The sequence below is a fragment of the Paraciimarium castrense LEGE 11436 genome, from assembly GCF_056633055.1.
Genome location: NZ_JBSJOW010000005.1, coordinates 54,962 through 111,826, shown reverse-complemented (window position 1 = coordinate 111,826; position 56,865 = coordinate 54,962). Strand labels below are relative to the sequence as shown.

Below are 56,865 nucleotides of genomic sequence, written 5' to 3'. Positions count from 1 at the left end.
ACTGTTTGAACGCCCCCCGGCGGAAGTGGAGCCCGCCCTGTCGGCGGCCCTGATCCTCGCGGCCTCCGGCGACGATGGACTGAAGCTGATGGATGTGCTCGAGCGCTATCCGCTCGAGGATCTCACCATCGGTGTGCCCAAGGTGATCAAGCTGGCCCACCGCCTCAGAGATCAATTCCAGATGCAGGAGCAGATCTTTCCGCGTCTGGTCACGAAGGATCCCGCCAACACGCTGCCAAGCCCCACCCTGAACGGCTACGCCAAGACAGGGAATCATCCCTACAGGCGAGATCTTTTCTCCTTTACGGGGCCTGACGGCAACACGATCGAGGCCATCGCCCTGGTGCCCACCCCGAAGGTCACAGGGGCGGCCCCGCCCGCCTCGCGGCCGCTGGTCGTACTGGCACCTGGACTGAATACAGACTTCAATGCCCTGCTCTACGTCGGCGAACACCTGGCTTCGCGTGGTTATGGGGTGGCAGCACTCAACTTTCCGGTCACCAGTGCCAACCGGGTGCAGGCCACAATCGAGGGACTCGCCACCATCCCGCCACCGAATGCCTGGTACCACCAGCCCCTTGATGTGAGCGGGCTGATCGATCAGGTCGCCCGCCGTTTTCCAGGAGAGATCGACACCAGCCGCGTCGGGGCGCTGGGCCAGTCCCTGGGGGGGTACACCGTGCTGGCGCTGGGGGGTGCGGAACTGGACTGGCCCCACCTCGAGCGCGCCTGCGCCGTGGTCGACGACCCCAACCAGGTGGAGTTCAATCCGGCCATCCTGTGGCAGTGCAAGGCGCCGGGCCAGGTGGTGAAGCAGAGCAGCTTCTCCGATCCACGCCTCAAGGCCGTGATCGCCGTGAATCCGGTGAGCACCCCCATCTTCACCGGCGCATCGATCCAGAAGCTGAAGGCTCCGGTTCTGGTCATTTCCGGCACCAAGGATATCTTTGCCCCTCCGATGTCCCAGCAACTGGTTCCCTTCACCAATGTGGCAACCTCCGGCAGCGTTCTGGCCCTGTTTGAACAAGCCACCCACCTCTCCTTTCTGGACGGAGGCAGCCGACTGCCGGCCTGGCTGATCGGACCGCAGCCACAACAGGCCCACCAGGATCTCAAGGCCCTGTCAGTGGCTTTCTTCGATCAGCACCTGCAGGGTATGGACACGATGCGCACCCTGCTGCCCTCCCAGACCGCTTTGCATCGCTCGGGGCAGTCCATGCCGTTTCAACTCAGGCGCGAACTTGGCCCCGTAGTGATCAAGTCCATCGATCCCAACTTCAACCTGGAAGCCGACGCCATCCCGCCCAGCCGATGAATGGCCTACGACACCAGGCGTTCGGATGGAGGAGCGGGCACTGGATCTGTCGCTGATCGACCAGCGAGGTGTGGAACGGCTGATGGAGACACCGAATGGCTTCCACCACTACCAAGCCCCGGGGGAGCCATGGATACGTTGAAGCTGTAGGCGTGGGGGGCGATGGCACCGGAACGCTTCTTTCTGGAGCTCGAACCCCCCGCCTGTGCGCTGCGCGACTGGCCCCATGTGGTGATCGTGGGCGGCGGCTTTGCCGGGCTCAAGGCCTGCCATGCCCTGGCCGGCAAGCCCGTGCGGGTGACGCTGATCGACAAGCGCAACTTCAACCTGTTTCAGCCGCTGCTGTATCAGGTGGCCTCGGGGCTGGTGTCTGAGGCGGATGTGGCCTCCCCCCTGCGCCAGATGGTGGGCCAGGCCCCGAACATCCAGGTGCTGCTGGGGGAGGTGGTGGACATCGACCCCGAGGCCAAGGAGGTGGTGTTCAACGACCACCGCTACGGCTACGACCATCTGATCCTGGCCAGCGGCTCCGGCAGCACCTATTTCGGCCGCGAGGAGTGGCGGCCCCTGGCGCCGCCGATGAAGATCCTCGAGCACGCCGATGAGATCCGCCGCCGTCTGCTGATGGCCCTGGAGGAGGCGGAGCAGACGCTCGATCCCGAGCGCCGCCGCTTCCTCCAGACCGTGGTGGTGGTGGGCGCCGGCCCCGCCGGCTGTGAGCTGGCCGGCTCCCTGATCGAGCTGATGCACCGGGCCATCCGCCGGGATTTCAAGCAGCTCAACCCCGACCTCTGCCGGGTGGTGCTGGTGGATCCGGTGGAGCGGGTGCTGCCCACCATGCACCCAAAGCTGTCCGCCGCCGCGGCGGGCTACCTGCAGCAGGCCGGCGTGGAGGTGCGGCTGCACACGAAGGTGGAGGCGATCGCCCCCGGGTTGGTGAGCCTGCAGGGGGCCGATGGCCTGCAGCAGCTCGAGGCCGCCACCATCTGCTGGACCGCCGGCGTGCGGGCCTCCCGGCTGGGCGCTCTTCTGGCCGATCGCACGGGATGCCCCGTGGACCGCGGTGGGCGGCTGCTGGTGGAGCCCGACTTCTCGGTGCCGGGCCACCCCGAGATCCACGCCATCGGTGACCTCTGCGCCTACCTGCACACCACTGACGGCAAACCCCTGCCCGGCATGGCCGGCCCCGCCGTGCAGATGGGCAGCTGGGTGGCGGCCCACATCCTGGCTGGGCGGGAAGGTCGCAGCCTCGCCCCCTTCCGCTTCACCGACCTGGGCAGCATGGCGGTGATCGGCCCCTGGTATGCGGTGGCCGACCTAAGAGGCCTGCACATCACGGGCTTGGCGGGGTGGGTCCTCTGGGCGCTGGCGCACCTGGCCTTCATTCCTGACACGGAGAACCGCGTCACCCTGTTCACCAAGTGGATGTGGCAGATCGCCACCCGCCAGCGCACCGCCCTGCTGATCACCGGCCGGCCCGACCAACACCTGGGCGTGGATGTGGGGCTGTTCCGGGCCGAACGGCACGCCGCCCCCGAGGCCCCTGCCGAGGAGCAGGATTCGGAACCCCTGGCAGCCTGAGAGAACGTCTTGCTGAGGGCTGAACCCCCGTGCTGCTGACCATCGCCACAGCGATTGCCCTCAAGCTGCTCAGCCTTGGGGCCCCGCTGCTGGGCGCCCAGACGTCGGCGCTGCCCCTGCCCTGCCCCAGCGACGCCGGCTGGGAGCTGGTGCGGGAGCTGGAGTTGCCCCGCCGCGGCAGGGCCTCAGAGCCGATCGGCGGTTTCTCCGCCCTGCTGCTGGATGGGCCGGCGGACCGACTCTGGCTGCTCAGCGATCTGCCCCAGGGCTCAATCGCCATCTGGAGCGGGCTGGAGGCAGCCCTGGCCGGCGTTGCCCCGCTGCGGCTGGAGCGCACCGTGCCGCTGCGCAGCGGCCTTGGCCAGACGCTGCCGCCGAAGATCGATGCTGAGGGGATGGTGCGGCTGGGTGGGCAGCTGTGGGTGGCCAGCGAGGGCCGCCGCGATGGCCCATTGCCGGCCCAGCTGCTGCGTTTCGAGGCCAGCAGCGGACTGCTGCTGCAGGCGCTGGAGCTGCCCTCCGCCTGGCAACCAGGCCAGGGACGCGGACTGGGCAGCAACGCCGGGCCGGAGTCGCTGGCCCTGCTCGACGGCGGGGACGGCAAGCCGGCACTGCTGCTGGCCGCCGAGCAGCCCCTGCTGCAGGATCCCCCCCGCCAGGTGCGGCTGCTGCGCTGGGGCTGGCGCGCTGATCAGGATCCCCGGCTCGACGCCCCCGAGGCCCGGGAGCAGGGGTCCCTGCTGCTGCCGTCCGGCGACGGCTGGGGGCTCACCGAGCTGCTGGTGCTTGATTCGGGCCAACTGCTGGCGCTGCTGCGGCGCTTCGAGCCGCCCTTCAGCTGGCAGATTCAACTGGCGCTTTATCCCCTGCCGGCAGCCACCGATGAAGCCGCGGCGCCGCCGCTGGCGCAATGGGATCTGATCGCCGCCGGCCTCAGTCCCGACAACTGGGAGGGCCTGATTCCCGGCCCGCCGCTGGCCGACGGCCGGCCGACGCTGCTGCTGCTGAGCGACGACAACCTCAATCCCCTGCAGGCCAACCGCCTGGCCCAACTGGCACCGCTGCACCCGCAGCCCCCTGCCGCCCAGGAGTGGCAGACCGATCAGCCTGGTGCTGACTGTGCCTCCAACGCAGGCGCAGGGTCGAGAACCCTGGCGGGCTGAGAACACAACGTCTTGAGCGCCCCACAGAGCTAGGTGCATCACATTTAACCTGGCCTTAACCGGGCAAGGTCCATTGGTTGAACTCCTGATTGCCGCTGCCGCCAGTGTTGGGGTTGCCGTGTCCATGGGAGATGGACACTGCGATCTGCAACCCAGGCTGTTGGGGGGTTGGGAAGCGGCTGCGGCGAATGTGTTCCTCTGCCCGGACGCCATTGAGCGCGAGGGGGCGGATCCGGAGGTGGTGCTCAGGCACGAACTGATCCATGTGATTCAGGACCGGGTGCCCGGCCCGCTGATTCCCGAACCGCTGCTCACCGTGCTGACCCGTGATCGGGTGCCCTCCGGGGAAGCGCTGCTGGTGCTGGTGGGGGAAGAGGACAGCCAGCGCGAGTTCGAATGCCGAGTACTCACCGAACTGCTCTCATCCGAAGCGGTGGCGGACTGGTTGGAGCGCACCGCAGAACCCCAGTTGAATGAGGTGGGGCTGCAACAGCTCTAGCCATGGGTGACCTGCGCTGCTCAGCTGGAGGCTTGTCCGAGCCAGCAGGCTGAAGCTGCAGTCCAGGGCACAACTGGATCCACTGGTCCAGATCCGGGGAAGCTGAATCTTCCGGGAACTCGGGGAGGGGCTAGGTGGCTGACAGCTTCGTATCCAGCCAGAGACTGCTCATTCCGCATCGCCGCGCCGCACACCAAGGGCCAAGACCACTTGAACCCGGTCAATCCCAAAGCCGGCGTGCGACACCTCCTAGAGCCAAGGAGCCGCTGGTTACCGGGTCCGCATAAACTTCCTTGCCTTGCGCGCTTCGACCCCAAAGGCCTCTCAGGGCAAAGGTTTAAAGCGATTGCCGGCCAATGCAGGAGCGCTTAGGCTGGCAATAGCGTGGCACAGGCCGGTGTTATCGGACCCGGCTAATCAGCGTTAGGATGAAGTATGAGCCCTGAATTTGTAGCAATTTTGGATGAAAGAGAACAGTTGGGGCTCTGGTTTGTCCTGCTCCCAATGTGTCTGGGATTCCTGGCTTTGCTTGTTTCAGCCGTAAAAGCTCGGAAGGGAATCGCGTTAATCCATACCACTCTCCTGGCAATAGCTTCTGTTGCAATACCTACTCTCATGGGTGGTTTTTGGTGGTCCGAATTAAGCAGCGTGGCCACAAGCCATGAAGATAGAGAATGGATATTAAATCATGATGGCGGACTGATAATTGCGCCACTCTCCGCGATCCTTATAGCTACTACATTTTGGGTGTTTTCCGTATTGGTTTTATCCATTCGGTCTGTGATTGCACGTCTTCGAAAGGCCAAAGAGAAAAAGAGCAATATCTTGACGCCAATAATTCATCCTAACAATCGCATGCAGTCGGACGCGGCGAAGCCGCGCCGCTGATGCGAAGCGTTATGCGGCCACAACAACCAACAAGATAAGGTGACCTGACATGCCCCAAGCTCTCTTCTACCCGTGGATTGACATCCGGGATGAGTCCTGGCTAAAGACATCCCTGCTTTACTGGGATTCGGTGAGAACAATCGTTCCAAACTCCATAGAATCACCATACGCGACGAATGTCGGACAGGTGCTTGAAGAGGCAGGCTTTCTCGTCCCGCTCAGGGTGCAATCGGGGATGCATGAGATTGAAGATCTTGCCGATGACGTCCTTTCGTACCTAGAATCCCCCGAAGGCGCAGAACTGCTCATCGGTGATAATGGTGGCGCAAGTCATGATATTCACGTAGCAAAGTTGCCCCAACGTCTTGGAAGATTAACTGATATCCACCCTGAGAAGTTGCCCTACGAGATTCGGCACATGATCCAAGACCTTATGTCTCCATCCGAGCGAGACAATGAGTGGCTGCGAGTGGGCGATGGGTTCGCCAACTTCTACATGACGCTGCTCGCGAATAGGCTTTCCGAACGTGTCGGCGCTCGACTCCTTACGTCTATCCCAGCTGCTGACCGATTAGCAGTGGCTGCGCGACATGACGCACAGCTCAATGGACTGATTCCGAGGAGGATGTACGATCCGTCGCGGAGATGGCGTGAGTACGAGGCGTTTGGTCCTCGCCGACGAATGCCGCGTGATTTGGCCCAAGGAATGCTGGCCAGCCTCGCGATCGAGAGACTAGCAGTCTCTGCAGACACTCCGATACACAAGCTGATCGAATTCAGGGAGCGCCATCGTGATGAGCTCGCCCTCTTCAGGACCAAAGTCGATGAACTTGCGGCATCCGTTGATGCTGACCTGCCGGTTGAAGCCCTCCGTCAGAGGATTGCTGATCTTCACGCGAATGAGGTTGCACCTGCAATATCTAATCTAAAGAAGGCGCTTACTGGGGGGAGCATCAGGTGGATGAGCGAAGGGCTGCAGAAGATTGCGTTCCTATCGGTCGGTTCATCAACGATGCTGGTAGCAGCTGGATTGGCTGTGCCTATGGCACTACTTGCCGGAGCGGGAATTTCGCTCATCGTCTCCAAAACCATCTACAATGTAGACAGACGCGAGCGCCTACGGGGGAATCCCTACGCGTACTTGCTTTCAGTCGGTCGAGAACTTGCATGATCTGCCAGCAGCCGCATAACAACATCATGCAGCGGGCGCAGCTGCGCTACGCCGCTGATGATGAGCGTTCGGTGGAGCGGCAAGGACCTACTACTAGAAAAGGGGCAACTGAGTCTGGTATGGAGCAGGAAAGACGCCAATAATCAACCACGGGTTAGGAGCTATAAAATGAAACCGGAGAGTTGTTCCCAAAAAGAAGTGAAGATCTTTACCTGCAAATTCGTCAAAGTACTTTGCCCTAACTTTTTCAATCGCTGCTTGCTCGTTCTGGCGTTGATCTCGCCACAAGCAATTCCAGAATAGCGCACCTATCTCCCAATCAAGAATCTGCAGCTGGCTTCGCTGGCCGTTTGCATCAGCGAAACGATATGAGAATTTGTAAGGCAGCTTGGGAATCACCTTAAAGGTCTTCCTCCATTCGTTGTCATCAAAGAGTGAGAGCTGATCAATGTGTGAGCGCATTGCACTGAGCTTCTTGGGATCCCATTCTCGCGATTCTTCTCTTTCAACGATAAAGTCGATAACCTTGGCAGGCTTGAATACCGCTAGCGATATCTCGTTATTCTTGGCGCCAAGAATTAACTCATCAAGCTTGTCAGAGACTTTCGCTTTGCCAAGCACTATTTGGCGCCTTTCATGCCATTGGTCTTGTGTTCCAATGTGAGCGACTGGTTGCAATTCAGATTCATCCACAGGCCTATAGCTCTCAGGCCTTCGGTCCTGTGTGTTTCGTGCAATTCGACATTCAAGCCAATCGTACTTCCTGTATTGCTCAATCTCTCCTAGACGACGAAATGGGACTGGATACAGACGCACCCATGAACCATCATCTCGCATGGCTGCTGTGCAAACTGTCTCGCCATACTTAGTTGAAAGCGTAGGATAGGTTTTAACAAGAATAAGCAGCCTTTCTTTTTTCATCTTCAAATCATAGATGCTTAACCTGAAGATTAACCGAGCAAGACTGAATGATCTTGGCTACACAACCTCGATGGCACTGCCTCACGTCTTCCTCGTAGCAGGTTAGAGCGACCCTCTCTCCTGATTCAATCCATGAGGAAATGATTGTCAATTCCTTTTCTTGTCTTGGCAGATAATCGACTGAATATTTGGCAAATAACTCATCGTAGTCTTCTTGTGAGCTAAGATTATGGCGTTTGCTTGATTCAATTCCAAGTTGTGGCATGTGCTCATATCTAATTCCAACTCGCGAGCATCCATTGGCAAGTACTCGCTTTGAAAAGCCATACTTTCGGCTGATCGGGTTACGCCTTACGTCGCACAAAAGGGTAACGCCGTCATGTAGAAGAAGATTTAGATAAGCTTCAATTGATTTCCCTTCATAGCCGATAGTCGCCAATCCAGGGATTTTGGTACTTGGCTTGCTTTGGCGTATGGCATCTAAGGCCGAAGAGTCGCTTGATAGAATTTCGCTGGCAATCTCGCTATGAGTTGCATAGTACGGGAAATGCTTGTAGGTGTAGGCAATGAGCTCCTTTCCTCTCATCCGGCCAAGACGGTTGGCAAACGAAGCTGCATCTTTTCTATAAGTAGCCTCTGGATGGATTGCGGCTTTTCCATCAGCAGAAAGTGCCCAATGATCGCTCGAACGGATCAACAGCCCCTTCTCGATGAGTTTAAGGCGATCGGCGTAGGAGGTAAATGAGAATGCGCCATACTTATAAGGCACAAATTCGTATAGAGGGGGATCGGCAGTCTCTTTGCAAAAAAGAAAAAGAAGTTTCTGAAAATCAGTATTTGATGCTTGGCCTCCAATTGCTTCGAGCAGCGCAAGCAAGTATCGATGCCTCCGATAGAGCCGAGCCACTGGGGTGCTGATGCTCACTTCTGAGACTCCAAGGCTCAGCCCATCCTAGCGGCTCAAAGCAACGGCAGGAAAAGATGTGGTCGTTGGCAACACGGCTTCAACGAGAAACCCAAGAGCTTTGGATAGTGCCTTAACTTATAGAGCCCACCGAACATCCAGATGCAGAAGACGGGGGCCGGCGTTGTCTGCCATGGCAATGCCTTCCTACCCGCTTCTGATCTGGAGCGTTAGCGGGCACCGCGGAGTAAGCCCATGGACAACTCATATCAGCATGGCTAAATTGCCGGGCAGACCCGCATGACGTGAGGCAGGGATGACAATCGAGGAAGCCATTGCCAATGCGAGTGAAGCCAAGTGCCGAGAGACCCTGGAATACATTCTTTATCAGTTTTCAAATCCTGCGTTTGGGGCGCTCCCCAAGAAGGAGATTGAGCTCGTGATGCTAGGAGCTCTCGTTCGGATTGGCTATTTAGATGAAGAGCCTAGCCTCTATGAGCTTATCCAGCGCTTAAGAGTCTCGAGGAGTAAGTCGCGGACGCTGATTTACGAGCGAGATCTTCGTCGCCTAGGCAACGCCGAACTAGACGCCCTTCTTGTGGTCGCCCTCACGAGCCCGCTTATCCTGAAACAGGGAGACTTGTTTACTCTGGAGATCGAAAATCCCCTTGTCATTGATCACGTAAAGGAGAAACTGAAGAGCCTTGGCTATGCAACTGATGGGTCCTTTTCTCCAAGTCTTGTAAAACTGAGCATCGATGCCTTCAATGCCCTACTCACAAACAGCATCCCTGTTGCGAATCAGTCAGCTGTTAAGGCGGCCCTAGTAACCGCTGGTGCGCCAGATGGTTCATTTGGCGCTGTAGTACGAGGTGTATTGGTGAGGCTTGGGGGAAAGTTTGCCGATAGCGCAGGAGAAGAGCTTGCTGGCAATATTTCAGACTATTTAGGCCCATTGCTATCTGGAGCAACTACAGAAATAACAACCAAGATCTCAGAGCTTTTCTGTGATGCTGCGTAGAATTCCCGCTTACAATGCCATACACCAGAACCGCCACCTCAAAGCCTCATACTCCGCCGGGCTTACTGCGGCCAGGTGATGGCAGCGTTATACGTATGGGTAATATGACGAGTATCAGCCCACCACGAGCCGGCAAGCCATGTACAGATCAAACCCGTCAGAAATAGCAGCTGCAGTCAAAGAACTTAGAAGGCGATGGAAGAATGTCTCTGATGCTCGACACCAGACATGGCCCGGGCATTTCAGTGGCTTGATGACCTTTATAAAAGAAAGTCCCTATCTCACGGAGATACTACAAGAAGCGGAACAAGCGAATACTATTAGCTTCAATGATTGGTGGGCCGAGTTCCAGGCGACAGGAGGCTCATTCGTAGGGACCAAGCGCTATTCAATCCCTGCAGATGAGGCAACTAGGGCAATTCTGTTCTTTAACTTTATGAACGAAGTAGAGGATGGGAACGTCGATCTAGTGAAGTTTTGTGTTGATGCGTATGGTCTGTCTAAATACCAGGAGATGACTGATACGTTTAACCGCGAGATAGTGTCCCATGTGGTTGAGGATCTTGAGAAGCGGTTAATTGATTTGCAAGACAGTGTGCCAAATGATGAGCTAACTGCAGACGGGCCCCCAGAGGTCGGCAAGGTTGCCTACGTAAGCCCACAAAGGATATCCGACCTAAAATCACTAGCCTCTGAAGAGTTTGATTTGGCGAGGCTGATTCGTCTCCTTGAAGAGCTTAACTTCAACTATGACAATAGCTGCTTCATGAGTTGTGCCATGTTGGTGAGGGCAATCACTGATCACATTCCTCCAATTTTTCAAAAAGCAACATTCAGGGAGGTCGCCTTTAATCACGGGGGTAGATCATTTAAGGATTCAATGGAACATCTTGATCGTGGTCTCCGGAAGATCGCTGACCACCAACTTCATTCCCAGATTCGAAGCAAAGAGTCACTTCCAACTGCTCAGCAAGTCCATTTTTCGCCAATGCTCGACGTGCTGCTTGGTGAAGTTATCGTCTTGCTCTCACGAGAACGCATAACAACGCCATCCACCAAAGCCGCCACCTAAACCTGTCTCAACTAGCACAACAATCTTGCGGCCTAGTGATGGCCAGCGTTAGCCAGAGCAGGGTGATGCGGGGCAGTCACCACCGTGGCTACAATGGGAGCACGCGTTTAGTGTTTGGTCGTGGTGCGAGCGAAGCTGGTAAAAATCGGCAACTCGAGAGGGATCCGCCTCGCCAAGCCGCTGCTTGAGGTTGCGGGGCTGGCTGACGAAGTCGAGATCGAAGCGGCTCCAGGGGTTCTGACGATCAGACCATCCGCTCATCCGAGGGCTGGTTGGGCAGAGGCGGCATCGTCTTTGGTGCCAGAGGGACTTCTCGATGAAATGAGCGCTACCCAGTTTGATGACGAAGAGTGGTCATGGTGAATGAAGAACACGTCTCAAGAGGCGATATCTTCCTTGTCGCGTTGAATCCCACGCGAGGATCTGAAATCAGGAAGACGAGGCCTTGTGCCGTAGTGTCGCCGAACGAGCTGAATTCTCACCTTCGCACTTTCATTGTTGCGCCGCTCACAACTGGCGGCCATCCATACCCATTTCGTGTGCGTTGCAGGTTTGATGGCAAGGACGGCCATGTTGTGGCTGATCAGCTGAGAGCTGTAGACAGAGACCGTCTCGTCAAGCGATTGGGGAGTCTGTCGGAGACTACGCTGAATGAGCTGCTGGGTGTTCTTCAGGCAATGTTCGCTGTGTAGATGCCTAGCCAACACAGCCATGCACCTGACCCGCCAACTTCAATTTCCCGAAGCCCAACGAGATCCCGAACCAGAAGATTTCTGCGGCCAGGTGATGGCAAGCGTTACCCAGAGGGACCACGCAGCTCATGAACGACTTGGACAGCACTGTGGCTTCGATCCTTAATGCGAGGGGGGCAATTTCCGTGTGTCGAAGCATTTTGGTGGCAATCACCGGAATTGACGGGTGCGGCAAGGGCTATGTCACGGCACGGATCGCGCAGATCCTTCAAACCCATGGAATTCGGGTGGCGACGATCAATGCGGATGCGTGGTTGAACCTTCCCAGTAGACGATTTCATGCATCCAACCCCGCTGAACACTTCTACCTCAACGCGATACGCTTCGACAACATGTTCACCCAGCTTGTCCTTCCGCTCCGCGATCGCCGTTCGTTGAGCGTTGAGGTTGACTACGCGGAGGAAACAGCAACCGCATTCAGGCGGCACCTTTACGAGTTCGAGCGGATCGACGTGATCATGCTGGAGGGGATTTATCTCCTGAAGCGTGCTCTGCAATCTCAATACGACAGATCAATCTGGATCGACTGCACCTTTGAGACGGCGTTGGAACGCGCCGTCTCACGACGTCAGGAGGGCCAATCTCCAGACGATACAGCCCGCGCGTACCGAACGCTCTACTTCCCCGCGCAGGACATTCATATCGCACGGGATGATCCCAGAGCAGCCGCCTCAGCGATAATCAGCAACGATCCTCGGCTCAGTGCCGATGGCGAGCAGAATCAATGGGCTGGCTAACACCCAGTTGCAGCAGACGGTACGCTGCGCGGCCCGCCGCTTAACCGGGGCGCTAGCCAGAGCAGATGAAATTGACGACGCCCACTGACATGACTACGATCTAGCCAGGCCTCTGTGAGCGATCGCCGTTAAGGCAATGCTGCTTATTGAGGTTGCGTGGCTGGCGGACGAGGCTGAAATCGAGGCTGCACCGCGCCTGCTGACAATCAGGCCGTCCGTTCAGCCAAGGGCAGGCTGGGCAGAGGCGGCAGCCGCCTACGACGTGGGGGGTCTTCTGGATGAAACGACTGCCACCCGGTTTGATCACGAAGGGTGGGCATAGTGACAGAGAAAACTGTCTCAGAGGGGACATCTTTCTCGTTGCCCTTAATCCCACGCGTGGTTCTGAGATCAGGAAGTCAAGGCCATGCGGTATTGTCGCCTCCGAAGAGTTGAATGCCCATCTCCGCACATTCATTGTTTCACCACTAGTTGCACCACTAGTTGCACCACTAACTGTGGCGGTGTTGCTGTGCGGGGTGGTGTGCGGCGGGCAGAAGGCTCGAACCCATGACGCTCACCCACCCCTCAGCCGCACCGACAGATGCATCTGCGGGCTGCCGGGACTGATCGGCACCTCCTTCACCGTGAGGTAAGGCTGGGCCTTCACCAGTTCGCTCAGTTTGCGGAAGCCGTAGCTGCGCGCGTCGAACGACGGATCGTTCTTCTGCAGCAGGCTGCCCACCATGCCCAGGGGGGCCCAGCCGTCGTCCTGGGTGACGGCCGCGATCGCCTCACTGAGGAAGGGCTTGAGCGGGGGGACGCCGTCGTGGTCATGGCCGGCGCCGCCGCCACCGGAGCTGGGCCGGCCGCTGCCGCGTTTGAGCAGGTCGATGTAGAGAAAGCGGTCGCAGGCAGCCACGAAGGCCTTCGGCGTCTTGCGCTCCCCGAAGCCGATCACCAGCAGCCCCTGTTCCCGGATCCTGGTGGCCAGACGGGTGAAGTCGCTGTCGGACGACACCAGACAGAAGCCCTCCACCCGGCCGCCGTGCAGCAGATCCATCGCATCGATGATCAGGGCCGAATCGGTGGCGTTCTTGCCGGTGGTGTAGCTGAACTGCTGCACCGGCACGATCGCGTGCACATTCAGCACCTCCTTCCAGCTGCCCAGCTGGGGTGTGGTCCAGTCGCCGTAGGCGCGCTTCACGGTGGCGGTTCCCACCTGGGCGATTTCTGCCAGCAGGTCGCTGATCACGGCGGCCTGGGCGTTGTCGGAATCGATCAGCACCGCCAGATTCGGTGCCTCCCGGGTCATCGGGGCTCTGCAGCGGCGGCGCTGCCCCCGGCCCGCCAGCTGCGATCGAGCAGCTGGATCGGATGCAGCACCGGCAGCACGGCGGCGGCCTCACCATCGAGGTGGCGGCGCAGCTGCATGGTGCAACCGATGTTGGCGCTCGCCACCAGGGCCGCTCCGGTGCCGGCCAGATCGGCGGCCTTGATGCGGCCCAGCTCGGCAGCCTCCTCCGGTTGCACCAGGTTGTAGATGCCGGCACTGCCGCAGCACACGCCGGCCTCGAAGGCCTCGCTGAGCGTCAGGTGGGGGATGGCGCGCAGGAGATCCCGCGGCTCACTGTGCAGGCCCTGGCCGTGGATCATGTGGCAGGCGTCATGGAAGGCCACCGGCAGCGGCCGCTCAGCGTTGGCGGTGCTGCCATCGGCGTGGGGCAGGGCCTGCAGTTGTTGACGGAACCCCTCGCTGAGGCCGAGCCGGACCAGAAATTCATGGATGTCGGCCACCGGCGCCGGGAAGCCGCGGCTGGCCAGGTGGTCGTAGGCCTTCATGGTGTGGCCGCAGCCGGAGGCCGCCACCAGCACCGCATCCAGCGGCTCAGGCCCAGCAGGGCGGCCCGGGCCCACCACGGCGCGGAAGCTCTGCACCAGCGCATCGGCTAGCTGGCGGGTGTGCTCCTCTTCCCCCTGGTGGTGGGTCACAGCGCCGCAGCAGCCCTGCTCCGGCGGAATCACCACCTCGATGCCATTGGCGCTCAGCACCCGCACCGCCGCCGCGTTCACCTGCGGATCGAACAGCCGCTGCACGCAGCCCAGCACCAGCCCCACCCGGGCGCGGCGCTCGCCCTGGGCCGGCACCACCGCTGGGAAGCCATCGCGGAAGGCCTCGGGCGCCAGGGGCGGCAACAGGCGCTCCAGGGCTTCGATCTGGGGGCCGAGCAGGCGGGTGAGGCCACTGCGGCGCACGAGACCCTGCAGGGGGGTGCCGGCGTAGAGCCGCAGGGGGCTGAGGGCGGCCCGCAGCCGCCGCGGGTAGGGCAACAGAGCGAACAGCAGCCGGCGGAAGGCGTTGGCGGCCGGGCTGCGCAGCTGCGGGGCGTTCAACTTCGGGCGGGTGGCCTCGATCAGCTGGTCGTAGCGCACCCCCGAAGGACAGGCCGTGACGCAGGCCAGGCAACCCAGACAGGTGTCGAAGTGCTTCGCCACCGTGGCATCGAGCGGCAGCTCACCGGCCTCGATCGCCTTGAGGGCGTGGATGCGGCCCCGGGGCGAGTCCATCTCCGTGCCCAGCACCCGGTAGCTGGCGCAGCTGGGCAGGCAGAAGCCGCAGTGGACGCAGGGGTCGGTCGCCCCCGCCGGTAGACCAGGAAGAGTCATGGGGTCAGTCTGCCGTCAGCGGGCACCCTCCTGGCTGGCTGCTGCGGCTTCGCCTGTCACACCAGCTCCCGCCGCAGCTGCTCCGCCCAGCGATTCAGCCGTTCATCGGTGAGATCGGGCTCGGAGTCTTCATCGATCGGCAGGCCGCAGAAGCGGCCATTCAGCACGCTCTTGGAGCTGTTGTAGTTGTAATCGCTGATGTCCACCTGGCCCACCAACCGGGCACCGGCCCGCTCGAAGGCGCGATACAGCTCCTCCATCGCGTCGCAGAAGTAATCCCCATAGGAGGAGGAATCCCCCAGGCCCATGATCGCCACGGGCTTGCCGTGCAGCTTCGTTGTTTCGATCGCCTCCACGTGGGCATCCCAGGCCGTGCCGGAACGCAGATCATCCGCGCCGGTGTTCCAGGTGGGCGTGCAGCAGATCAGAGCTGCGCAGGCCCCGAGCACCGAGGTGTCGTTGATGTCGGCCACATCAACGACGGCAGCAGCTTTCACCAGCGGCGCCAGGCGATGGGCGACATCTTCCGTCTTTCCCGTGGACGTGGCGAAGTAGATGGTGGGTACCAGCATGAGCAGAACAGCTCTAAAGAACTCGAAAAGTCTTGCCCTCGCCAGCGGCCATCTGAAGCCGGCAGGCCACAGCGTGCCGTGAGGATTGTCACGACTGCAGGTCGCCCGTGATCCCACCCCATCCAGCCCCCAGGGGTACGTTGGAGATGCTTTGCTGATCGCCAATATGAGCTCCCCATCTCCCTCCCCCAATCTGGTTTTGTGGGGCTGGGTCAGCCCCTCATCGGTGGCCTCTGCCAACACTTTCCAGCTGCTGATGCGGCTACGCCGCGGTGATGATCTCGCCGCCATGTCAAAGGACTATCCAGAACTCACGGCGGAGCAACTCGACCTTGCCCGCCATCTGCAGGACCGGGAGTCTGAGCTGCATCGCCTCTATCAGGACATGCAGCGGGTCGAAAGCAGCAAGCTTCAGCTTGAGCGTGAACTCACCCACTCCCTGCTGAACCAGCCCCTCGGCTGAGCGATCACGGCTGCTGAGCGATCACGGCTGCTGAGCGACAACAGTAAGCCCTGGCCAGGGGCCAGGGCGATGGGAGTCAGGCCAGCTCCATGGCCTCCAGAGCCTTGTTCACCCGCTTGAAGTCAAAGCCGATGGCGCGCAGGGCATGCCACAGATGCCCCTGCAGGAACATGAACGAGAGGAAGAAATGGGCATTCGCCAGCCAGCAGCGGGCCGTGTGAGCCTGGCTCGGCAGACTGATCGTGTCGGCGAAGTAAGGCGCGAGTGAAAACCGCAGGCCAAGGGTGGGGCCATAGAGCTCCACCGGATAGATCGTGGCATTGGTGGCACACCACAGGCTGGTGACGAAGCCGGCCAACACCACCCCGCCGATCGAATAGGACAGGATCGCCTCAGCCGAAAACAGCAACAGTTTGCGGGCGTAGGGGAGCGGCGGCACCAGGATGTGCCACACACCTCCAGCTGTGAGCATCAACGCCACCACGACGTGGCCGCCGACCACATCCTCCAGGCTGCTGATCGAGAGAAAGTGGGTCTGGTACGACCAGATCGTGGCCAGATCCACGTTCGGCTGCACCGTGCGCACCGTCTGGGTCGCCGTGTCGTAGAGGCCATGGCGTTGGGCCCATTCCACCAGTGCCGTGGCGCCCAGACCCAGGAAGATCAGATGGTGGCCGAGAATCACGCCCAGCTGCTTGTGGTCGCTCCAGTCGAAGTCGAAGCGCCGGGCCGTTCCCTCCGCCTCCGCCAGATCCAGCGGGGCCCGGAACAGATGCCACATGCCACCAGCGGCCAGCACCGCTGCACTCACCAGGTGAAAGGCGGCGATGGCCACGATCGCCTCCGGCTGGGAGAGCACGCCCCCATCACCCACACCGATGCCGAGGCGAGCCAGATTGGGCAGCAGGATCAGGCTTTGTTCACCGAGGGGCTGATCGGTGGAATAGCGGCTCAGCTCATAAATGGTGAAGGATCCGGCCCAGAACATGATCAGGCCGGCATGGGCAGCATGGGCCGAAATGAAGCTGCCCGACTGGCTGACAAAGCGAGAGTTACCAGCCCACCAGTCATAGGCTGGCTCTGGATTGCCGTAGGATTGCATTGATGTGACTGCATGGCCAAGCCAACCTATCGGCCGGAGAAAGTGGGCACGTGGGCAAAGCTTCGCGTCGAGGCAGGGTTCACAACAAGACTCTGTGGCAAAAGGTACACCGCTCTGTCAGATCCTGTGGGTGCAGTTCAGCTCCATCCGGCCAAAGTGCCATGGATTGATCACAGCATTTCATGGGGAAACCAATTCCAGCCCGCTACAGCAAGCCCGAAGACCGCGAACGGCGCATGCTCTCGATCACGCAGCTGCGCGACTGGTGCATGGGGCACCTCTCGGAGCTGGCCGCCAACGGTCAACACGACGATGCCCGTGCCCTCACGGCCGAACACCTCGAGATCCTCGAGAAGGTGGATGCCACGCGTGTGCTCTGGATGATCGTGGAGCCAGGCCCCGCCTGAGGGCCTCCAGGCCCGCACCTGAGGCGTGGCTGGAGGAGCGCTCCAGGAAGGCAGCGGAGCGCTGGGGCAGTTCCCATGGCAGGATTCCTTCCACAGCCATGCCGGTTTGAACTCGCCTATGCGGATTCTTGGACTTTCGGCCTACTACCACGATAGCGCTGCAGCGTTGATTGTGGACGGCGAAGTGGTTGCCGCAGCCCAAGAGGAGCGCTTCAGTCGCAAGAAACATGACGCTACCTTTCCCGCAAGCGCAGCTCATTATTGCCTCAGCAGCCAACATCTGACTCCCGCCGATCTCGATGCGGTGGTGTATTACGAGAAACCGCTGCTCACATTCGAGCGCCTACTGGAAACCTACCTGGGCGCCGCACCACGCGGAGGACGCTCCTTTGTGGCCGCCATGCAGGTGTGGTTGAAGGAGAAGCTGTTCATCAAATCCCGCCTGAAGCAGGAGTTGCGCGCCCTGGCAAACCGCATGGCCGGGGACGTCCGTGGGGACGGGGCCAAGCTGCCTGAGTTGCTGTTCAGCGAGCACCATCTCTCCCACGCTGGGGCAGCCTTCTATCCCAGCCCTTTCGACAAGGCTGCCGTGCTCTGCATGGATGGGGTGGGCGAATGGGCCACCACCTCGGCATGGCTCGGCGAAGGCAAAGACCTCAAGCTGCTCTGGGAGATCAATTTTCCGCACTCTCTCGGACTTCTCTATTCAGCGTTCACGTATTACTGCGGGTTCAAGGTGAATTCCGGAGAGTACAAGCTGATGGGGTTAGCTCCCTATGGCCAACCACGCTTTGTCGACCTGATCAAGAAGCACCTGATCGATATCAAACCAGATGGCACCTTCTGGTTGGACATGCGCTACTTCAAGTATCACCGTGGCTTGCGTATGACCAGCCGCAAGTTCGACAAGCTGTTCGCAAGCCCAGCGCGAGAACGCGAAACGGAGTTGCGTCAGTTCCACATGGACCTGGCGGCGTCGATTCAGGCTGTCACTGAGGAAATTGTGCTGAAGCTGGCGCGAACCCTGAGGGCTGAAACAGGGGCCACCAATCTGTGCCTGTCTGGTGGTGTCGCCCTCAACTGCGTTGCCAACGGCAAGCTGCTGCGGCAGAAGATCTTTGATCAGATCTGGATTCAACCCGCCAGTGGCGATGCCGGCTCAGCCCTGGGAGCGGCCCTGGTGGCCTGGCACCAACACCATCAACAGCCGCGTAAGCCCTGCGGCTCCCAGGCGGGGGGCGATGCCATGAAGGGGGCCTTGCTGGGCCCGCAGTTCAGCAATAAGGAGATTCGCAGCTACCTCGACTCGATTGAGGCCGACTACCAGGAGATCGAAGACGCACCGCTGTTTCTACGTCTGGCGGAGCTCCTGGACCAGGGGAAAGTGGTTGGCTGGTTCAATGGTTCGATGGAGTTTGGGCCTCGAGCCCTGGGAGGGCGGTCGATCCTGGGCGATTCCAGAAATCAGGAGATGCAGAGCGTGATGAACCTCAAGATCAAGTATCGAGAGAGCTTCAGGCCCTTCGCACCGGCCGTGCTCGAAGAAGAGGCTTCCAGTCAATTTGAGCTTGACGCCTGCAGCCCATACATGTTGATCGTAGCCCCCTTGCGCGCAGAGCTCTGCATTCCCATGTCTGCCGAGCAGCAGCAACTCTTTGGAATCGAAAAACTAAGAATTTCACGTTCTAAACTACCCGCAGTCACCCACGTGGACTACACAGCCAGGGTGCAAACCGTGAATGCTTCGACCAATCCTCGCTTCTACAATCTCATCAGGGCCTTCCATCGCCGCACCGGCTGCCCAACCCTGGTCAACACATCATTTAACGTGAGAGGGGAGCCGATCGTCTGCAACCCTGAAGATGCCTATCGCTGCTTCATGCGAACGGAGATGGACGTGCTTGTATTAGAGAACCAGCTGTTGCTTAAGGAGAATCAGCAACCACAACATGCTGATCCAAGCTGGATGCAGGACTTTGAGTTGGATTGATGCGTACTGCCGTGCCAAGCCGCAAGCTGCTAAGGGAGTTTGGCCTGCTGGTGGGCAGCGTGATCCCAGTGGTGTTCGGCTGGCTGATTCCTGCGCTGCATGGGCACGCGCCTGTGCTGTGGCCGCTGCTGATTGGCCTGCCAGCCATCGGCCTTGCCCTGCTGGCTCCTGGGCTGCTGGCCTTTCCCTACCGCTGCTGGATGGCCCTGGGCCATGGGCTTGGCTGGATCAACAGCCATGTCATTCTTGGGCTGGTGTTCATTTTTGTGCTGCAACCCATTGCGCTGGTGATGCGGTTCAGGGGCCATGACCCACTGCGTCGCCGTGTCAGGAATAAGGACAGCTATCGCGAAACGCGCGCCCATTCGAGCATCAGTCTGAACCGCATTTTCTGATCACCTTCAACGGGAAGCCGCCATGGAAGCACTGCTTGATCTGCTCAAGGACGTCTGGGATTTTCTGAGGGTTCGCAAGAAATACTGGTTGGCGCCACTGATCATCACGATCGTGCTGATGGGTGGGCTGATTGTCTTCACCCAGGGGTCCGTGCTGGCTCCGTTTATCTACTCCATTTTCTGATGCGCCTTGATGCGTCCCGGATACGCAGCTTTCTCAAGCTCTGTGGCATCAATGGAGCAGTTCTGATCATCTTCCTGCTGACGCTGGAGGTGATCTCAGCCATGGTCTACAAATCACTTCCTGGTGGCTTGATCTCGAGGCGGCAAGGCCCTGTGAAGACATGGAACTTTGAGCTGCATCCGGCAGTTGGCCATGCCCATCAAGCCAGGGATTTCAAGATCAGCCCCAATGCCGATGGGTCTGATTCCAGCAGCACCCTTTTCACCCGCAAGACCTATGGTATAGGCAACGAGGTGGCGCGACTGCTCGTGCTGGGGGGGTCGACAACCGACCCGCTTGGCGTTCAGTTTTCTGGGCTGAACGGCACCTGGCCCGACCAGTTGGGCCGATTGCTGGCTGCGGAAGCTCCCCAGGGCAGGATTCAGATCACCAATGCGGCCGTGGGCGGAGGCACCAGCGCCCAGGAAGTGGTGCGGCTTCTGGCCAGCTTCTCTGAAGCCGCGCCTGGATGGGTGGTGAGCTTCAACGGCATTAACGAGCTCTATTTCGCCGACGAGAGTCTCTACGGATCCAATGACAAGATCTATGCCCCCAGAATGCTGCTCAAAGCCCTGGAAGATAAGCCCTTCAATCACATTCCCTATCGCGATCGCAGCTATTACTCCTGTGGCCTGCTCTGCTTCACAGACAACAGCGCCGTTCTGCGGCTCGCCCAGGTGCTCCTGGCCACTGCTGGATCTACAGCGACGGATCAGCCCGCCGCCAAGCCAGTGACGCTTGATCCCAACAAGCAGCAACGCTGGCTCTCTGCGCAGCCGATCTCCCAGCCAAGACAACAGGGTTTGGAGCGGGCTGCTGCGATCTGGAGCGACAACGTCAAAGCGATGCATGGCATCACCGCAGCTCGCGGCGCTCGCTATCTGGTGGTGTTGCAGCCCACGCTGGGCCTCGACCGCAACCGGGCCCAGCTGCTCGCTGATGGCCGTCTGGCCTCCGATCGCAACAGCGTCGATGCCGTGACCATGGCGCTGCTTGAGCGCAAAGGCTATGTGGAAGAGATCAACGCGCTCTATGCCCATCTCCGGCGCTCCTGTGGGCAGCTGCCCTATTGCCTGGATCTGAGCCAGGCCAGCGAGCTCACCACCGACCTCGCGCTGTACACCGATCCGCGCCACCTCAACGCCAGCGGCAATCAGCGGATCGCCGAGCTGATCGCCACCCGCATCAGACCCTGAGAGCCCCAGGGCTCAGCCGCCGAAGTGCCCCACCACGGCCTCGGCGAAGCCGGAGCAGCTGACGGGATCCACGGGCGGCTCCATCAACCGGGCCAGGTCGTAGGTGACCTCACCCTTGGCGATGGCGGCGCTGAGCCCGGCGGTGATCAGGTCGGCGGCCTCCTGCCAGCCCAGATACTCGAGCATCATCACGCCGCTGAGGATCACCGAGCCGGGGTTGATCCGGTCGAGGCCGGCGTGCTTGGGCGCCGTGCCGTGGGTGGCCTCGAAGATCGCCGCGTTGTCGCCGATGTTGGCCCCGGGCGCCATGCCCAGGCCCCCCACCACGGCGGCCGCCGCATCGGAGATGTAATCGCCGTTGAGGTTGAGGGTGCAGAGCACCGAATACTCCTGGGGCCTGGTCTGAATCTGCTGGAAGATGCTGTCGGCGATGCGGTCGTCCACCAGCACCATCGCCTTCCACTTGCCGTAGCCGTGGCTCTCGCCGATGGCGTCAAGCACCCCCTTCACCTCGGCATCCACCGCCGCCTTCTTCTCGGGGGTGAGGCTGTCGTAGCCGGGCTCGATCAGGCGGGCGTTCTCCTCCACCGTGAGCCCGTGGTTGCGGGCCAGATTGTCGAGGATCCAGCTCTCGCGCTCGGTGACGCAGACGTCGCGGAACTCGCTGGTGGCCAGCTCATAGCCCCAGTCGCGGAAGGCCCCTTCCGTGAACTTCATGATGTTGCCCTTGTGCACCAGGGTCACGTGGCGCTTGGCCCCCTCCAGGCCGAGGGCGTGCTGGATCGCCTTGCGCACATGGCGCTGGGTGCCGGCCTTGCTCACCGGTTTGATGCCGATGCCGGAGCCCGCCGGGATGCTGCGCTTGCCGAGCTTGCCGTTGGCCGGGATCACCACGTCGTTGAGGTGGGCGATCAGCTCCACACACACCGGATCGCTGGCCTCCCACTCGATCCCCATGTAGATGTCCTCGGTGTTCTCCCGGTAGACCACCACGTCGAGATCCTGGGGGCGCTTGTGGGGGCTGGGGGTGCCGCTGTAGTAGCGGCAGGGGCGCACACAGCAGTAGAGGTCGAAGATCTGGCGCAGGGCCACGTTCAGCGAGCGGATGCCGCCGCCGATCGGCGTGGTGAGCGGACCCTTGATCGCCACGCCGTACTGCTCGATGGCGCTGAGGGTGTCCTGGGGCAGGTACTGATAGGTGCCGTAGAGGTCGCAGGCCTCGTCGCCGGCGTACACCTTGAACCACTCGATGCGGCGCTCACCGCCGTAGGCCTTGGCCACCGCCGCATCCAGCACCCGCTGGGTGGCGGGCCAGATGTCCACGCCGGTGCCGTCGCCGCGGATGAAGGGAATGATCGGGTCGGGGGGCACCAGCGGCAGGCCGTTCTCGAACCGGATGGCGGTGCCGCTGCTGGGGGGGCTGAGCTTCTCGAAGCTTCCGGGGCTGGTCGCCATGCTGGTTGCGCTGGTAGCCATTCCTGCGGCACTGGAGGGTGCGGGGAGCCTAGGTTTCGCCCCTACGGCGTTCTGCTCAGGGGAAACGGCATGAACGCTGCGGATCAGGCCAGAAATCTGGAACTGGCCCAGGCGATCGCCTCAGCGGCGGCCCTGTTCCGGGTGCACTTCCCTGATGCCCGAGCCAATCTCAAGCCCTGGCGCGACGATCCCTGCACCCGCCAGTTCGACGACCAGGAGAGCCTCGACCTCTCCTTTCACCTGCCCGGCTGGAGCCCCCGAAGCCAGTGCCGCTCCTTCCTGGTGCAGCTGCGCCTGGCCTCCGCCCCCGGCTCCCCGGCCGGCAGGCCGCGCCTGATCGGCGTGCTGATCCGGGGCCTCACCTACGAGTCTGAGCGTTGGCGGATGGCCACCCTGGGCCACTGGGATCCCACCGGCAGCCACCTGCCGGACGCCGCCACCGTGGCCAAGCTGCAGCAGTTCTGCCGCGAGCTCTTCGACCTGTTCGAGGCCAGCGGCGCCTGCGCCGCGTAACCCTTCGCAATCTGGGAACCCCGCAGGCAAACGCCACGCTTACCGTGACGTCCAGCCCGCTGCAAGTCCCCACCGGTCATGTCCGTTGCTCTCGCTTCCCAGCTGCGTGAAGGCACCAAAAAGGCCCACACGATGGCGGAGAACACCGGCTTCGTGAGCTGCTTCCTCAAGGGCGTGGTGGACAAGGTCAGCTACCGCACCCTGGTGGCCGATCTCTACTTCGTGTACTCGGCCATGGAGGAGGAGCTCGCCGGCCTGCGCGACCATCCCGTGGTGGGCCCGGTGGCCTTCCCCGAACTCAACCGCCGCGACACCCTCGAGCAGGATCTCGCCTTCTACTTCGGCCCCGACTGGCGCAGTTCCGTCAAGGCCACCCCCGCCGCCCAGGAGTACGTGGCGCGGCTGCACCAGGTGGCCAAGGAGAGCCCTGAGCTGCTGGTGGGTCACCACTACACCCGCTACATCGGCGATCTCTCCGGCGGCCAGATCCTCAAGAACATCGCCCAGAAGGCGATGAACCTGGGTGAGCACGACGGCCTGCGCTTCTACGAGTTCGCGGCCATTCCCGATGAGAAGGCCTTCAAGGTGAACTACCGCGCCACCCTCGACCAACTGCCGATCGACCAGGCCACGGCCGATCGCATCGTGGCCGAGGCCAACCAGGCCTTCCACCTGAACATGAAGATGTTCCAGGAACTGGAAGGCAACCTGGTGGCCGCCATCGGCAAGGTGCTGTTCGGCTTCCTCACCCGCCGCCAGCGCAGCGGCAGCACCGAAGCCGTCGCCGCCTGAGCGCTTGGCCCTGACTGCTGGGGCCTGAGCCCCGCCTGCGGCAGAGTCGGTGGGCCTGTGCCCCCGGCCCTTGCGATCGCTTCGAGTCCTGGTGCCCGGCACCGGCGGCCGGCTGAGGGGCGGCGGCCTGCTGGTGGAACTGCAGACTGCCCGCCTGCTGCAGCAGCTGGCTCCCACCGAGGTGGTGACCTACCGGCGGCGGGAGCCTGAGCGGCCCTTTCTGGCCGACCTGCTGCGCGCCGAACCCCTGGGGTCGCCCGCAGCCCGGCAGGTGCTCTGGATCGTGAGCTGGGGCTTTGAGGTGCCCGGCCAGCTGCGGGCCCTGCGGGGCCGTCCGGTGGCCTACCACGCCCACAGCAGCGGCTACGGCTTCCGGCTGCCGCCGGGGGTGCCGGTGCTGGCGGTGAGCCGCAACACGCTCGGCTACTGGGGCCAGTGGGCCAGCCGCAATCCCCTGGCCCTGGTGCCGAATGCGCTGGCGCCGATGTGGCTGCAGCGGGGCCGCCGTGACGGCTCCGGTCCCCGGCCGGTGGATGTGCTCGTGCAGCAGCGCAAGAGCAGCGCCTACCTGCTGCAGGAGCTGGTGCCGGCCCTGCGGCGGCGGGGGCTGCGGGTGGAGGTGCAGAGCGGCTGGGTGGACGATCTGGTGGACCTGTTCAACAGCGCCGCCGTGGTGCTCTACGACTCCGCCGACCACTGGCGCGTCAGCGGGGTGAGCGAGGGCTTCGGGCTGCCGCCGCTGGAGGCCCTGGCCTGCGGCTGCGTGCTGTTCAGCAGCTTCAACCACGCCCTGGCCGACAGCCTCGACCCCGGCCGCCTGGGCCACCAGCTCGGCTGCGGCACCCTCAGCGCCGACCTGGAGCGGATCTGTGCCGCCGTGGCCGATCCGGCGGCCTGGCGAGCCCCGGCGGCTGACCTTGAGGCGCTGCTGGTGACCAGCAGCGAAGTGGCCCTGCTGGAGCGCTGGCGCGACGCCCTCAGCCTGGTGAACGACCACTGGGACCGGCTGCTGGCGGGGGAGCCTCCCCTTGAGGCCCCGCCGCTGTGGCGGTTGCAGACCCGGCGCTGGCGAGCCCGGCTGGGGCGGGTGCTGGCGCGGGGCGGTGCCTAGGGTGCGGCCAGCACTTCTGGCCCTTGGATGAGCGCCTTCCTGGCCGGCCTCAACGACGCCCAGCGCAAGGCGGTGGACCACCACACCGGGCCCCTGCTGGTGGTGGCGGGGGCGGGCAGCGGCAAGACCCGGGCGCTCACCCACCGCATCGCCCACCTGATCGGCCACCACGGCGCCGATCCGGCCGAGCTGCTGGCGGTGACCTTCACCAACAAGGCGGCCCGGGAGATGAAGGAGCGGCTGGAGCTGCTGCTGGCCCAGAAGCTGGCCCAGAGCCAGTTCGGCCAGCCCTGGAGCACCCTGCCGCCCCAGGAGCAGCGCCAGCTGCGCAGCCGCATCTACCGCGAGGTGATCAAGGATCTCTGGATCGGCACCTTCCACGCCCTGTTCGCCCGGCTGCTGCGCTTCGACATCGACAAGTTCCGCGATCCCGAGGGGCTCAGCTGGACGCGCCAGTTCTCGATCTACGACGAGGGCGACGCCCAGAGCCTGGTGAAGGAGATCGTGACCCAGGAGCTGGGCCTCGACCCCAAGCGCTTCGAGCCCAAGAATGTGCGCTGGGCGATCAGCAACGCCAAGAACCAGGGCTGGCTGCCGGAGCAGCTGGAGGCCGATGCCGGCGGCCAGCGGGGCAAGCTGATGGCCGAGACCTACCGCCGCTACCGCCGCGCCCTGGCCGCCAATAACGCTCTCGACTTCGATGATCTGCTGCTGCTGCCGGTGCAGCTGCTCAGCCAGAACGAGCAGGTGAGGCATTACTGGCACCGCCGCTTCCGCCATGTGCTGGTGGATGAATACCAGGACACCAACCGCACCCAGTACGACCTGATCAAGCTGCTGGTGACCGACGGCCAGGACCCGGACACCTACGCCAACTGGCAGGGCCGTTCGGTGTTCGTGGTGGGCGACGCCGACCAGAGCATCTACAGCTTCCGTGCCGCCGACTTCACGATCCTGATGGGCTTTCAGGACGACTTCGGCGATGGCGCCGCCGATGAGGCCACCCGCACGATGGTGAAGCTGGAGGAGAACTACCGCTCCACCGCCACGATCCTGGCGGCCGCCAACGCCCTGATCGCCCACAACACCGAGCGCATCGACAAGGTGCTGCGCCCCACCCGCGGCGAGGGCGAGCCGATCCACCTCACCCGCTGCGACGACGAGATCGCCGAGGCCGAGGCGGTGGTGCAGCGCATGCGCCTGCTCGATGCCGCCCACGACGAGCTGCGCTGGGGTGACATGGCCGTGCTCTACCGCACCAACGCCCAGAGCCGGGCGATGGAGGAATCGCTGGTGCGCTGGGGCATCCCCTACATCGTGGTGGGGGGGCTGCGCTTCTACGACCGGCGCGAGATCAAGGACATGCTCGCCTACCTGAAGCTGCTGGTGAATCCAGCCGACACCGTGAGCCTGCTGCGGGTGCTCAACACCCCCAAGCGCGGCATCGGCAAGACCACGATCGAGCGTCTCACCGACGCCTCCAACCAGCTTGGCATTCCCCTCTGGGAGGTGGTGAGTGACGCCGAGGCCGTGCGCTCCCTGGGGGGGCGCTCCGCCCGGGGGCTGCTGCAGTTCCGCGAACTGATCAGCGACCTGCAGGCCCGCAGCCAGGACGCGGCCCCCTCGGAGCTGGTGCAGCGGGTGATGGAGCAGAGCGGTTACCTGGCCGAACTGATCACCGAGGGCACCGATGAGGCGGAAGACCGGCGCCGCAACCTCAACGAGCTGGTCAACGCCGCCCTGCAGTACCAGGAGGAGAACGAGGAGGGCTCGCTCGAGGATTTCCTGGCCTCAGCGGCCCTGGCCAGTGACGCCGACAGCAAGGACACCCAGCAGGACCGGGTGACGCTGATGACCCTGCACGCCAGCAAGGGGCTGGAGTTCCCGGTGGTGTTCCTGGTGGGGATGGAGCAGGGCCTGTTCCCCAGCTACCGCTCCCTGGAGGATCCCTCGGCCATGGAGGAGGAGCGCCGCCTCTGCTATGTGGGCCTCACCCGCGCCAAGGAGCGGCTGTTCCTCTCTCATGCCAGCGAGCGGCGCCTCTGGGGTGGCATGCGCGAGCCGGCGGTGCCGTCGGTGTTCCTGGCCGAGCTGCCCGAGGAGCTGGTGCAGGGCGACATCCCCCGCAGCGGCGGCGCCGCCATCCGCCGTGAGCAGCGGCTGGATCGCCTCACCCGGGTGGATCGCCAGGAGAGCCGCCAGGTGGCGGCCGGCGGCGCCGGCGGGGTGCCGGCCAACGCCGTGCGCCGCCGCGGGTCCGCGATTGGCGGCGGTGGCGGCAAAACCTGGGCGGTGGGGGATCGGCTGCGCCACAGCTCCTTCGGGGAGGGGCACGTGACCCACCTGTTCGGCAGCGGCGAGAAGATCTCGATCGCCGTGAAGTTCGAGGGCATGGGCCCCAAGATCCTCGATCCGCGCCTGGCGCCGATCGAGCCACTCTGAGCCGAAACCTTGGACGTTCCCGGCATTCCCGCGGTGCTCTCGGCCGCCCTGGCCGCGGTGGCGCGGCAGGGAGAGGCCTCCGGGCAGCGGCTGGCGCTGGTGGGGGGCGCCGTGCGCGATCTGCTGCTGCACCGGGTGCACAACGACCCCTGGCGCGGCGTGCCCGACCTGGATCTGGTGGCGGATGGCTCCGCCAGCGCCCTGGTGCGGCGGCTGCAGGCGGCCCTGCCACCGGGGGCCCTGCGGGGGGCCCAGGAGCACGGGGCCTTCGGCACGGTGGAGCTGGAGCTGCAACTCGAGGGGCAGACGGTGCTGCTGGATCTGGCCACCGCCCGCCGCGAGACCTACCCGCAACCGGGCGAGAACCCGAAGGTGGTGCCGGGCCGGCTCGCCGACGACCTGGCCCGCCGCGACTTCACGATCAATGCCATCGCCCTGGATCTGGCCAGCGGTGAGCTGCTCGACCCCCATGGCGGCCAGGCCGACCTGCAGCGGCGGCAACTGCGGCTGCTGCACCCCCACAGCCTGCGGGACGACCCCAGCCGGCTGGTGCGCGGCGCCCGCTATGGGGCCCGGCTGGGGTTCCAGCTGGAGGCCGGCAGCCGGGAGCAGGCCCGGCGCACCCTGGCGGCCTGGCCCTGGGCCTGGCATTCCGGCGAGCGGCCGGGCCAGGCGCCAGCCGCCCTCGGCACCCGGCTGCGCATGGAGCTGGAGCTGCTGCTGCGGCGTGAACCCTGGCCCCAGGCCCTGGCGCTGCTGCAGAACTGGGGTGGTCTGGCCCTGCTGGATGCCCAGCTGCAGGCCGATCACCACTGGCACCGCCGCCTGCGCTGGGCCCAGCGGGCCGGCCTGCCGCTGCTGGCGGCCCTGGTGGCCGGGGCCGCCGATCCCCTCGCCCTGGCCGAGCGGCTGCAGCTGCCCCACCGCCAGCACCGCCTGCTGGCCCAGTGGCTACAGCTGCGGGCCGCCCTGGCGGCGCTGGGCGGCGAGGCGGCGCCGCGCTCGGTGGTGTCCTGGTGTGCCGTGCTGGAGACCCCCGGGATCGCCCCCGAGGCCGTGGCGCTGGCGTTGGTCACGGGCAGCGGCGCTCGCCGGCCACTGCTGCGCTGGTGGCTGCGCTGGCGGGACCTCCAATCGCCGCTGGCGGCCAGGGAACTGATCGCCCAGGGACAGGCGCCGGGGCCTGGGCTGGGGGAGCGGCTGCGACAGCTGCGAGCCGAGCGACTCGAGCAGGAGAGGCTGTAGGACTTGAGTTGCGGGTCTGGGATGCACCCTTGGGAGTGCATGTGATCGGGAACACACAAGTTGCTCACCCGGACAGCTGCTCTGCACGGGGGGGGGGAATTATCATCTCCATCCGCCTCCAACAGCTTGGCTGGAGCGCTCTTCCTTCATTCCACGTTAGTCATCCACAGTCGAAGCTCGTTGCATGGATGAAGGACAGCAGAGCGTCCTGAAGCCCAGAACGCCAAACGAAGTGTTCTGGGTGTTCCTCAAACTCGGCCTCACCTCATTTGGCGGGCCGATTGCCCATCTGGGCTATTTCAGAGCCGAGCTTGTGGAACGGCGGCGCTGGCTGGGTGAGGAACAGTTCGGCCAACTCCTGGCGATCTGTCAGTTTTTGCCAGGTCCGGCCAGCAGCCAGCTGGGCTTCAGTCTTGGCTTGCTGCGAGCCGGCTGGCTCGGGGCGCTGGCCGCCTTTGTGGCCTTCACCTTGCCTTCGGCGCTGGCACTGGTGGGGCTGGCGACGGTGCTGCCAAGGCTGTCGGGCCCGGTGGGTGTGGCTGAGATTCACGGCCTCAGGCTGGTGGCCTGTGCCGTGGTGGCCGACGCCGTTCTGGGCATGGCCCGCAAGCTCTGCCCCGATGCGGCCAGACGAACCATCGCCATCCTGGCGGCGGCCACGCTGCTGCTGGCGGGAGCGGCCTGGGTCCAACTCGTCGTGGTCGGGCTGGCCGCGATGGCGGGAACGGTGCTGCTCAGCACCAGCACCCCCAGAGACGCCGTTGCCCTTGCGGTGCCGTACGGAAGTCGCAGCGGCGGCCTGCTCCTGCTGGCCTTTGCCGCGCTGCTGATCGGCCTGCCCCTGGTGGCCACGGCCAGCGACCGATGGCCCGCCGTGGCGGAAGCCTTTTATCGGGCAGGAGCCCTGGTGTTTGGAGGCGGCCACGTCGTGCTGCCCTTGCTGGAGGAGTCCGTGGTGGCGACCGGCTGGGTGACACCTGAGCAGTTCCTGGCCGGCTATGGAGCGGCCCAGGCCATGCCGGGGCCGATGTTTGCCTTTTCGGCCTATCTGGGCGCTGTGATGGCGGCAGGCAGCAGTCCGGTTGTCACGGCAGCTGTGGCGCTTGTGTTCATCTTCCTGCCTGGCTTCCTGCTGGTCGCCGGCCTGCTTCCCTTCTGGCATGCCGTATCGCACAGCGCCTCGGTGGCCAGGGCCATCGCGGGCGTAAACGCAGCCGTGGTGGGCCTGCTGGGTGCTGCCCTCTATAACCCGGTACTGATTTCAGGAATTCAGGGGGCAGGGGACCTGGCGATTGTCTTGGTGGCCTTCGGGCTGCTTGCTGTGTGGCGGGTCTCTCCGCTGATCGTTGTGTTGTGGTGCCTCCTTGGCAGGGCTATACCACTGTGGATATAGGCCTAGTCCAAGGATTATTTCCTACTAGCTCTACAGCAAAGCCTGAGTTCTTAAGCCCCCCTTGGCCGGCTACAGCCAGAGCTGTCCAATAAAAGGCACCCACCTCACGCATCATTCCCCTACCTGCCCAGTTCCGTACAGGCCTAGCAGCGATTGGTGGCGCTACGTCTATGAAGGAAAGGAACTGTGGCACTGCGCACTTCGGCTGATAGTGTGATACGAAGCCTTCATAAAAGAAAGCATGAAGTTTCGGAACTTGTGCAATGTCTTGATGGCTGGGCTGGTCTCCCTAGCCTCTTTCCAGGAAGCAGAGGCCTGCACCGGGATTACGCTGGTCGCGGCAGACGGAGCGGTGGTGTTTGGTCGCACCCAGGAATGGGGCACCTTTGATCTGAGATCGCGAGTGGTGATCATTCCTCGCAGCTATGACCTTCAAACCGAGATGCCCGACGGCCAGAAAGGGCTGGGGTGGACCACCAAGTACGGCACTGTCGGCCTTGATGTGCTGGAACGAAACCTGTTGATTGACGGCATGAATGAAAAGGGTCTCACCGTGAACCTTTTCTACCATGAAGGCTTTGCTGAATACGCTCAATATCAGCCAGGAAAAGCCAGCCAGAGCATTCCCATTCTTGCCCTGGCACCCTATCTGCTGACGTCTTTCCAAACAGTCGAAGAAGTGCGTCGGGCCCTTGCCGGCATCTCCGTGGTTGGCGTGTTTGAGGAGGCGATTGGAGGCACACCACCAGTCCACATCATGGTGACCGACCAGAGCGGCAAGGCCATCGTGGTGGAGTTCACCAAGGGAATCACAACCATCCACGACGCTCCGCTCGGCGTCATCGCTAATGGCCCCAACTATGATTGGCACATTAATAACCTACTCAATGATTCCAATGTGGATGTGCCGCTGCCTCACCGCAAGGTTGAAAGCCTCAAGACCATGAATTTCGGTGCTGGTGCTCGCCTCTATGGCCTTCCGGGTGACCTCACCTCACCCTCGCGTCTCCTCCGCGCCGCAGCCTTTGCCAGCACAGCCCGAAAAACAGAAGATGGTGAAGAAACGATGTATGAGATCTTCCGGATTCTGGACAATTTCAACCTCACCGTTGGCACAGCAGCAGCGGAAGGCGGAGGCGAAGTGAATCAGGATGGCATGCGCAGCTCAACCATCTGGACCACAGCCTATGACACCAAGAATCTGGTTCTTCAATACCACACAATGCACAACCGCCGGGTCCGCCAGCTGGATTACAAAGCGATTGATTTCGACGTAAACGAGATTGTTCGACTTCCGCTGGATCGCGTCAAATCTCAGGACATTGAAGAACTGGTTGTGCCCCAGGCGAGGCCCGCAAGCCAAGCGATGGCTGGTGGATGGAGCGAAGCGGAGATCGATCAGGCCACCAAAGATGCCGTGGCGTATGTGCTCAACCGCATGAACACCACAGGCAAGCTCAAGCGCATCGTGCAGGTGAAGAAACAGGTGGTCAAAGGCATGAACTATGACATCACCTTTGAACTTGACAACGACACAATCTGGAATGCCGTCGTGTATCGGGACCTCTCCGGCAACTTCTCGATCACAAGAACATCCCAGGTGCAGTAGATGGCCAAGGCAGACCTGGATTCAGACCGCCGATCATCTGGAAGCCGCTCCAACCAGTTCTGCAACGACGCTGGAGCGGGGAGCAGATTGGCTGGAGTCGGCCGCCTGAATGGCGCTTGAGCGCGCTGCCCAAGGCGCCCATGAATGTCTGGGCAAAGGCGATGAGGGCTGGGGCTACGACGCGGATCCCCGCAGTGTGCTCAAGCCCCCAGCTTGACAAAAGCCTGATTGACGGTGAGATCCACAGCAGCCACTTCAGTCAGCATTCGGCCAAGATCTCGCTGTCTGGCGGCGTGGCAGGATTCTCTGGAGAAGTCTCGAGTGCCTTCAGTGACGATGTGCTTCAGGCAAGCAAGAATATCCACGTCACCAACAAAGTGGTTCAGGCTTATCACCGGCTGAACCTTACTGATGTTGCTTCGTTACTGCCCGCAGCCGCTGAAGCGATTGCCAAAGCCGACGCCGAGTGGCTTTTCTCCACCTATGGCACCCACCTGCTTCGTTCAGTGCTGATCGGCGCTCGGGTGTTTTTTCAAGCCACGTCGTCAGTTCCACCGTCGCATTGAACATCCAGATGAGTGCGGCCCTCAAGGCATCCTTTCTGGAGCTCGTCAAAGGGGAGGCCTCCGCCAACCGCCGCATCCGCGTGATGGGCCGAGCGAGTGCCGGATTTCGTCTCCATCGCGGACTTCGGGCGTGGCGATTTGGTGCCCAGACGCTTCTACTCGAAGGAGGTAGCCGGCCGCTCCCCCACGGCAGCACCCTCTGCATCAAGACCACCGAGCTCTGGTCGGGGAGGTGGAAGACGCTTACCTATCTGGGGGCCTTCAACGATGCGCGTCAGCTCTACGACTGGAGTGACTACAGATCCAAGACGAACGGGATTGTCGAAAAGGCTCAGGGTGGCCGCGAGGGAGACAGCATTCACTATGGCGAGGCAGTCCGCATTCGCAACGAGCACTTCAGCGAACAGTATCTCTGTACCGACCGAAACAACGATCTCACCACCGACAAGACAAAGAATCAGATCTGGGTGTTTGAGCCCCCCACATCACGGTCTCCTACCACCACCCGTAACGCCATCAGCGAGTGGCCTGGACTCGCCAGCCCCCCCGCACCGCACCGCTCACCGCCCCATAGGATCCGCCCAGCCGATCACCCCGCTTGGCCGCTGTGATGTCCTGCCCGGTGGTGGTGGCCGTTCCGGCGAGGCTGGAATCCTCGCGGCTGCCGGGCAAGGTGCTCGCCGACATCGCCGGCCGGCCGATGCTGCGCCACGTGCTCGAGCGCTGCGGCCAGGCCCGGGGGGTGGACCACCTGGTGGTGTGCACCGACAGCGAGCTGGTGCGGGAGGCGGCGACCGCCTGGGGGTTTGCGGCCCTGATCACCTCTCCGTGCTGCAGCAGCGGCAGCGAGAGGCTGGCCTCGGTGGTCGACGCGCTGGTGGCAGCTGGTGGCGGGCTCGCCGCCGAAACCCTGGTGATCAATGTGCAGGGAGATCAGCCCCTGCTCGATCCCTCGATCATCGAGGCGATGGTGGAGCGCTTCCGGGCCCTGGGGGCTCCGCCGGTGCTGACGCCCGTGTACCCCCTCGAGGCCGCCAAGCTGCACGACCCCAACGTGGTGAAGGTGCTGCGAGCCGTTGACGGCCGGGCCATCACCTTCTCCCGCAGCGCCCTGCCCCATGTGCGCGACCTGCCGCCCGAGCTCTGGGCCAGCCGCACCACCTACTGGGGCCACGTGGGCCTCTACGGCTACCGAGCCGATGTGCTGGCGGGCTGGGGGGCCTTGCCGCCTTCGCCGTTGGAGCAGCTGGAGAAGCTGGAGCAGCTGAGGCTGATCGAGGCCGGCGTGCCGATCGCCACCTTCGTGGTGGAGCAGGACTGCTTCTCGGTGGACACCGCCGAGCAGCTGGAGCAAGCCAGGCGGTGGCTGAGCTCCTCTGCCGCCGGAGCCTGAGCACAGCACTGTCCTGATCAGCCGTTGCCGTCGCGCCAGCCCTGCCGGTGCAGGGCCTGCAGGGCGCCGCGCGCTTGCAGCAGCGCCTCCGCCAGCTCCCGCACGGCGCCGTGGCCACCCCGTTGCCGCAGCACCCAGTCGGCCCGGCGGCGCAGGCCCCGGGCGGCATCGGCTGGCGCCACCAGCAGCCCCGCCGCCGGCCGCACCACCAGATCGTTGAGGTCATCGCCGATGAAGGCCGTGTGGGCCGGCGCCGCGCCCAGCTCCGCCTGCAGCTGCCGCAGCCCCGTCAGCTTGTCGCCCACCCCCACGCGGCAGTGGCGGATCTGCAGATGGCGGGCCCGGTGCTCCACCGCCCCGCTGCGGCCGCCGCTGAGCAGGGCCACCTCGAGGCCGGCCTGCTGCAGCAGCCGGATGGCGAGGCCGTCGCGCACGTCGAAGCGCTTCACAACAGCGCCGGCCTCGTCGTAGTGGAGGCCGCCGTCGGTGAGCACCCCGTCCACGTCGCACACCAGCAGCTGCACCGCCGCCAGCCGCGGCCCGATCGCCAGACGCTGCAGGCGGGAGCGCAGGGCGTGCAGGGGGGCGGCCATGGACGTCAGTAGCTGCTGACGGCCAGGTCGTCCTGCACCACGGCCCGCAGCTGCATCAGCTGGCGCAGCAGGGCCTCCAGCCGGTGCAGGGGCACCATGTTGGGCCCGTCGCTGAGGGCCTGGTCGGGGTCGGGGTGCACCTCCATGAACAGCCCATCCACCCCCGCCGCCACCGCCGCCCGGGCCAGGGGCGCCACGAACTCCCGCTGGCCGCCGGAGCTGGTGCCCTGGCCGCCCGGCTGCTGCACGGCGTGGGTGGCATCGAAGATCACCGGGCAGCCCAGGGCCTGCATCTGGGGCACGCTGCGGTAGTCCACCACCAGGGTGTTGTAGCCGAAGCTGGAGCCGCGCTCCGTGAGCCAGAGGCGGCCGCTCTCGGGGGTCAGGCCGCCCTCCCCCAGCTTGTTCACCACCTGGGCCATGTCCCACGGCGCCAGGAACTGGCCCTTCTTCACGTTCACCACCTTGTCGGTGCCGGCCACCGCCTGGGCGGCGGCCTCAAGCAGGTCGGTCTGGCGGCAGAGGAAGGCGGGAATCTGCAGCACATCCACCGCCTGGGCGGCGGCGGCGGCCTGGTGGCTCTCGTGGATATCGGTGAGCACGGGGATGCCCAGCTGCTGCCGCACCTCCTGGAGGATCCCCAGGCCCTCCTCGGCGCCGGGCCCGCGGAACGACTTGCCCGAGCTGCGGTTGGCCTTGTCGAAGCTGGCCTTGAACACATAGCTGATGCCCAGCTCCTTGCAGAGCTCGCTCACCCGCTCGGCCACCTGCAGCACCAGATCGCGGCTCTCGATCACGCAGGGTCCGGCGATCAGGCGAAAGGTCATCGGGAGGGCCAGGGGGGAGAGGAACTGGGGACTGGGCGGGGTCAGGGGTGGGGGGAACTCAGCTGGAGCTGGAGCTGAAGCCGGCCCGCACCAGATCATGCAGCCGCAGCAGCCCCACAAGCTGGCTGGAATCCTGCGGCGACACCACCGGCAGCACCGAAATCGCCTGGCGGCGGTTGCGCTCCATCAGCTCCAGGGCCTCGGCGGCCAGCACGTCGGGGGTCACGGTGATCGGATCGCTGGTGGCCATCTCGGCGGCGGTGATCCGGTCCCAGTCGCCCGGGCCATGGCGCTGCAGGGTGCGGCGCAGGTCGCCGTCGGTGATCAGCCCCGCCAGCTGGGAGGGATCGCTGCCGTGCACCCAGCTCGCCCCGAGGCTGCCCCGGCCCGGACTGCCCTGGGTGAGGTGGGCGATCACCACCGGCAGGCGCGCCTCCGGGTGCAGGGCCTCGATCTCGGCGGCGGGCACCATCAGGTCGCCGACCGTGAGGGTGAGGCGCCGGCCGAGGGAGCCGGCCGGGTGGTTGATGGCGAAGTCCACCGGCGAGATGCCGGCCCGCTCCATCCACACCGCCGCCAGGGCATCGCCGATGGCCATGGCCACGGCCGTGCTGGCGGTGGGGGCCAGGTTGAGGGGGCAGGCCTCCCGGTCCACCGCCCCGTCGAGCACCAGGTCGCAACCCCGCGCCAGGCTCGACTCCAGCCGTCCCACCAGGGCGATGCGGCTGGTGCCGCGTCGCTTCAGGTGGGGCAGGATCGCCAGCAGCTCCTCGGTTTCGCCGCTGTTGGAGAGCAGCAGGGTCACGTCATCGGCGGCCACGATGCCCAGGTCGCCGTGCAGGGCGTCCACGGGATTGAGAAACACCGCCGTGAGGCCGATCGAGGAGAAGGTGGCGGCAATCTTGCGGGCCACGATGCCGCTCTTGCCGACGCCTGTCACCACCAGCTTGGCCCGGCGCTGGCGGCAGCTCTCCAGCAGCTCCAGCGCAGCCTCCACCTGCTGGGGATCGAGACGCTCGGCGGCCGCGGCGATCGCGGAGGCCTCCTCCTGCAGGCAGCGGGTGAGGGCGGACAAGGGCTGCACGGGGATTGGCGTCAATCTTCCAGCACCGCTCAACCCAGCGCCCGTCAACCCAGCACCCTCCCCACCACGGCGGCAGCCGGGAAGCCCGCCAGGCGCAGGCTTGCAACGGCGGCCTCTGCCTCCTCTCCCGGCACGGCCGCCAGCAGGGGGCCGCAGGTCTGGGGGTCGATCAGCAGGGCCCGCAGGGCCGTGTCCTGGGCTGCCCTGCCTGGGCCGGCTGCGGCGCCAGGCTCCAGCCGCACCGGGCCCGCCAGCAGCTCCAGGGCGCCGGCGTTGGCCGGTGCCAGGCTGCTGGCATGGCCCTGCTGCAGCAGCTCCAGACCCCCCGCCAAGCTCGGAATAGCCCCTGCGGCCAACACCACCTCCAGGCCGGCTCCACTCGCCGCCAGCATCTCGCCCAGGTGCCCCAGCAGCCCGTAGCCGGTCACGTCCGTGCAGGCGCGGCAGCCGTGCTGCCGCAGCAGGGGCACCAGGGGGGCCTGGCTCTGCTGCAGCTGCTCGAGGGCGGCGTCGATCCAGCGGGCCCGGGCCGCCCCGGCCATGGCGGCAGCGAACAGCACCCCCGTGCCCAGCGGACGGCTGAGCAACAGGGCATCACCTGGCTGCAGCGGCCCCTTGGGCCAGTGCTGCCGCGGCTCCACCAGCCCATTGACGCTGAGGGCCACCACCAGGCCGCCGCCGTCGCGGGCCTCCAGAGTGTGGCCGCCCAGCAGGGGAGCCTGCAGGGGTTCCAGCACCGAGCGGATCCCGGCCAGGCTCTGGTGCAACAGCTCCTGCTGCAGGGAGGCCGCGGCCTGGGGCAGGGTCAGCACCGCCAGGGCACTGTGCACCTGGGCGCCGCTGGCCCAGAGGTCGCTGCAGGCGTGCAGGGTGGAGAGGCGGGCGTTGAGCCAGGCATCGGCCACCAGGGCGGGGAAGCCATCCACGCTCTGCAGCAGCAGCGCCCCGTCGGCCGTGCGCGTCACCGAGGCGGCGTCTTCAGCCGAGGTGCTCTGGCCGCTCTGGGCGAGGGCCGCCAGCAGCGGTGCGGCCGGCAGCTTGGCGGCGCAGCCGCGGCAGGCCATGGCATCAGCGGGGCCGGGCGCCATGGCGCCATCGGGCAGAAAGCGCTGCATGAAGCGCCGGTCGATGCGGTCTTTCCAGCGCCACAGCCAGCGGCTGGGGCCGAGCGCCAGGGGGCCCCACAGGGCGATGGCCCGGGGGGGGCGGCCCGTGGCACCACCGCCATCACCGAGCAGTTGCAGCGCCCAGCGCTGGGGCCGCCAGGGGCGCAGGGCTGGCAGGCGGGCAGGATCAGCCGCCAGCAGCCGCTCCAGGTTCACAGCGAGGGTATGGGCCGCCCGCACGGCCCATACCCCCGAGGGCGCCCGGGGCGCCGCGGCCAGCACGGCGCAGTCGCCGCAGGCCAGGATCGCGGGGTGGCCCTGCACCTGCAGGCTGGCCTCGGTGAGCACCCGGCCGCGCCGATCACAGGCCAGGCCGGCGGCGGCCAGCCAGGCGGGAGCGGCGCTTCCCGTGCAGGCCAGATCGGCAGCCGCCTCAGGTTCCACGCCCCGGCGCACCACCACCTGGGCGGCCCGCAGCAGCCGCTCTCCGAGCCGGTTGGCTGCTCCCGAGCCGAGGTGCAACCCCTGGCCGCGCAACAGCAGCTCCACCTGCTGACCACGACGGCGCAGGGCCAGGGCCAGCTCCACGGCGGCGGCGCCGCCGCCCCGGATGCGCAGTCTGCGATCGAGGGGCTCCAGGCCGTCCAGCCAGGCGAGCAAAGGCTCCAGGGGCTTCACAGCCAGGGCCGGCGCTGGGCTGGTGCCGGCCGTCACGGCACCCACGTCGAGGCTGAGCCAGTCCCAGCGCAGCGGCGGGCGGCCCTGCAGAGGCAACTGACGTCGCTGGGGATCGAGGCCGGTGATCTCGGCGCGGATGAAGGCCACGCCGGCCCGCTGGCACAGCTGGCGCAGATCGATGCTGGCCTCGTCGCGGCTGTAGAGGCCCGCCACCAGGCCCGGCACCATGCCCGAGTAGATGGCCGTGCTGTGCCGGCTCACCAGGCTCACCTGGCCCGGCTGGGGCCGCCGGCCGCGGCCCATGGCCCAGCGCAGCAGCACCAGGGCATGGGTGTGGCCGCCGCCGGCCAGGAGCAGGTGGCCAGCCGGGCCGGAGGAACGCATGGGCGGGCGGAGTGGGCCGGAGCGGGCGGGGCTCAGAAGGGCAGGGGCATGAAGGCCTTGGCGGCCAGGGGCAGCAGGAACTGCAGAGCGCCCACCGTGCCGCCCACCAGGGCCCCCCCAAGGCCATTGCCTCCTCCGCCCGGCTGGCCCGGTGGCGCGCTGATGGTGGCAGCGGCCTGGCGCAGCTGGGCCGCCTGGGTCTCCTCGCCGCCGGCGGCGTAGAGGCTGGCGGCGTAGTTGAAGTCGTTGGCGGCCTGCTGGGCCTTGCCCTGCTCACCGCGGGTGATGCCCCGGGCCACCCAGCTCACGGCCGCGGCGGGTTGCTGCCGGATCGCCGAACTGAAGAACTGCTCCGCCTCCGGATAGCGTCCCTGCTGGGCAGCCTGCACGCCGGCGTTGTGCAGTTCCCCGAAGCTCAGCTGGCCGTGGTCCACCCCCCGGGCTCCCTGCCAGTGGGCGCGGGAGAGGGCTCCCGGATCGAGCAGGGCACCGCTCAGGTCAGCCTGGCGCAGGTCGGTGCCCTCCAGCCGGGCGCCGCGCAGGTCGGCGCCCCGCAGGGAGGCGCCCTGCAGGGTGGTGAAGCTCAGATCCGCCCCCATCAGCTGGGCGCCATCCAGCCTGGCCTGGCCGAGGTTGGCGCGCTGCAGGCGGGCCTGGCGCAGGTCCACGTCCTCCAACCGGGCGTGGACCAGATCGGCGCCGGTGAGGTTGCAGCGCGGGCACTGCCGCTGCTCCAGCAGCTGGAGCAGGTCGTCGGTGGAAGAGGCGCGCGCGGAGCCGCCCAGCAGCGCAGGAGATCCCAGGCTGAGGGCGGCGAGCAGCATCAAGGTGCTGGATCGGAGCGCGCCCAGGCTTCGGGATGCCCACCAGTCCCGTGTCATGGCCCGGCTCACCAATGCTGGCGTTATAGCGCCAAAGCCCCGTGCCTAGCGTTCGATCATGGACAGCGGCGGTACAGGCGAGCGACACGGCGGCAACCTGGCCGCCGCCGCCGCCCGTCTGGGCCAGCCCCCCGGCCGACTGCTCGATGCCAGCGCCTCCCTGGTGCCCTTCGGGCCGCCCTGGGCCCTGCGCCGTGCCCTGCTGGGGGCGTCCCTCGGTTCGGCCGTGCAGGTCTACCCCGACCGCGGCTGGCAGCGGCTGCGGGGGCAGCTGGCGGCACTGCATGGGCTGGAGCCGGCCCAGGTGCTGCCAGGCAATGGCGCCGCTGAACTGTTCACCTGGGCGGGCCGCGACGCCGCCGCAGCGGGGCTCAGCCTGGTGCCCCAGCCGGGTTTCGCCGACTACAGCCGGGCCCTGGCCTGCTGGGGCGGCCGGTGGCAGGGGCTGCCCCTGCCGCTGACCTGGCCCGAGGCCTTCCCCCAGCCCTTTCCGGCCCTCGCCGACAGCCCCAGCCCAGCGGGCGAGGCCCAGGTGCTGTGGATCTGCAACCCCCACAACCCCACCGGCCAGCTGTGGAGCCGCCACTCCCTCGAACCGCTGCTGGAGCGCCACCGCCTGGTGGTGTGCGACGAGGCCTTCCTGCCCCTGGTGCCGGGCGGGGAGGCCCAGTCGCTGCTGCCCCTGCTGCAGCGCCATCCGAACCTGGTGGTGGTGCGCAGCCTCACCAAGCTGCTGGCCTGCGCCGGCCTGCGCATCGGCTATGCCCTCGGCAGCCCCGAACGGCTGCGGCGCTGGGCCGCCTGGCGCGATCCCTGGCCCGTCAACGGCCTCGCCCTGGCGGCGGTGGAGCAGCTGCTGGCCGATCCGTCGGCCCTGGCGGGCTGGACCCGGCGGGTGCATGGCTGGCTGGCCCAGGAGCAGCCCTGGCTGCGGCGGCAGCTCGGGCGCTGGAGCCAGTTCACGGCCATGCCCTCGGCGGCCAACTTCCTGCTGCTGCGCGGCAGCGGCCCGCTGGTGGAACTGCGCCAGGCCATGGAGCGCCGCCACGGCATCCTGCTGCGCGACTGCCGATCGTTCGAGGGGCTCGGAGCCAGCTGGCTGCGCCTCGGCCTGCAGGACCGGCGCGGCCATCGGCGGCTGTTGGCAGCGCTGGCCCAGGAGCTGCCCCCCACCGACTGACTCAGAGCCGCACTCAAGCGGATCACGCGCGCGAGCGGGAACGGGAGCGGGCTCGACTGGGGGCCACCAGTTGCTCCAGCAGGCTGGCCAGCTGCCGATCGGCATCTGGGGTGTCCAGCCGGGCCATGCCCTGGGCCATGGCCGTCAGGGGGTCGGCTGCCGGTGGCACGCAGCGCAGGCGCGGGCCCAGCAGCCGCCACACGGCGCGCTCCAGGGTGGGCAGCTCCGGGGCGTGCTGCTGCACGATCGCAGCCGCAGCCAGGCTCGCGGCCGCCTCGGCGTTGGCGTCCTGGTGGTGGTCGGCGGCGCTGGGGTAGGGCACCAGGATGGCCGGGGTACGGCAGGCGGCCAGCTCGCTGAGGGCTCCAGCCCCGGAGCGGCTGATCGCCAGGGACGTGGCCTCCAGCAGAGCCGCCATCTCATCGCTGAAGGGCCGCTCCACCACCCCTGGGGGCAGGGGGGCGCCAGCCTCCGGATCACTGCTGCCGGTGAGGTGCACCACCCTCACCCCCGCTGCGCTCAGCCGGGGCAGCAGCGGCCGCACCATCCGGTTCAGGCCCAGGGCCCCCTGACTGCCGCCCATCACCAGCAGCAGCGGACCCTCGCCGCCGGGCAGCCAGGCCGGGGGGGCGGTGGGCGCGCGGAATTCCGGCCTCACCGGAGTGCCCGTCACCAGCACCTGGCAACCCGGCAGATGGGCCACGGCCTGGGGCAACCCCACCGCCAGCCGCGTGCAGAACCGCCCCAGCAGCCGCGTCACCCGTCCCGGCACAGCGTTGCTGTCGTGCAGCACCACGGGCACGCCGCACCAGCGGGCCGCCAGAATTGCCGGGGCGGCGATGTAGCCGCCGCTGCTGAACACGGCATCGATCTGCTCGCGGCGGAGCAGCCGCCGCACGCTGCCGATGGCCGCCAGCAGCCGCAGCAGGTTGAGCAGCTTGCGCAGACCCCGGCCCTGCAGCCCCCCCGCCTTCACCGTGTGCAGGGGATAGCGCCTGGGCACCAGCTCCCGCTCAAGCCGGTCCGGCACCCCCAGCCAGCGCACGTCCCAGCCGGGTGGAAGGGCTTCGGCCACGGCCAGGGCGGGGAAGAGATGTCCACCGGTGCCACTGGCCGCGATCAGGAGCCTGGGCATGGACGTGGCCACCAACGGTGCCTAACTTAAAAGCCGTCCCAGCAGCAGCATGCGCCACCCACGGCACCGTTCCCTGCGCTCCGCGCTGCTGAGCGCGGCGATCCTGCTGCCGTTGCTCGGCCTCGAGGCGCCGCTGGCCCCGCCGGCCCGCGCCGCCGCGCCGCTCGCGGCCCAGCTTGAGACCCTGCAGGCCGCCCTCAATGGCCAGGGAGATCTGGAAGCTCTCCTGAAGGGCGGGCCGGGCCTGGACCCAGGCGGCGTGGTGCGGCGCCGCAACAGCTTGCTGCGCGAGTTCCCCGATGCCCGCTGGACTCTCACCCCGGGCGAGCCCCTGCGCGACGGCCGCGCCACCGTGATGCTGCAGGTGAGCGGCAGCCGCTCCGAAGGGCCCACCATCTACCGCCTCGAAGCGGAGCAGCGGATCGCCATCGAAAGTGACGGCCGCCGCATCACCGGCCAGACGGTGATCAACGAGCAATCCGTGCTGCGCAGCGGCGACGCCCCGTTACCCGTGAGCCTGCTGATCCCCGATGTGGTGCTGACAGGCCAGCGCTACGACGTGGACGTCATCTTTGATGAGCCCCTGGAAGGGGCGATTGCGGCGGGCGGGATCGTGGCCCTCAGCCCCGAGGATGTGGCGACCCAGGACAGCCCCAGCCTGGCGCTTGAGGCCCTCGGCGGCGGCGGTCTGTTCAAGACGGTGCAGGCCCCCTACACGCCAGGGGAACAGACCTGGGCCGTGCTGATGGTGCATCCCAAGGGAATCGTGAGCGCCACCAAGCGGGTGCGGGTGGTGGCGGATCGGGCCCAGCTCACCCTCTGAAGCCCAGCTCACTCCCTGAACCAACGGGCCAGAGCTGAAACGTCGTCGTCGCCGTGGCCCCTGGCCATCAGGGCGTCTTCGATGGCGGCCACCCGCTCGGCCAGGGGCAGGGAGAGATCCACGGCAGCGGCAGCCTCCAGGGCGATGGCGAGATCCTTGCGGTGCAGCGCCAGGCGGAAGCCCAGGGGGTAGTGGCCATCAAGCATCTGGCCGGCCCGGTGCTCCAGGGCCCAGGAGCCCGCCGCCCCGGGTTTGAGGGCTTCCACCACCTGGGGCATGGGCAGCCCCAGGCGACTGCCCAGCGCCATCGCCTCGGCGACAGCCCCGTAGCTGCCCGCCACCAGAACCTGGTTCACGGCCTTGGCCTGCTGACCCGCCCCCACCGGCCCGAAGTGGCTGATGTGCTGCCCCACCACCTCCAGCAGGGGCCTGGCCCGGGCCAGGTCCTCAGGGGCGGCTCCCACCAGCACCGAGAGGGTTCCAGCAGCGGCGCCCTCGGTGCCCCCCGTCACGGGGGCATCCAGGTAGGCGACCCCGTGGTCGGCTAAATGAGCGGCCAGCCGGCGGCTGGTGGCAGGCGCGATCGTGGAGAAGTCGATCACCAGGGATCCCGGCTGCAGCCCTTCGATCGCCCCGTCGGGGCCGAGCAGCACGGCCTCCACAGCCGGTCCATCACTGACGCAGACGCAGAGCAGTTCGGCGCCCGCCGCGGCGTCGGCTGGGCTGGTGGCCGAGTGTGCCCCGGCGGCCACAATGGGCTCCTCCCTGGCACGGCAACGGTTGTGGACCAGCAAGCGGTATCCCGCAACCAGGAGGTTCCTGGCCATGGGGGCACCGAGGGCGCCCAGCCCCACGAAGGCGACGCTGGTGGGTGTGGGCGACTGGTTCACCGGGTCGGGAAACGATCGGGTCATCGGGAGAGTGCGCTCGGCGTAGGGCCTGCGGGCCCAGACGGGGAAGCATGGAGTCTTCTGCAGGCCGCTCCTGACCGGCCGGCCTGAAGGCCCCGGAAGCTCGCCGAAACGTTGGGATACGGAAGACTTTCCAGGCAGAAGATCTCATCATTTTCGTGCTTGCGTAGCGGGGTGATCGCATCCGATAAGTCGTATCAATTCAACATGACTTTTGGCACGGCGGCGGCGATCACATCGCTCCACTGAAACTAGGATGATGGTATTTCCAACTCCGAATAGCGACGAGATTAGACAGTTTGGCGACGCAAAAGCAGCATTCATTGGCAGTTTCCATAAGACGCTCCAACACAATGAATTTGGAGAGGTTGATCGCGATCAGTATCGAGACTTCATGCGTACCTGCCTGGAGATTGAGGCGGGCTCACCTGTCAAATTTGAGCGCACACCCAGCTATCGCATCCAACCCGGAGACTTTGCCACCTCAGCTGACGCAGAAGAAACCCGCGCGGTGGCGCGATTTGTGAATCCACTGGCCGGCGCGGCCCGCGAGAGCTACGGACCAGACCCCAAGACCCTGGAGATGCTGCCGGCGCCATCCATCTCCTCTGTGAGCTCAGCGGCCGAGATGGTGGAGCTCTACTGGATGGCGCTGCTGCGCGATCTGCCTCTGAGCGCGTTCTCCGCAGCGCATCTGGCCGAGGCGGTGATCCAGGTCGGGGAGGCCTTCCAGCAGGCCCTGGAGCAGGACCGGGCCCAGGGAAGCCTGAAGCTGGGTCTTGACCTGCCGGTGACCAGCGCCGGCCAACTCGACATCAGGCCGGAAACACTCTTCCGCAGTGGACTGCATGATGAGGAATTTGGACCGATCATCAGCCAGTTCTTCCTTCGCGATGTGGGCTATGGCACCCAGAGGATCAGCGTCCAGCAGGTGCCCTATCTCCGCAAGAGAGATTTCCTGACAACCCACGAGGACTGGCTGCGGGCACAAAACACAGGCAAGGATAAGTTTGGTCGCGATTATGGCGCCTGCAACCACTTTGGTGATCAGCTCAATCAGGCTCGCCGAGCCGAAGGTGCCGATTACTACCCAGCAGATTTCAGGCCTCGCCACATCTCAACCATGCGAGACCTGGCTCGCTTTGTGAATCGAGATGCCCTCCACCAAGCCTACTTCAATGCTGCCCTTTTCCTTTCAGACATTGGTGCGCCGCTGGATGATGGCAATCCCTACAAAGGCGGCGTGCGCGTCAGCCGTGAGAATGGATTCGCCACCCTGGGTGGCCCCGATCTGCTCACCTTTGTGTCCGAGGTAGCCAGCCGTGCCTTGAAGGTGGTGTGGAGGCAGAAGTGGCTGGTGCACCGTCGCTGCCGCCCCGAGGTCTACGGCGGGCTGGTTCAGATGCAGTGCCAGGGGCTGGCTGGAGCAGGGCAACGGGACTACAACTTACCCGTGTCGACCGTGCTGCCTGCGGCGAACAGGATTGAAAGCGCCTTCGGCAGCTTCTTTCTGCCGATGGCGTTCTCGGCCGGATCCCCGAATCACCCCGCCTACGGGGCAGGCCACGCCACGGTTGCCGGGGCCTGCGTCACCGCCCTCAAAGCCTGGTTTGATGAGGACCAGAAGCTCGGCGACCTGCTTGATGGCTTCCCCGAAGGCCGGCGCAGGGACCCCCTGCTCGGCCCCCTCTGTCTCTTGGCACCTGGTACCCACCAAGGAGAGGAGGCCTTTGAAGTGCCTCAGCGCTACCCCGGCTCAGATGCCGATCGCATCACCGTGGGCGGTGAGCTGAACAAGCTCGCCTCCAATGTGGCCATGGGGCGCAGCATGGGAGGCGTTCACTGGCGCACGGACAACACCAGGAGCCTGCGCCTTGGCGAACAGATCACGATTGAAATTCTGCGCACACGCACCGCCGAATACTTCGAGAAGCCAGTCTCTTTGAGCTTCCGCAGTTTCGATCGCGACTGGATCAGTGTCGGCAGTGGTGAGGTGCGCGTCAACGGAGAGTTACGCCGCTGATTCAGCGGGGGGCCAGAGGCTGCCGGGTTCACCCCGGCAGCCAGGCCTGATCGCGGAGGCCCAGCGCAGGCCCGCTGAGCTCAGGCGTCGTCAAGGGCGGAGACGCCAGGCAGCACCTTGCCCTCCAGCAGCTCCAGGCTGGCGCCACCGCCGGTGGAGATGTGGCTCATCTTGTCGGCCACACCCACCTTCTCCACGGCGGCCACGGAGTCGCCCCCGCCGATGATCGTGCAGCAGCCCTTGGCGCTGAGGTCGGCCAGGGTGTGGGCGATGCCGTTGGTGCCGGCGGCGAACTGGTCGAACTCGAACACGCCCATGGGGCCGTTCCAGATCACGGTCTTGCAGTCGGCCAGGGCCGCCTGGAAGGCCTTGAGGGCATCGGGACCGATGTCGAGGCCCATCCAGCCGTCGGGAATGGCGTCGATCGGGGTGGTCTGGCTGTTGGCGTCGGGGGCGAAGGCGTCGGCCAGCACCACATCGGTGGGCAGCAGCAGTTGCACCCCCTTGGCGGCCGCCTTTGCTTCGAGTTCCCTGGCGAGTTCGAGCTTGTCCTCCTCCACCAGGCTCTTGCCCACCGCCAGGCCGCGGGCCTTGTAGAAGGTGAAGATCATGCCGCCGCCGATCAGCACCTTGTCGCACTTGTCGATCAGGGCCTCGAGCACGCCGATCTTGCTGCTCACCTTGGAGCCGCCCACGATCGCTGCCAGGGGGCGCTTGGGCTCGTCGATGGCGCCCTGCAGGTACTGCAGCTCCTTCTCCATCAGGTGGCCGGCCACGCTTGGGCTCAGGGCCTTGCTGACCCCCTCGGTGGAGGCATGGGCACGGTGGGCGGCGCCGAAGGCGTCGTTCACGTAGACATCGGCCAGGGCGGCGAGCTGGGCGGCGAAGCCAGGATCATTCTTTTCTTCCTCAGCGAAGAAGCGCACGTTCTCCAGCAGCACCACATCGCCATCGGCCATGGCGGCCACCTTGGCCTCGGCGTCGGGGCCGATGCAGCTCTCGGTTTTCAGCACCGGCTTGCCCAACAGCTCGGCCAGGCGCACCGCCACCGGGGTGAGGCGCATGGCCTCGTTCACCTGGCCCTTGGGCCGGCCGAAGTGGGCCGCCAGGATCACCTTGGCGCCCTTGCCCGTGAGGTCGTTGATCGTGGGCAGGGCGGCGCGGATGCGGGTGTCGTCGGTGATGGCGCCGGCGTCATCGAGCGGTACGTTGAAGTCGACCCGCACCAGCACGCGCTTGCCGCGCAGGTCGTCGGCGGAGAGGCTGGCCAGGGATCGCTTCGCCATGGAGTACGCGGTAAGGGAGGGACAAACGGGCGGGAGCTTAGCTCCCAGCCCCCTCTACCACCCCGGCGGCCGATCTGACCAGCCGCTGGTGGCCTGGATGGCCACCGGGGGCGCCGCGCTCCAGACTGACGCCACTCGGGCATCGACCCATGTTCGACACCGTTCTCTTCCCGATCGATCGCAGCCGCCAGGCCGTCGACACCGCCGCCGTGGCCCTGCAGCTGGTGCAGCAGCACAGCAGCCGCCTGGTGCTGCTCTCCGTCGTGGAGCCCGACGACGACCCGGCCGCGGTGGCCGCCCTGCTGCAGGAGGCGCGCCAGAGTTTCGAGCAGCAGGGGGTGGCCTGTGAGCTGGTGGAGCGGGAGGGCAAGCCCGCCTTCGTGATCGGCGATGTGGCCGATGAGATCAATGCCGATGTGATCGTGATGGGCACCCGTGGCATCTCCATCGAGAGCGATCAACAGAGCACCGCGGCCCGGGTGATCCAGCTGGCGCCGTGTCCGGTGCTGGTGGTGCCCTGATGCCCCCCCAGCCCCAGACCATCCAGCTCAGCGTCAACGCGCCGGCGATCCAGTGGTATCCGGGCCACATCGCCAAGGCGGAAAAGGCCCTGGCCGAGGCGCTCGCCAAGGTGGACCTGGTGATCGAGGTGCGGGATGCCCGCATCCCCCTGGCCACGGGCCATCCCCGCCTGCAGCGCTGGATCGGCAGCAAGCACCACCTGCTGGCCCTCAACCGGGTGGACATGATCCCCAGGGCCGCCCGGGACGAGTGGAGCGCCTGGTTCAAGCGCCAGGGGCAGGTGGTGTGGTGGTGTGACGCCAAGGTGGGCACCGGCGTGAAGCAGCTGCAGCAGGCCGCCATCCGGGCGGGCGCCGCCCTCAACGCCCGCCGCCTGGGTCGGGGCATGCGGCCCCGGCCGGTGCGGGCGCTGATGCTGGGCTTCCCCAATGTGGGCAAGTCGGCCCTGATCAACCGGCTGGTGCGCCAGAAGGTGGTGGACAGTGCCCGCCGGGCCGGCGTCACCCGCAGCCTGCGCTGGGTGCGGCTGGGCCAGGACCTCGACCTGCTCGATGCCCCCGGCGTGCTGCCGCCCCGGCTGGATGACCAGCAGGTGGCCCTGCGGCTGGCCCTCTGCGACGACATCGGCCAGGCGGCCTACGACAACGAGGCGGCGGCCCTGGCCTTCCTGCAGTTGCTGGTGCTGCTGCAGGCGGTGCCAGCCGCCGGCGTGCCGAAGGATCTGCTGTTGCGCCGCTATGGCCAGGCCCAGGCCGACCTGCCCGCCGGCGGCCCCGATGTGGAGGGCTGGCTGCAGGCCGCCGCCGGGCGGCACACCAGCGGCGACAGCCTGCGCATGGCCACCAAGCTGCTGGATGACTTCCGCTGCTCAAGGCTCGGGGCCATGGCCCTGGAGCTGCCGGCGGCCCCGCTGGCATGAGCGCAGAGCCGATAAACAAAGACCCCATCAACCCAGAGCAGGGGAGGCGTTGCTGATGGCCGCGTTCGGTGAAGGGGAGGGCGAACTGCTGACGCTCTCCTATCCGAAGCCGCTGCCGATGCGGCTGGATCGCTGGCTGGTGGCCCAGCGCCCGGAGCAGAGCAGGGCCCGGATCCAGAAATTCATCGAAGCGGGCTACGTGCGGGTGAATGGGGTCACCGGACGGGCCAAGACCCCCCTGCGGCCAGGAGACAGGGTGGAACTCTGGATGCCGCCACCGGAGCCGCTGCCCTACCTGATGGCCCAGGAGATGCCCCTCGATGTGCTCTACGAGGATGCCCACCTGATCGTGCTCAACAAGCCCGCCGGCCTCACGGTGCATCCGGCGCCGGGCAACAGGGACGGCACCCTGGTGAACGGCCTGCTGCACCACTGCCCCGACCTGCCCGGCATCGGCGGCGAACTGCGGCCCGGCATCGTGCACCGGCTCGACAAGGACACCACCGGCTGCATCGTGGTGGCCAAGAGCCAGGAGGCCCTGGTGAAGCTGCAGGTGCAGATCCAGGAGCGCGTCGCCTCCCGCCACTACCTCGGCGTGGTGCATGGCCAACCCAGGGCCGACCACGGCACCGTGATCGGCGCGATCGGCCGCCACCCGGTGGATCGCAAGAAGTACGCCGTGGTGAGCGACGCCAGCGGCCGGCACGCCTGCACCCACTGGTCGGTGCAGGAGCGGCTGGGGGATTTTGCGCTGCTGCGCTTCCAGCTCGACACCGGCCGCACCCACCAGATCCGGGTGCATGCAGCCCACATCGGCCATCCGATCGTGGGCGACCCCGCCTATTCCCGTTGCCGGCGCCTGCCCGTGGCCCTGCCAGGGCAGGCCCTGCACGCCGTGCAGCTGAGCCTGGATCACCCGATCAGCCGCGAGCGTCTGGTCTGTGAAGCCCCCCTGCCACCGGCCTTTGAGCGGCTGCTGGAGCAGCTGCGGGGCCGACAGCGCTAGAGCGTGCCCACCAGCATGTCGTCGAAGTGGGCGGTGAAGGGCCCAGCGTTGGGCTCATTGCGCTTGTAGATCCCGAATTTGTAGCGGTAGTAGGGGGTCGGGCCGCGGTTGGGGATCGGCTGCACATTGGGTGTTCCTGCCCGGCCAGACCAGCTGCCGATCTGATTGCCATCGGCGGCCACGCTCATGGTGCTGTTGTTGCCGGGGCGAAAGCGAAAGCGCACCTGGAAGCTGTGCCACTGGCCTGGCACAAAGGTGAAGGGGGCCACCTTGTTGAGCTGGCGGGAGTTGCCACGCACGGTCTTGGTGATGAAGTCCACCTTGTGGGATTCACCCCGTCGCATGCGTAGCCCCATGAACGGATTTTTCCCCCCCAGCTGCCAGAGCTGCATCAGGTAGTAGGAGTTATCCGACACCCCACTGGCTTCGGGGATCCGCAGCCGGAAATTGGCCTGGAGGGTGCGTTGGGCCTTGTAATAGCCCTGTTGGGTGAGCTCAGCACGGTCCTTCTGGCCACTGCCCTTGCCGCTCACGCTGAAACTCAGGAAGCGGTTAGTGCCCTCCTGGCCCAGGCTGACCGGCGAGAAGGCGCCCTGGTATTTGCCCAGCAGGTCGGGGGAAGCCTCTTCTCTATAGTTTCCACCGCTACCAAGTCGGGCACTGGGGCCAGGCCGAACCTTCGGTGCGGTTGGGTGGCTATTGAAGATTTCACCGTCACCGGTGATTCGAAGGGTGCTGGCCTTTGGTACGCGCTTTCCCCGGCCGGCGCTCCATGTTTGCCTCCCCCGTCTGTTTCGTTTGCGCATCAGGGTTGGTGGCTGGGCTCGCTGCCTTGGGGCGCAAGGATTAGTCCACTCAGTCTGTAAGGCTCGGCCAGATCTGGCAAGTGGACGTCTAGGACAGCTGACCGCGTCCCGGCGCTCAGGCTGGCTGGGGCAGCCGGGGGCAGGCTTCCACCAGGGTGCGGGTGATGGCGGCCTGGGGATGGCGCAGGAGTTCGGCTCCGGGACCCTCCTCCACGATCCTGCCGCCCTCCAGCACGATCACCCGATGGCAGAAGCCGCCGGCCACGGAGAGGTCGTGGGTCACGAACAGCATCCCCAGCCCGAGACGCTGCTGCAGGTCCCGCAGCAGCGCCAGGACATCGGCCTGCACCTCCGCATCGAGCATGCTCACGCTCTCGTCACAGAGCAGCACCTTGGGCTCCAGGATCAGGGCCCGGGCGATGGCCACCCGCTGCTGCTGGCCGCCGGAGAGCTGGCGCGGCAGCCGCTGCTCAAACGCCTCTGGCGGGTTCAGACCCACCGCCGCCAGCAGCTCCCGGGCCCGCTGCCTGGCTCCCGGCCGACTGGCCAGGCCGTGGATGCGCAGGGGGTCGGCCACGGCGTCACCCACCGTCATCTGGGGATTGAGGCAGGCCAGGGGGTCCTGGAACACCATCTGAAGGCCGCGGCGGGCCTGCCGCAGCGATTCGCCGCGCAGCTGCCGCAGGTCGATGCCATCCAGGCGCACAGCCCCGCCCCGCACGGCGGTGAGGCCCATCAGGGCCCGGCAGAGGGTGCTCTTGCCACAGCCTGAAGCCCCCACGATCCCCACGGTTTCGCCGCGGCTCACCTCCAGGCTCACCCCATCGACGGCCTTCAGCCAGCGGGGCCGCCAGGGGGCCGAGGGCAGCGAATGCCAGCAGCGCAGCGCCTCGATCTCCAGCAGCCGCTGCCGCTCACCCGGTGGACGGGCGCCCGCCGCCTCCCGCTCTCGGGCGCGGGCCACAAGCCGCTGGCTCAGCGGCGCCTGCGGCTCCAGCAGCAGCTGCCGGGCCGGGGCCCGCTCGATCAGGCGGCCCTGGTCGAGCACCGCGATCTGGTCGCACCAGCGCCCGGCCATGGCCAGATCGTGGCTGATCAGCAGCAGGGCACTGCCGGCCTCGCGGCAGAGCTGGGTGAGCTCCGCCATCACCTGGCCGGCCACGGCCACATCGAGGCTGGTGGTGGGTTCATCGGCAATCACCAGCGGTGGCCTCAGGGCCATGGCCAGGGCAATGGCCAGCCGCTGGCGCATGCCGCCGCTGAAGGCATGGGGGTAGTTGTCAAAGCGCTCCGCGCTGATGCCCACCCGCTGCAGCAGGTCCTCAGCCCCCTCCCGCAGGGCGCGCCGCCTCCAGCCGGGGCGATGGGCGGCCAGGGTGTCGGTGAGGTGATCCCCCACCGTCAGCAGCGGATTGAGCCGGGTCATCGGGTCCTGGAACACCAGGCCCACGGCTTCGCCGCGCAGGCGGCGCAGGGCGGCCCGGCCCAGCTGGCGCGGATCCTGGCCACCGAGGCTGAGGCTGCCGCTGCACTGGCTGCCCTCGGGCAGCAGCTGCAGGGCAGCCCGGGCCACGGTGCTCTTGCCGCAGCCGGAGGGGCCCACCAAGGCAAGGGTCTCGCCGGGATGCAGCTCCAGCTCCAGGCCATCGAGGGTGGGGCTCGGCGCGCCCGGATAGCGGACCACCAGGTCCTTCAGGCGCAACACGGGCTCAGTCATGCCCCCCAGCATGGATCCGCTGATGACGACACTGCTCCCGATCGGGCCGCGCCTGCATACGATTGGAGCAGTCCGCAAGGTTGCATGCTCCGCGCGGTTTCCGATCTGAACCCCCCGCTGGAGCACGCCGGCGCCCCGGGCCCAGACACGGTTCACCCGGCGGTGAGTGGTCGGGAAACCGCGGCTGTGACTGCCGACTCCCCGGCGCAGTCCAAGCCGGAGGCAGGGCTGGATAGCGTGGAGGTGGTCCCTTGCCTCGATCTCGCGATCGGGCCTCCGGCAGCCCGGGCTCTACCCAAGCCACGCCCCATCCACAGCCCCGACGACTACGGCGTGGCGCTGCCGGAGTGGTTGCAGCGCTGCATTGAGCACGCTCCCCCTGGCGCTGGCCAGTCGTGCCCCACCGACGCCGAGGCCCTGCTGGCCTCCGCCTTTGACTTCGCCTACCAACTCCACGAGGGCCAGTACCGGGCCTGCGGCGATCCCTACATCGTGCACCCGGTCGCGGTGGCGGATCTGCTGCGGGACATCGGCGCCAGCGCCAGCGTGATCGCCGCCGGCTTCCTCCACGACGTGGTGGAGGACACCGAGGTGACACCAGAAGAGCTGGAGCAGCACTTCGGAGCCGAGGTGCGGGCCCTGGTGGAGGGCGTGACCAAGCTGGGCGGCATCCACTTCACCAACAAAACCGAGGCCCAGGCGGAGAACCTGCGGCGGATGTTCCTGGCCATGGCCAGTGACATCCGTGTGGTGCTTGTGAAGCTGGCCGACCGGCTCCACAACATGCGCACTCTCGCGGCGCTGAAACCCGAGAAGCAGCTGCGCATCGCCCGCGAGACCCGCGAGATCTACGCCCCCCTGGCCAACCGCCTCGGCATCGGCCGGCTCAAGTGGGAGCTGGAGGATCTGGCCTTCAAAATCCTGGAGCCCGAGGCCTACCGGGACGTGCAGCTGCAGGTGGCCACCAAACGGAGTGAGCGCGAGGAACGGCTGCGCGTCACGGTGCAGTTGCTGCGCGACAAGCTCGCCGCCGTGGGGCTCTCGGCCTGCGAGGTGAGCGGCCGCCCCAAACACCTCTATGGCATCTGGAGCAAGATGCAGCGCCAGCAGAAGGCCTTCCACGAGATCTACGACGTGGCCGCCCTGCGCATCCTCTGCCCCAGCCTCGATGGCTGCTACCGCTCCCTGGCGGTGGTGCACGACACCTTCCGCCCCATCCCCGGACGTTTCAAGGACTACATCGGCCTGCCCAAGCCGAATGGCTATCAGTCGTTGCACACGGCGGTGATCGGCCGCCACCGGCCGATCGAGGTGCAGATCCGCACCGCCGAGATGCACCAGGTGGCGGAATACGGCATTGCCGCCCACTGGAAATACAAGGAAGGCGGTTCACCTGCTGCCCTCGGCAACGACGCCGAGCGCTTCAACTGGCTGCGCCAGCTCGTGGACTGGCAGAAGGATGGCGGTGCCCAGGACAGCAACGACTACCTGGCCTCCATCAAGGAAGACCTCTTTGACGAGGAGGTGTTCGTGTTCACCCCCAACGGCGATGTGGTGGGCCTGCGCAAGGGATCCACAGCGGTGGATTTTGCCTTCCGCATTCACTCCGAGGTAGGCAACCACTGCCAGGGTGCACGCATCAACGACCGCCTCTGCCCCCTGGCCACGCCGCTGCAGAACGGCGACTTCGTGCAGATCCTCACGGCCAAATCTGCCCACCCGAGCCTTGACTGGCTCAACTTCGTGGCCACCCCCACGGCCCGCAACCGGATCCGGGCCTGGTATAAGAAGAGCCATCGCGAGGCCAACATCCTGCGCGGCACCGAGATGCTGGAGCGGGAGCTGGGCCGGGAGGGCTTCGATGCCCTGCTCAACGGCGAGGCGATGGCCAAGGTGGCCCGCCGCTGCAACCTGATCAGCACCGACGACCTGCTCGCCAACCTCGGCTTCGGCGGGGTGACCCTGCACCAGGTGCTCAACCGCCTGCGCGAAGAACTGCGCCTCGCCAACAGCGCCGCCGCCCCGGTGCTCAGCAACGAGGAACTGGCCCGCGCCGTGAAAACCCAGGCCGGCCCCTCCACCACCACGGCCAGCCCGATCGGCCCCGGAGCCTCCAGCGCCATCCTGGGGCTTGAGGGCCTCGACTACCGGCTCGGCGGCTGCTGCAGTCCCCTACCCGGGGAAGCGATTCTGGCGGCGGTGGCCCTCGGCAACCACGGCATCACAATTCACCGCCAGGACTGCGCCAACGTGCAGCAGGTGCCGCCCGAGCGCCGCCTACCCGTGCGCTGGAACCCCACCTCCGACCAGGAGAAGCGCCGCTATCCGGTGCAGCTGCGCATCGAGGTGCTCGATCGGGTGGGCGTGCTCAAGGACATCCTGATGCGCCTCTCCGACCACCGCATCAACGTGAGCGACGCCCGCGTGCGCACCACCCCCGGCAAGCCGGCCCGCATTGAACTGCGGGTGGAACTCAGCGGCGCCCACCAGCTCAGCGGCACCCTCAACCAGATCGCCTCGATGGCGGATGTGCTCGACATCTGCCGGACGGGGATTGGGTGAAACGACCGAGGTTGTAGGCGAATGGGTTGTGGGACGGTGGACCAGTTCCCTGCATGCAGAAGCATCAGAATTCTCAGCCAAAGCATTCCTTGGATTCGTGTCCTGACGCATCGTTTTTCTCCACCAGATTGTTGGCAGGCGAAAGCCTGTTCGGAAGTTGTGAGCCTGAATTGGGGCTCACCCGGGATCCTTAAGCTGATCAGATCAATGCGAGCGCAGCGGCCCACGATCGGCACTCCATCAAGATCCCTGCGATGGCGAGATTGAGTGGACAGGAAAGTTGATCTCCCTTCTTGATGGGCTTGACGCATTGCGTAAGAGCTGGGTGATCCTCATCAAAACCTAGGTCTCGCCAGTTTCAGCAAGGCCCTGCGGTGAAACGATTCACCCGCTCGGGCACGTGCTGTCCTCAAAGCTCGCATCTCGACAATAGAACCAAGAATTGTCCTCCATGAACAGGAGAGCCATGACAGGAAGACACGAAGAGCAGTGTACTTCCAAGCCTGATACTGATTGATGGAAGATTCAGAACTACACCTCTCATGACCTTTTAGCCCTAGGCCAGCCTGGCACAATAGTCATGCTTAACGGCAGTATCATTCGCCCCGCCATTGATATTTTCAAAAGGCTGCCAAAGCCGATTGAACCGGTCGGACGAATAGCGGTTGTCGCCTCCACCCCAACTGCATCCAAAGTTCAAAGGCTTTGGCCACGGTCATGTTGAATGGGCAAATAGGCTTGTGTCTTTCGGGTATGGAGGTCGTTTCAATGGTGGCAAACGCGAATACTTCTCTATCCATACAGGCATGCAGCAATTGGCATCTACAACATGTGGAAACCAATCTGAATGCGAGTCAGATTCAAGAATCTTACACAAGCCAGGGGGAGGCATGGACCTCGCTTGGACATAGGCGAAAAGGCCCTGAAGGACTAAACAGAAAAACGACATGTTTCTAGCTGATCTTCCTGAAGCGACACCGAATCCCCTTTAGAGACAACTCACTTCAGAAACCGCTTGACGATCTCCCAATGCACGGAGATACGACCTTGCAAGAAGCAAACGGCATGCCCTGGCCACTACAGCCGATGGGCGGTTGGAACGTCAGGGCTGGCATTGGTCATTGGAGTATCTATCGACCCGCTTACATTCCACCTCACCAGCAGCGAGGGACTGCAGGTTGGATGAGCGCTGACTCACGTGTTGTGCCCTCAGCGCGACGCTTCCCTGAAAACACTCCTCTACGGCTTGCGATGCGCCCCAACCCCCTGCTCGGCCTGCCGTTTGAGCCCCTGCTTGAGGGCCTGGGCAGCGACTACTGGGACGTGGTGGAAGCAGCGCAGTTTCCCCGCACTCAGCTGCGTTTCCGCAACGACCCCCTGCTACGGCAACTCGGCCTCGATCCGGCCAGCGTCAGCGACGCCGACATGGAGACTGCCTATGGCCGCTTTGAGGCGCGCACACCGCTGCTGGCCCTGCGTTACCACGGCTATCAGTTCGGCACCTACAACCCCTTGCTCGGCGATGGACGTGGCTTTCTCTATGGCCAGCTGCGCGATCGCCATGGCCAGCTCCAGGACCTCGGCACCAAGGGCAGCGGCACCACCCCCTGGAGCCGCGGCGGCGATGGCCGCCTCACCCTCAAGGGGGGCGTGCGGGAGGTGATCGCCGGCGAGGCCCTGCAGCGCCTGGGCGTTTCCACCAGCCGCAGCCTCAGCCTGGTGGAAACGGGGGAGGGCCTGTACCGCGGCGATGAACCCTCCCCCACGCGCAGCGCCGTGATGGTGCGCCTGGCCAGCACCCATCTGCGCTTCGGCAGCTGCGAGCGGCTGTTGTACCAGCGCCAGCCGCGGCAGCTGGAGCGGCTGCTCCAGCACGTGGTGACCACCTATTACCCCGAGGTGGTGCTGGCCCATCCCAGCAAGGAAGCGGCAGGGGAGGCCCGCCTGCTGGCCTTCTATGGCGAGCTGGTGGAGCGGGTGGCCCGGCTCAGCGCCGGGTGGATGGCCGCCGGCTTCACCCACGGGGTGCTCAACACCGACAACATGTCGCTGGCCGGGGAGAGCTTCGACTACGGCCCCTTCGCCTTCCTCGACCAGTTGGACCCGCGCTTCACGGCGGCCTACTTCGATCACGCCGGTCTCTACGCCTACGGCCAGCAGCCGGCGGTGGCCCACCACAACCTGCGCCTGCTGCAGGAGCCCCTGGCGCTGCTGCTGCCCCGGGCCGAGCTGGAGGCCCGCCTGGAGCGCTTCGCGCCGGCCTTCGACCACCACTACCGCCAGCTGATGGCCAGGCGGCTGGGGCTGCCACCGGCATGGCCGGGGGCAGGAGATGGCCTGGGAGAAGCCCCGGATCCCCTGCCTGCCACATTGCAACTGCTGGCGGCCTGGCCCGTGGGCTACGGATCCTTCTTCGCGGGGCTGGCGGCGCGGGTGGCAGAGGCTGGCCTGCCGAGTACACCCGATCAGCTGGGGCCCTTCCTGGCGGGGGCCCCGCAGCCGCCCCGGCAGCCTTGGCTGGCCTGGCGCGACGCCTGGTGGGCCTGCAGCCACCAGGCTGCCAACACCGAAGCCAACTCCCCAGACGCGGCCAGCTCGATCGCCGATCGCCTGCAGCGCTGGAACCTGCCCGAAACCCCGGTGCGTCGAGTGATTGAGAGGCTCTGGGAGGCGATTGATCAGGCCGACGACTGGCAACCCTTCCACGACTGGCTGGCGCGCACTGTGGTGAAGGACGACTGATTCGAGTGGCTCTGGGCATGGGCATTCGGCCACAGCGCCAGGGCCGTGTGTCTGCTGCTACAGCTCAATCGGGTCAGGTTGACTACAACCTCACCATATTTTTCGTCCGTCAACCACCCATC

General features: G+C 65.4%; 53 protein-coding genes (1 of these 53 running past the window's edge). 36 read left to right on the top strand and 17 right to left on the bottom strand.

What is annotated here, in order from left to right; genetic code table 11:
- The 6 genes from ACWJIO_RS09065 to ACWJIO_RS09040 all read left to right on the top strand — a co-directional run.
- On the top strand, positions 1-1,315 hold the 3' portion of the coding sequence (locus tag ACWJIO_RS09065; RefSeq protein WP_480312967.1) for an alpha/beta hydrolase. 251 nt of this gene lie to the left of the window's left edge; 1,315 of the gene's 1,566 nt are visible here — the last part of the coding sequence; its start codon lies beyond the left edge, outside the window; the stop codon is at positions 1,313-1,315.
- A gap of 162 nt (positions 1,316-1,477) precedes the next feature.
- Positions 1,478-2,896 carry an NAD(P)/FAD-dependent oxidoreductase gene (locus tag ACWJIO_RS09060; protein ID WP_480312965.1) on the top strand — a complete coding sequence of 473 codons (1,419 nt, stop codon included), beginning with the start codon at positions 1,478-1,480 and terminating at the stop codon, positions 2,894-2,896.
- A gap of 29 nt (positions 2,897-2,925) precedes the next feature.
- Positions 2,926-4,059, top strand: a complete 1,134-nt coding sequence (locus tag ACWJIO_RS09055) for an esterase-like activity of phytase family protein (RefSeq protein ID WP_480312963.1) — start codon at positions 2,926-2,928, stop codon at positions 4,057-4,059.
- Between the two features lie 190 nt (positions 4,060-4,249).
- The gene (locus tag ACWJIO_RS09050; protein WP_480312961.1) at positions 4,250-4,558 is read left to right on the top strand and encodes a hypothetical protein; all 309 of its coding nucleotides are present in this window, start codon (positions 4,250-4,252) and stop codon (positions 4,556-4,558) included.
- Between the two features lie 435 nt (positions 4,559-4,993).
- Entirely contained in the window at positions 4,994-5,446 is a 453-nt protein-coding gene (locus ACWJIO_RS09045; protein ID WP_480312959.1) for a hypothetical protein, read from the top strand.
- Between the two features lie 49 nt (positions 5,447-5,495).
- Positions 5,496-6,617 (top strand): DUF6236 family protein, encoded by a 1,122-nt coding sequence (locus tag ACWJIO_RS09040; protein WP_480312958.1) that lies wholly within the window; start codon positions 5,496-5,498, stop codon positions 6,615-6,617.
- Between the two features lie 93 nt (positions 6,618-6,710).
- Here the strand turns inward: ACWJIO_RS09040 and ACWJIO_RS09035 are convergent, their stop codons facing one another.
- Together ACWJIO_RS09035 and ACWJIO_RS09030 are read right to left on the bottom strand one after the other, a co-directional pair.
- Positions 6,711-7,310, bottom strand: a complete 600-nt coding sequence (locus tag ACWJIO_RS09035; protein WP_480312956.1) for a hypothetical protein — start codon at positions 7,308-7,310, stop codon at positions 6,711-6,713.
- A gap of 235 nt (positions 7,311-7,545) precedes the next feature.
- A complete protein-coding gene (locus tag ACWJIO_RS09030) occupies positions 7,546-8,415 on the bottom strand; it encodes a DUF488 domain-containing protein (protein ID WP_480312954.1) in 870 nt (289 codons plus the stop codon).
- Positions 8,416-8,758: 343 nt separating this feature from the next.
- Between ACWJIO_RS09030 and ACWJIO_RS09025 the strand changes: the two genes are divergently transcribed.
- From ACWJIO_RS09025 to ACWJIO_RS09000, 6 genes are all read left to right on the top strand, one after another.
- Positions 8,759-9,463 carry a hypothetical protein gene (locus ACWJIO_RS09025; RefSeq protein WP_480312953.1) on the top strand — a complete coding sequence of 235 codons (705 nt, stop codon included), beginning with the start codon at positions 8,759-8,761 and terminating at the stop codon, positions 9,461-9,463.
- Between the two features lie 139 nt (positions 9,464-9,602).
- Positions 9,603-10,535: a hypothetical protein gene (locus ACWJIO_RS09020; RefSeq protein WP_480312951.1), complete on the top strand. Its 933-nt coding sequence runs from the start codon at positions 9,603-9,605 to the stop codon at positions 10,533-10,535.
- Positions 10,536-10,655: 120 nt separating this feature from the next.
- Complete coding sequence (locus tag ACWJIO_RS09015) at positions 10,656-10,898, top strand: AbrB/MazE/SpoVT family DNA-binding domain-containing protein (protein ID WP_370566546.1); 243 nt, start codon at positions 10,656-10,658, stop codon at positions 10,896-10,898.
- Positions 10,892-11,227, top strand: a complete 336-nt coding sequence (locus ACWJIO_RS09010; protein WP_193813985.1) for a type II toxin-antitoxin system PemK/MazF family toxin — start codon at positions 10,892-10,894, stop codon at positions 11,225-11,227. Before ACWJIO_RS09015 ends, ACWJIO_RS09010 begins: the two co-directional genes overlap by 7 nt.
- A gap of 137 nt (positions 11,228-11,364) precedes the next feature.
- Positions 11,365-12,024: a uridine kinase family protein gene (locus ACWJIO_RS09005; RefSeq protein ID WP_480312947.1), complete on the top strand. Its 660-nt coding sequence runs from the start codon at positions 11,365-11,367 to the stop codon at positions 12,022-12,024.
- A 278-nt stretch (positions 12,025-12,302) separates the two neighbouring features.
- Complete coding sequence (locus ACWJIO_RS09000; protein WP_480312944.1) at positions 12,303-12,659, top strand: type II toxin-antitoxin system PemK/MazF family toxin; 357 nt, start codon at positions 12,303-12,305, stop codon at positions 12,657-12,659.
- On the opposite strand, the gene ACWJIO_RS08995 is transcribed toward ACWJIO_RS09000, so the two are convergent.
- Genes ACWJIO_RS08995 through fldA form a run of 3 tightly spaced genes read right to left on the bottom strand, consistent with a single transcriptional unit; the run spans position 12,581 to position 15,239 of the window.
- A complete protein-coding gene (locus ACWJIO_RS08995; RefSeq protein WP_186698203.1) occupies positions 12,581-13,318 on the bottom strand; it encodes an NYN domain-containing protein in 738 nt (245 codons plus the stop codon). The genes ACWJIO_RS09000 and ACWJIO_RS08995 overlap by 79 nt on opposite strands.
- Positions 13,315-14,670 carry a (Fe-S)-binding protein gene (locus ACWJIO_RS08990; protein WP_480312941.1) on the bottom strand — a complete coding sequence of 452 codons (1,356 nt, stop codon included), beginning with the start codon at positions 14,668-14,670 and terminating at the stop codon, positions 13,315-13,317. Before ACWJIO_RS08990 ends, ACWJIO_RS08995 begins: the two co-directional genes overlap by 4 nt.
- Before the next feature lie 56 nt (positions 14,671-14,726).
- On the bottom strand, positions 14,727-15,239 hold the full coding sequence (fldA, locus tag ACWJIO_RS08985; protein WP_186700033.1) for a flavodoxin FldA: 513 nt from the start codon (positions 15,237-15,239) through the stop codon (positions 14,727-14,729).
- A gap of 229 nt (positions 15,240-15,468) precedes the next feature.
- Between fldA and ACWJIO_RS08980 the strand changes: the two genes are divergently transcribed.
- Entirely contained in the window at positions 15,469-15,705 is a 237-nt protein-coding gene (locus ACWJIO_RS08980; protein ID WP_480312940.1) for a DUF433 domain-containing protein, read from the top strand.
- Positions 15,706-15,781: 76 nt separating this feature from the next.
- Here the strand turns inward: ACWJIO_RS08980 and ACWJIO_RS08975 are convergent, their stop codons facing one another.
- Positions 15,782-16,807, bottom strand: coding sequence for a chlorophyll a/b binding light-harvesting protein (locus ACWJIO_RS08975; protein ID WP_480312938.1), 1,026 nt, complete (start codon positions 16,805-16,807; stop codon positions 15,782-15,784).
- A gap of 182 nt (positions 16,808-16,989) precedes the next feature.
- Here ACWJIO_RS08975 and ACWJIO_RS08970 point away from each other — a divergent pair, with 182 nt between their 5' ends.
- From ACWJIO_RS08970 to ACWJIO_RS08950, 5 genes are all read left to right on the top strand, one after another.
- The gene (locus ACWJIO_RS08970; RefSeq protein ID WP_186698211.1) at positions 16,990-17,214 is read left to right on the top strand and encodes a hypothetical protein; all 225 of its coding nucleotides are present in this window, start codon (positions 16,990-16,992) and stop codon (positions 17,212-17,214) included.
- Between the two features lie 118 nt (positions 17,215-17,332).
- Positions 17,333-19,204 carry a carbamoyltransferase family protein gene (locus ACWJIO_RS08965; RefSeq protein ID WP_480312936.1) on the top strand — a complete coding sequence of 624 codons (1,872 nt, stop codon included), beginning with the start codon at positions 17,333-17,335 and terminating at the stop codon, positions 19,202-19,204.
- Positions 19,204-19,599 carry an SxtJ family membrane protein gene (locus ACWJIO_RS08960; RefSeq protein ID WP_480312934.1) on the top strand — a complete coding sequence of 132 codons (396 nt, stop codon included), beginning with the start codon at positions 19,204-19,206 and terminating at the stop codon, positions 19,597-19,599. Before ACWJIO_RS08965 ends, ACWJIO_RS08960 begins: the two co-directional genes overlap by 1 nt.
- 22 nt (positions 19,600-19,621) lie before the next feature.
- Entirely contained in the window at positions 19,622-19,783 is a 162-nt protein-coding gene (locus ACWJIO_RS08955; RefSeq protein ID WP_186698215.1) for a DUF5989 family protein, read from the top strand.
- 293 nt (positions 19,784-20,076) lie between these two features.
- Complete coding sequence (locus ACWJIO_RS08950) at positions 20,077-21,018, top strand: hypothetical protein (protein ID WP_480312932.1); 942 nt, start codon at positions 20,077-20,079, stop codon at positions 21,016-21,018.
- Positions 21,019-21,030: 12 nt separating this feature from the next.
- On the opposite strand, the gene ACWJIO_RS08945 is transcribed toward ACWJIO_RS08950, so the two are convergent.
- Positions 21,031-22,494, bottom strand: a complete 1,464-nt coding sequence (locus tag ACWJIO_RS08945) for an NADP-dependent isocitrate dehydrogenase (protein WP_480312930.1) — start codon at positions 22,492-22,494, stop codon at positions 21,031-21,033.
- Positions 22,495-22,563: 69 nt separating this feature from the next.
- Between ACWJIO_RS08945 and ACWJIO_RS08940 the strand changes: the two genes are divergently transcribed.
- From ACWJIO_RS08940 to kdsB, 10 genes are all read left to right on the top strand, one after another.
- A complete protein-coding gene (locus tag ACWJIO_RS08940) occupies positions 22,564-23,007 on the top strand; it encodes a hypothetical protein (protein ID WP_480312928.1) in 444 nt (147 codons plus the stop codon).
- Between the two features lie 78 nt (positions 23,008-23,085).
- Positions 23,086-23,799 (top strand): biliverdin-producing heme oxygenase, encoded by a 714-nt coding sequence (locus tag ACWJIO_RS08935; RefSeq protein ID WP_480312926.1) that lies wholly within the window; start codon positions 23,086-23,088, stop codon positions 23,797-23,799.
- 91 nt (positions 23,800-23,890) lie between these two features.
- A complete protein-coding gene (locus tag ACWJIO_RS08930; RefSeq protein WP_480312924.1) occupies positions 23,891-24,910 on the top strand; it encodes a glycosyltransferase in 1,020 nt (339 codons plus the stop codon).
- Between the two features lie 27 nt (positions 24,911-24,937).
- The gene (locus tag ACWJIO_RS08925; protein WP_480312923.1) at positions 24,938-27,352 is read left to right on the top strand and encodes a UvrD-helicase domain-containing protein; all 2,415 of its coding nucleotides are present in this window, start codon (positions 24,938-24,940) and stop codon (positions 27,350-27,352) included.
- A 9-nt stretch (positions 27,353-27,361) separates the two neighbouring features.
- Entirely contained in the window at positions 27,362-28,597 is a 1,236-nt protein-coding gene (locus ACWJIO_RS08920) for a tRNA nucleotidyltransferase/poly(A) polymerase family protein (protein WP_480312921.1), read from the top strand.
- Positions 28,598-28,829: 232 nt separating this feature from the next.
- The gene (gene chrA, locus ACWJIO_RS08915; RefSeq protein WP_480312920.1) at positions 28,830-29,990 is read left to right on the top strand and encodes a chromate efflux transporter; all 1,161 of its coding nucleotides are present in this window, start codon (positions 28,830-28,832) and stop codon (positions 29,988-29,990) included.
- Between the two features lie 271 nt (positions 29,991-30,261).
- The gene (locus ACWJIO_RS08910) at positions 30,262-31,599 is read left to right on the top strand and encodes a linear amide C-N hydrolase (protein ID WP_480312918.1); all 1,338 of its coding nucleotides are present in this window, start codon (positions 30,262-30,264) and stop codon (positions 31,597-31,599) included.
- A gap of 116 nt (positions 31,600-31,715) precedes the next feature.
- Positions 31,716-32,165, top strand: coding sequence for a hypothetical protein (locus tag ACWJIO_RS08905; RefSeq protein WP_480312916.1), 450 nt, complete (start codon positions 31,716-31,718; stop codon positions 32,163-32,165).
- A gap of 8 nt (positions 32,166-32,173) precedes the next feature.
- Positions 32,174-32,776, top strand: a complete 603-nt coding sequence (locus ACWJIO_RS08900; RefSeq protein WP_480312914.1) for a hypothetical protein — start codon at positions 32,174-32,176, stop codon at positions 32,774-32,776.
- Positions 32,776-33,558 carry a 3-deoxy-manno-octulosonate cytidylyltransferase gene (gene kdsB, locus ACWJIO_RS08895; protein ID WP_480312912.1) on the top strand — a complete coding sequence of 261 codons (783 nt, stop codon included), beginning with the start codon at positions 32,776-32,778 and terminating at the stop codon, positions 33,556-33,558. The genes ACWJIO_RS08900 and kdsB overlap by 1 nt, the downstream gene beginning before the upstream one ends.
- Before the next feature lie 17 nt (positions 33,559-33,575).
- Here kdsB and ACWJIO_RS08890 read toward each other — a convergent pair whose 3' ends face one another.
- Genes ACWJIO_RS08890 through ACWJIO_RS08870 form a run of 5 tightly spaced genes read right to left on the bottom strand, consistent with a single transcriptional unit; the run spans position 33,576 to position 39,054 of the window.
- On the bottom strand, positions 33,576-34,151 hold the full coding sequence (locus ACWJIO_RS08890) for a KdsC family phosphatase (protein WP_193913024.1): 576 nt from the start codon (positions 34,149-34,151) through the stop codon (positions 33,576-33,578).
- Positions 34,152-34,156: 5 nt separating this feature from the next.
- The gene (kdsA, locus tag ACWJIO_RS08885) at positions 34,157-34,978 is read right to left on the bottom strand and encodes a 3-deoxy-8-phosphooctulonate synthase (RefSeq protein WP_480312910.1); all 822 of its coding nucleotides are present in this window, start codon (positions 34,976-34,978) and stop codon (positions 34,157-34,159) included.
- A 58-nt stretch (positions 34,979-35,036) separates the two neighbouring features.
- A complete protein-coding gene (locus ACWJIO_RS08880; RefSeq protein WP_480312909.1) occupies positions 35,037-36,053 on the bottom strand; it encodes a KpsF/GutQ family sugar-phosphate isomerase in 1,017 nt (338 codons plus the stop codon).
- A gap of 53 nt (positions 36,054-36,106) precedes the next feature.
- Entirely contained in the window at positions 36,107-38,230 is a 2,124-nt protein-coding gene (gene selD, locus ACWJIO_RS08875) for a selenide, water dikinase SelD (protein ID WP_480312907.1), read from the bottom strand.
- Positions 38,231-38,262: 32 nt separating this feature from the next.
- Positions 38,263-39,054 carry a pentapeptide repeat-containing protein gene (locus ACWJIO_RS08870; protein WP_480312906.1) on the bottom strand — a complete coding sequence of 264 codons (792 nt, stop codon included), beginning with the start codon at positions 39,052-39,054 and terminating at the stop codon, positions 38,263-38,265.
- A 115-nt stretch (positions 39,055-39,169) separates the two neighbouring features.
- Between ACWJIO_RS08870 and ACWJIO_RS08865 the strand changes: the two genes are divergently transcribed.
- Entirely contained in the window at positions 39,170-40,291 is a 1,122-nt protein-coding gene (locus tag ACWJIO_RS08865) for a pyridoxal phosphate-dependent aminotransferase (protein WP_480312905.1), read from the top strand.
- A gap of 22 nt (positions 40,292-40,313) precedes the next feature.
- Here ACWJIO_RS08865 and ACWJIO_RS08860 read toward each other — a convergent pair whose 3' ends face one another.
- On the bottom strand, positions 40,314-41,426 hold the full coding sequence (locus tag ACWJIO_RS08860) for a UDP-N-acetylglucosamine--N-acetylmuramyl-(pentapeptide) pyrophosphoryl-undecaprenol N-acetylglucosamine transferase (protein ID WP_480312904.1): 1,113 nt from the start codon (positions 41,424-41,426) through the stop codon (positions 40,314-40,316).
- 49 nt (positions 41,427-41,475) lie between these two features.
- On the opposite strand from ACWJIO_RS08860, the gene ACWJIO_RS08855 reads away from it, so the two are divergent.
- Entirely contained in the window at positions 41,476-42,249 is a 774-nt protein-coding gene (locus ACWJIO_RS08855) for a hypothetical protein (RefSeq protein WP_480312903.1), read from the top strand.
- An 8-nt stretch (positions 42,250-42,257) separates the two neighbouring features.
- Here the strand turns inward: ACWJIO_RS08855 and ACWJIO_RS08850 are convergent, their stop codons facing one another.
- The gene (locus ACWJIO_RS08850; RefSeq protein ID WP_480312902.1) at positions 42,258-43,163 is read right to left on the bottom strand and encodes an NAD(P)-dependent oxidoreductase; all 906 of its coding nucleotides are present in this window, start codon (positions 43,161-43,163) and stop codon (positions 42,258-42,260) included.
- A gap of 256 nt (positions 43,164-43,419) precedes the next feature.
- Here ACWJIO_RS08850 and ACWJIO_RS08845 point away from each other — a divergent pair, with 256 nt between their 5' ends.
- On the top strand, positions 43,420-45,183 hold the full coding sequence (locus ACWJIO_RS08845; protein ID WP_480312901.1) for a vanadium-dependent haloperoxidase: 1,764 nt from the start codon (positions 43,420-43,422) through the stop codon (positions 45,181-45,183).
- 80 nt (positions 45,184-45,263) lie between these two features.
- On the opposite strand, the gene ACWJIO_RS08840 is transcribed toward ACWJIO_RS08845, so the two are convergent.
- Positions 45,264-46,469, bottom strand: a complete 1,206-nt coding sequence (locus tag ACWJIO_RS08840; protein ID WP_480312900.1) for a phosphoglycerate kinase — start codon at positions 46,467-46,469, stop codon at positions 45,264-45,266.
- 149 nt (positions 46,470-46,618) lie between these two features.
- Between ACWJIO_RS08840 and ACWJIO_RS08835 the strand changes: the two genes are divergently transcribed.
- From ACWJIO_RS08835 to ACWJIO_RS08825, 3 genes are read left to right on the top strand one after another with little or no spacing between them, the layout of a single operon-like run.
- The gene (locus ACWJIO_RS08835) at positions 46,619-46,990 is read left to right on the top strand and encodes a universal stress protein (RefSeq protein ID WP_480312898.1); all 372 of its coding nucleotides are present in this window, start codon (positions 46,619-46,621) and stop codon (positions 46,988-46,990) included.
- Positions 46,990-47,910: a ribosome biogenesis GTPase YlqF gene (gene ylqF, locus ACWJIO_RS08830; protein ID WP_480312897.1), complete on the top strand. Its 921-nt coding sequence runs from the start codon at positions 46,990-46,992 to the stop codon at positions 47,908-47,910. Before ACWJIO_RS08835 ends, ylqF begins: the two co-directional genes overlap by 1 nt.
- Before the next feature lie 55 nt (positions 47,911-47,965).
- Complete coding sequence (locus ACWJIO_RS08825; RefSeq protein ID WP_480312896.1) at positions 47,966-48,916, top strand: RluA family pseudouridine synthase; 951 nt, start codon at positions 47,966-47,968, stop codon at positions 48,914-48,916.
- Here ACWJIO_RS08825 and ACWJIO_RS08820 read toward each other — a convergent pair.
- Together ACWJIO_RS08820 and ACWJIO_RS08815 are read right to left on the bottom strand one after the other, a co-directional pair.
- On the bottom strand, positions 48,913-49,449 hold the full coding sequence (locus tag ACWJIO_RS08820; protein ID WP_480312894.1) for a heparin lyase I family protein: 537 nt from the start codon (positions 49,447-49,449) through the stop codon (positions 48,913-48,915). The genes ACWJIO_RS08825 and ACWJIO_RS08820 overlap by 4 nt on opposite strands.
- Positions 49,450-49,837: 388 nt before the next feature.
- Positions 49,838-51,439, bottom strand: a complete 1,602-nt coding sequence (locus ACWJIO_RS08815) for a dipeptide ABC transporter ATP-binding protein (RefSeq protein WP_480312893.1) — start codon at positions 51,437-51,439, stop codon at positions 49,838-49,840.
- Between the two features lie 243 nt (positions 51,440-51,682).
- Between ACWJIO_RS08815 and ACWJIO_RS08810 the strand changes: the two genes are divergently transcribed.
- On the top strand, positions 51,683-54,001 hold the full coding sequence (locus ACWJIO_RS08810) for a RelA/SpoT family protein (RefSeq protein WP_480313173.1): 2,319 nt from the start codon (positions 51,683-51,685) through the stop codon (positions 53,999-54,001).
- Between the two features lie 1,251 nt (positions 54,002-55,252).
- Positions 55,253-56,743, top strand: coding sequence for a protein adenylyltransferase SelO (locus ACWJIO_RS08805; protein WP_480312891.1), 1,491 nt, complete (start codon positions 55,253-55,255; stop codon positions 56,741-56,743).
- Positions 56,744-56,865 lie beyond the last annotated feature (122 nt).

Coding starts and splice junctions, on each gene's coding strand:
- ACWJIO_RS08850 (WP_480312902.1), bottom strand. CDS start 43,163: ATGACCCGATCGTTTCCCGACCCGGTGAACCAGTCGCCCACACCCACC.
- ACWJIO_RS08805 (WP_480312891.1), top strand. CDS start 55,253: ATGCGCCCCAACCCCCTGCTCGGCCTGCCGTTTGAGCCCCTGCTTGAG.
- ACWJIO_RS09010 (WP_193813985.1), top strand. CDS start 10,892: ATGGTGAATGAAGAACACGTCTCAAGAGGCGATATCTTCCTTGTCGCG.
- ACWJIO_RS08815 (WP_480312893.1), bottom strand. CDS start 51,439: ATGACTGAGCCCGTGTTGCGCCTGAAGGACCTGGTGGTCCGCTATCCG.
- selD (WP_480312907.1), bottom strand. CDS start 38,230: ATGCGTTCCTCCGGCCCGGCTGGCCACCTGCTCCTGGCCGGCGGCGGC.
- ACWJIO_RS08940 (WP_480312928.1), top strand. CDS start 22,564: ATGAACGCTGCGGATCAGGCCAGAAATCTGGAACTGGCCCAGGCGATC.
- ACWJIO_RS08995 (WP_186698203.1), bottom strand. CDS start 13,318: ATGACCCGGGAGGCACCGAATCTGGCGGTGCTGATCGATTCCGACAAC.
- ACWJIO_RS08990 (WP_480312941.1), bottom strand. CDS start 14,670: ATGACTCTTCCTGGTCTACCGGCGGGGGCGACCGACCCCTGCGTCCAC.
- ACWJIO_RS09025 (WP_480312953.1), top strand. CDS start 8,759: ATGACAATCGAGGAAGCCATTGCCAATGCGAGTGAAGCCAAGTGCCGA.
- ACWJIO_RS09020 (WP_480312951.1), top strand. CDS start 9,603: ATGTACAGATCAAACCCGTCAGAAATAGCAGCTGCAGTCAAAGAACTT.
- ACWJIO_RS08870 (WP_480312906.1), bottom strand. CDS start 39,054: ATGCTGCTCGCCGCCCTCAGCCTGGGATCTCCTGCGCTGCTGGGCGGC.
- ACWJIO_RS08845 (WP_480312901.1), top strand. CDS start 43,420: ATGGTATTTCCAACTCCGAATAGCGACGAGATTAGACAGTTTGGCGAC.
- ACWJIO_RS09045 (WP_480312959.1), top strand. CDS start 4,994: ATGAGCCCTGAATTTGTAGCAATTTTGGATGAAAGAGAACAGTTGGGG.
- ACWJIO_RS08835 (WP_480312898.1), top strand. CDS start 46,619: ATGTTCGACACCGTTCTCTTCCCGATCGATCGCAGCCGCCAGGCCGTC.
- kdsB (WP_480312912.1), top strand. CDS start 32,776: ATGTCCTGCCCGGTGGTGGTGGCCGTTCCGGCGAGGCTGGAATCCTCG.
- ACWJIO_RS08900 (WP_480312914.1), top strand. CDS start 32,174: ATGAGTGCGGCCCTCAAGGCATCCTTTCTGGAGCTCGTCAAAGGGGAG.
- ACWJIO_RS08910 (WP_480312918.1), top strand. CDS start 30,262: ATGGCTGGGCTGGTCTCCCTAGCCTCTTTCCAGGAAGCAGAGGCCTGC.
- ACWJIO_RS08890 (WP_193913024.1), bottom strand. CDS start 34,151: ATGGCCGCCCCCCTGCACGCCCTGCGCTCCCGCCTGCAGCGTCTGGCG.
- ACWJIO_RS08955 (WP_186698215.1), top strand. CDS start 19,622: ATGGAAGCACTGCTTGATCTGCTCAAGGACGTCTGGGATTTTCTGAGG.
- ACWJIO_RS09000 (WP_480312944.1), top strand. CDS start 12,303: ATGAAACGACTGCCACCCGGTTTGATCACGAAGGGTGGGCATAGTGAC.
- ACWJIO_RS08825 (WP_480312896.1), top strand. CDS start 47,966: ATGGCCGCGTTCGGTGAAGGGGAGGGCGAACTGCTGACGCTCTCCTAT.
- ACWJIO_RS09040 (WP_480312958.1), top strand. CDS start 5,496: ATGCCCCAAGCTCTCTTCTACCCGTGGATTGACATCCGGGATGAGTCC.
- ACWJIO_RS08840 (WP_480312900.1), bottom strand. CDS start 46,469: ATGGCGAAGCGATCCCTGGCCAGCCTCTCCGCCGACGACCTGCGCGGC.
- ACWJIO_RS09060 (WP_480312965.1), top strand. CDS start 1,478: ATGGCACCGGAACGCTTCTTTCTGGAGCTCGAACCCCCCGCCTGTGCG.
- ACWJIO_RS08855 (WP_480312903.1), top strand. CDS start 41,476: ATGCGCCACCCACGGCACCGTTCCCTGCGCTCCGCGCTGCTGAGCGCG.
- ACWJIO_RS08975 (WP_480312938.1), bottom strand. CDS start 16,807: ATGCAATCCTACGGCAATCCAGAGCCAGCCTATGACTGGTGGGCTGGT.
- ACWJIO_RS08865 (WP_480312905.1), top strand. CDS start 39,170: ATGGACAGCGGCGGTACAGGCGAGCGACACGGCGGCAACCTGGCCGCC.
- ACWJIO_RS08935 (WP_480312926.1), top strand. CDS start 23,086: ATGTCCGTTGCTCTCGCTTCCCAGCTGCGTGAAGGCACCAAAAAGGCC.
- ACWJIO_RS08860 (WP_480312904.1), bottom strand. CDS start 41,426: ATGCCCAGGCTCCTGATCGCGGCCAGTGGCACCGGTGGACATCTCTTC.
- ACWJIO_RS08945 (WP_480312930.1), bottom strand. CDS start 22,494: ATGGCTACCAGCGCAACCAGCATGGCGACCAGCCCCGGAAGCTTCGAG.
- ACWJIO_RS08970 (WP_186698211.1), top strand. CDS start 16,990: ATGGGGAAACCAATTCCAGCCCGCTACAGCAAGCCCGAAGACCGCGAA.
- ACWJIO_RS08960 (WP_480312934.1), top strand. CDS start 19,204: ATGCGTACTGCCGTGCCAAGCCGCAAGCTGCTAAGGGAGTTTGGCCTG.
- ylqF (WP_480312897.1), top strand. CDS start 46,990: ATGCCCCCCCAGCCCCAGACCATCCAGCTCAGCGTCAACGCGCCGGCG.
- kdsA (WP_480312910.1), bottom strand. CDS start 34,978: ATGACCTTTCGCCTGATCGCCGGACCCTGCGTGATCGAGAGCCGCGAT.
- ACWJIO_RS08965 (WP_480312936.1), top strand. CDS start 17,333: ATGCGGATTCTTGGACTTTCGGCCTACTACCACGATAGCGCTGCAGCG.
- ACWJIO_RS08925 (WP_480312923.1), top strand. CDS start 24,938: ATGAGCGCCTTCCTGGCCGGCCTCAACGACGCCCAGCGCAAGGCGGTG.